55 protein-coding genes (1 of these 55 cut by a window edge) are annotated in these 56,905 nt (G+C 56.6%); 30 read left to right on the top strand and 25 right to left on the bottom strand.

Annotated elements, in window-relative coordinates; translation table 11 throughout:
• Positions 1-983: the 3' portion of an amidohydrolase gene (locus JO226_RS02385; RefSeq protein WP_293489721.1), read on the top strand. The gene continues 886 nt to the left of window position 1, outside the view; only the last 983 of its 1,869 coding nucleotides appear in the window; the start codon falls outside the window, past its left edge; it ends in the stop codon at positions 981-983.
• A 63-nt stretch (positions 984-1,046) separates the two neighbouring features.
• On the opposite strand, the gene JO226_RS02380 is transcribed toward JO226_RS02385, so the two are convergent.
• Together JO226_RS02380 and acpH are read right to left on the bottom strand one after the other, a co-directional pair.
• Positions 1,047-1,649: a peroxiredoxin C gene (locus JO226_RS02380; protein WP_293489719.1), complete on the bottom strand. Its 603-nt coding sequence runs from the start codon at positions 1,647-1,649 to the stop codon at positions 1,047-1,049.
• 127 nt (positions 1,650-1,776) lie between these two features.
• Positions 1,777-2,358, bottom strand: a complete 582-nt coding sequence (gene acpH, locus JO226_RS02375; protein WP_293489717.1) for an ACP phosphodiesterase — start codon at positions 2,356-2,358, stop codon at positions 1,777-1,779.
• A gap of 91 nt (positions 2,359-2,449) precedes the next feature.
• Between acpH and queA the strand changes: the two genes are divergently transcribed.
• The 8 genes from queA to JO226_RS02335 all read left to right on the top strand — a co-directional run bounded on the left by queA (position 2,450) and on the right by JO226_RS02335 (position 10,591).
• Positions 2,450-3,520, top strand: coding sequence for a tRNA preQ1(34) S-adenosylmethionine ribosyltransferase-isomerase QueA (queA, locus tag JO226_RS02370; RefSeq protein WP_293489715.1), 1,071 nt, complete (start codon positions 2,450-2,452; stop codon positions 3,518-3,520).
• Positions 3,521-3,573: 53 nt separating this feature from the next.
• Complete coding sequence (gene tgt / locus JO226_RS02365; RefSeq protein WP_293489714.1) at positions 3,574-4,701, top strand: tRNA guanosine(34) transglycosylase Tgt; 1,128 nt, start codon at positions 3,574-3,576, stop codon at positions 4,699-4,701.
• Between the two features lie 22 nt (positions 4,702-4,723).
• Complete coding sequence (yajC, locus tag JO226_RS02360) at positions 4,724-5,056, top strand: preprotein translocase subunit YajC (protein ID WP_013367379.1); 333 nt, start codon at positions 4,724-4,726, stop codon at positions 5,054-5,056.
• A gap of 27 nt (positions 5,057-5,083) precedes the next feature.
• Positions 5,084-6,931: a protein translocase subunit SecD gene (gene secD, locus JO226_RS02355; protein WP_293489713.1), complete on the top strand. Its 1,848-nt coding sequence runs from the start codon at positions 5,084-5,086 to the stop codon at positions 6,929-6,931.
• A gap of 10 nt (positions 6,932-6,941) precedes the next feature.
• The gene (gene secF, locus JO226_RS02350; RefSeq protein WP_293489712.1) at positions 6,942-7,913 is read left to right on the top strand and encodes a protein translocase subunit SecF; all 972 of its coding nucleotides are present in this window, start codon (positions 6,942-6,944) and stop codon (positions 7,911-7,913) included.
• 115 nt (positions 7,914-8,028) lie between these two features.
• Positions 8,029-9,438 (top strand): Xaa-Pro peptidase family protein, encoded by a 1,410-nt coding sequence (locus JO226_RS02345; protein WP_293489710.1) that lies wholly within the window; start codon positions 8,029-8,031, stop codon positions 9,436-9,438.
• Positions 9,439-9,515: 77 nt separating this feature from the next.
• Complete coding sequence (locus JO226_RS02340; protein WP_293489709.1) at positions 9,516-9,881, top strand: VOC family protein; 366 nt, start codon at positions 9,516-9,518, stop codon at positions 9,879-9,881.
• Between the two features lie 17 nt (positions 9,882-9,898).
• Complete coding sequence (locus JO226_RS02335) at positions 9,899-10,591, top strand: YafY family protein (protein WP_293489708.1); 693 nt, start codon at positions 9,899-9,901, stop codon at positions 10,589-10,591.
• 45 nt (positions 10,592-10,636) lie between these two features.
• Here JO226_RS02335 and JO226_RS02330 read toward each other — a convergent pair whose 3' ends face one another.
• Positions 10,637-11,530, bottom strand: a complete 894-nt coding sequence (locus JO226_RS02330) for a nucleoside-specific channel-forming protein Tsx (protein ID WP_293489707.1) — start codon at positions 11,528-11,530, stop codon at positions 10,637-10,639.
• A 303-nt stretch (positions 11,531-11,833) separates the two neighbouring features.
• Positions 11,834-12,376, bottom strand: a complete 543-nt coding sequence (locus JO226_RS02325; protein WP_293489706.1) for a DUF3251 domain-containing protein — start codon at positions 12,374-12,376, stop codon at positions 11,834-11,836.
• A gap of 146 nt (positions 12,377-12,522) precedes the next feature.
• Between JO226_RS02325 and nrdR the strand changes: the two genes are divergently transcribed.
• From nrdR to pgpA, 6 genes are all read left to right on the top strand, one after another.
• A complete protein-coding gene (gene nrdR / locus JO226_RS02320; protein WP_293489748.1) occupies positions 12,523-12,972 on the top strand; it encodes a transcriptional regulator NrdR in 450 nt (149 codons plus the stop codon).
• A gap of 3 nt (positions 12,973-12,975) precedes the next feature.
• Positions 12,976-14,082: a bifunctional diaminohydroxyphosphoribosylaminopyrimidine deaminase/5-amino-6-(5-phosphoribosylamino)uracil reductase RibD gene (gene ribD / locus JO226_RS02315; protein WP_293489705.1), complete on the top strand. Its 1,107-nt coding sequence runs from the start codon at positions 12,976-12,978 to the stop codon at positions 14,080-14,082.
• A gap of 74 nt (positions 14,083-14,156) precedes the next feature.
• Entirely contained in the window at positions 14,157-14,627 is a 471-nt protein-coding gene (gene ribE, locus JO226_RS02310) for a 6,7-dimethyl-8-ribityllumazine synthase (RefSeq protein WP_293489704.1), read from the top strand.
• A 19-nt stretch (positions 14,628-14,646) separates the two neighbouring features.
• Positions 14,647-15,066: a transcription antitermination factor NusB gene (gene nusB, locus JO226_RS02305; protein ID WP_293489703.1), complete on the top strand. Its 420-nt coding sequence runs from the start codon at positions 14,647-14,649 to the stop codon at positions 15,064-15,066.
• A 70-nt stretch (positions 15,067-15,136) separates the two neighbouring features.
• Positions 15,137-16,111, top strand: coding sequence for a thiamine-phosphate kinase (thiL, locus tag JO226_RS02300; RefSeq protein ID WP_293489702.1), 975 nt, complete (start codon positions 15,137-15,139; stop codon positions 16,109-16,111).
• Positions 16,077-16,604, top strand: a complete 528-nt coding sequence (gene pgpA, locus JO226_RS02295; protein WP_293489701.1) for a phosphatidylglycerophosphatase A — start codon at positions 16,077-16,079, stop codon at positions 16,602-16,604. The genes thiL and pgpA overlap by 35 nt, the downstream gene beginning before the upstream one ends.
• A gap of 49 nt (positions 16,605-16,653) precedes the next feature.
• On the opposite strand, the gene JO226_RS02290 is transcribed toward pgpA, so the two are convergent.
• From JO226_RS02290 to xseB, 4 genes are all read right to left on the bottom strand, one after another.
• Positions 16,654-17,628, bottom strand: a complete 975-nt coding sequence (locus JO226_RS02290; protein ID WP_293489700.1) for an aldo/keto reductase — start codon at positions 17,626-17,628, stop codon at positions 16,654-16,656.
• A 61-nt stretch (positions 17,629-17,689) separates the two neighbouring features.
• On the bottom strand, positions 17,690-19,552 hold the full coding sequence (gene dxs / locus JO226_RS02285) for a 1-deoxy-D-xylulose-5-phosphate synthase (protein ID WP_293489698.1): 1,863 nt from the start codon (positions 19,550-19,552) through the stop codon (positions 17,690-17,692).
• Between the two features lie 25 nt (positions 19,553-19,577).
• Positions 19,578-20,477, bottom strand: a complete 900-nt coding sequence (ispA, locus tag JO226_RS02280; RefSeq protein ID WP_293489696.1) for a (2E,6E)-farnesyl diphosphate synthase — start codon at positions 20,475-20,477, stop codon at positions 19,578-19,580.
• Complete coding sequence (gene xseB, locus JO226_RS02275; protein ID WP_293489694.1) at positions 20,478-20,720, bottom strand: exodeoxyribonuclease VII small subunit; 243 nt, start codon at positions 20,718-20,720, stop codon at positions 20,478-20,480.
• A gap of 198 nt (positions 20,721-20,918) precedes the next feature.
• Between xseB and thiI the strand changes: the two genes are divergently transcribed.
• Complete coding sequence (thiI, locus tag JO226_RS02270) at positions 20,919-22,367, top strand: tRNA uracil 4-sulfurtransferase ThiI (RefSeq protein WP_293489692.1); 1,449 nt, start codon at positions 20,919-20,921, stop codon at positions 22,365-22,367.
• Positions 22,368-22,457: 90 nt separating this feature from the next.
• Here the strand turns inward: thiI and yajL are convergent, their stop codons facing one another.
• Together yajL and panE are read right to left on the bottom strand one after the other, a co-directional pair.
• Complete coding sequence (yajL, locus tag JO226_RS02265) at positions 22,458-23,048, bottom strand: protein deglycase YajL (RefSeq protein ID WP_293489690.1); 591 nt, start codon at positions 23,046-23,048, stop codon at positions 22,458-22,460.
• Positions 23,008-23,922, bottom strand: coding sequence for a 2-dehydropantoate 2-reductase (panE, locus tag JO226_RS02260; RefSeq protein WP_293489688.1), 915 nt, complete (start codon positions 23,920-23,922; stop codon positions 23,008-23,010). Before panE ends, yajL begins: the two co-directional genes overlap by 41 nt.
• Before the next feature lie 153 nt (positions 23,923-24,075).
• Between panE and JO226_RS02255 the strand changes: the two genes are divergently transcribed.
• Positions 24,076-24,567, top strand: a complete 492-nt coding sequence (locus tag JO226_RS02255) for a YajQ family cyclic di-GMP-binding protein (protein ID WP_013367359.1) — start codon at positions 24,076-24,078, stop codon at positions 24,565-24,567.
• 38 nt (positions 24,568-24,605) lie between these two features.
• Here JO226_RS02255 and JO226_RS02250 read toward each other — a convergent pair whose 3' ends face one another.
• The 5 genes from JO226_RS02250 to JO226_RS02230 form a co-directional block, all read right to left on the bottom strand.
• Positions 24,606-25,253, bottom strand: coding sequence for an L-fuculose-phosphate aldolase (locus JO226_RS02250; RefSeq protein ID WP_293489685.1), 648 nt, complete (start codon positions 25,251-25,253; stop codon positions 24,606-24,608).
• Positions 25,254-25,344: 91 nt separating this feature from the next.
• Positions 25,345-26,343 carry a LacI family DNA-binding transcriptional regulator gene (locus tag JO226_RS02245; protein ID WP_293489746.1) on the bottom strand — a complete coding sequence of 333 codons (999 nt, stop codon included), beginning with the start codon at positions 26,341-26,343 and terminating at the stop codon, positions 25,345-25,347.
• Between the two features lie 132 nt (positions 26,344-26,475).
• Positions 26,476-27,426, bottom strand: coding sequence for an ABC transporter substrate-binding protein (locus tag JO226_RS02240; RefSeq protein WP_293489684.1), 951 nt, complete (start codon positions 27,424-27,426; stop codon positions 26,476-26,478).
• A 76-nt stretch (positions 27,427-27,502) separates the two neighbouring features.
• Complete coding sequence (locus JO226_RS02235) at positions 27,503-28,486, bottom strand: ABC transporter permease (RefSeq protein ID WP_293489682.1); 984 nt, start codon at positions 28,484-28,486, stop codon at positions 27,503-27,505.
• Between the two features lie 2 nt (positions 28,487-28,488).
• The gene (locus JO226_RS02230; protein WP_293489680.1) at positions 28,489-29,988 is read right to left on the bottom strand and encodes a sugar ABC transporter ATP-binding protein; all 1,500 of its coding nucleotides are present in this window, start codon (positions 29,986-29,988) and stop codon (positions 28,489-28,491) included.
• Between the two features lie 385 nt (positions 29,989-30,373).
• Here JO226_RS02230 and JO226_RS02225 point away from each other — a divergent pair, with 385 nt between their 5' ends.
• The 3 genes from JO226_RS02225 to fucU are packed head-to-tail and all read left to right on the top strand — an operon-like array spanning position 30,374 to position 34,027.
• Positions 30,374-32,152, top strand: a complete 1,779-nt coding sequence (locus JO226_RS02225; RefSeq protein ID WP_293489678.1) for an L-fucose isomerase — start codon at positions 30,374-30,376, stop codon at positions 32,150-32,152.
• Between the two features lie 50 nt (positions 32,153-32,202).
• Positions 32,203-33,597 carry an L-fuculokinase gene (gene fucK, locus JO226_RS02220; RefSeq protein ID WP_293489676.1) on the top strand — a complete coding sequence of 465 codons (1,395 nt, stop codon included), beginning with the start codon at positions 32,203-32,205 and terminating at the stop codon, positions 33,595-33,597.
• Between the two features lies 1 nt (position 33,598).
• Positions 33,599-34,027 (top strand): L-fucose mutarotase, encoded by a 429-nt coding sequence (gene fucU / locus JO226_RS02215; RefSeq protein ID WP_293489674.1) that lies wholly within the window; start codon positions 33,599-33,601, stop codon positions 34,025-34,027.
• A gap of 41 nt (positions 34,028-34,068) precedes the next feature.
• On the opposite strand, the gene JO226_RS02210 is transcribed toward fucU, so the two are convergent.
• From JO226_RS02210 to JO226_RS02175, 8 genes are all read right to left on the bottom strand, one after another.
• Complete coding sequence (locus tag JO226_RS02210; RefSeq protein ID WP_293489672.1) at positions 34,069-35,433, bottom strand: MFS transporter; 1,365 nt, start codon at positions 35,431-35,433, stop codon at positions 34,069-34,071.
• 148 nt (positions 35,434-35,581) lie between these two features.
• The gene (cyoE, locus tag JO226_RS02205; protein ID WP_293489670.1) at positions 35,582-36,469 is read right to left on the bottom strand and encodes a heme o synthase; all 888 of its coding nucleotides are present in this window, start codon (positions 36,467-36,469) and stop codon (positions 35,582-35,584) included.
• A gap of 11 nt (positions 36,470-36,480) precedes the next feature.
• A complete protein-coding gene (locus JO226_RS02200; RefSeq protein WP_293489669.1) occupies positions 36,481-36,807 on the bottom strand; it encodes a cytochrome o ubiquinol oxidase subunit IV in 327 nt (108 codons plus the stop codon).
• A complete protein-coding gene (locus tag JO226_RS02195) occupies positions 36,807-37,421 on the bottom strand; it encodes a cytochrome o ubiquinol oxidase subunit III (RefSeq protein ID WP_293489667.1) in 615 nt (204 codons plus the stop codon). The genes JO226_RS02200 and JO226_RS02195 overlap by 1 nt, the downstream gene beginning before the upstream one ends.
• Positions 37,411-39,402, bottom strand: coding sequence for a cytochrome o ubiquinol oxidase subunit I (cyoB, locus tag JO226_RS02190; RefSeq protein WP_293489665.1), 1,992 nt, complete (start codon positions 39,400-39,402; stop codon positions 37,411-37,413). The genes JO226_RS02195 and cyoB overlap by 11 nt, the downstream gene beginning before the upstream one ends.
• A gap of 19 nt (positions 39,403-39,421) precedes the next feature.
• The gene (cyoA, locus tag JO226_RS02185) at positions 39,422-40,420 is read right to left on the bottom strand and encodes a cytochrome o ubiquinol oxidase subunit II (RefSeq protein WP_293489663.1); all 999 of its coding nucleotides are present in this window, start codon (positions 40,418-40,420) and stop codon (positions 39,422-39,424) included.
• 465 nt (positions 40,421-40,885) lie between these two features.
• Positions 40,886-42,361: a muropeptide MFS transporter AmpG gene (gene ampG, locus JO226_RS02180; RefSeq protein WP_293489661.1), complete on the bottom strand. Its 1,476-nt coding sequence runs from the start codon at positions 42,359-42,361 to the stop codon at positions 40,886-40,888.
• 44 nt (positions 42,362-42,405) lie between these two features.
• Positions 42,406-42,984 (bottom strand): lipoprotein, encoded by a 579-nt coding sequence (locus tag JO226_RS02175; RefSeq protein WP_293489659.1) that lies wholly within the window; start codon positions 42,982-42,984, stop codon positions 42,406-42,408.
• 306 nt (positions 42,985-43,290) lie between these two features.
• Here JO226_RS02175 and bolA point away from each other — a divergent pair, with 306 nt between their 5' ends.
• From bolA to JO226_RS02130, 9 genes are all read left to right on the top strand, one after another.
• Complete coding sequence (bolA, locus tag JO226_RS02170) at positions 43,291-43,608, top strand: transcriptional regulator BolA (RefSeq protein ID WP_044611996.1); 318 nt, start codon at positions 43,291-43,293, stop codon at positions 43,606-43,608.
• 347 nt (positions 43,609-43,955) lie between these two features.
• Positions 43,956-45,254 (top strand): trigger factor, encoded by a 1,299-nt coding sequence (gene tig / locus JO226_RS02165; protein ID WP_293489655.1) that lies wholly within the window; start codon positions 43,956-43,958, stop codon positions 45,252-45,254.
• Between the two features lie 259 nt (positions 45,255-45,513).
• Positions 45,514-46,137, top strand: a complete 624-nt coding sequence (gene clpP / locus JO226_RS02160; RefSeq protein WP_293489653.1) for an ATP-dependent Clp endopeptidase proteolytic subunit ClpP — start codon at positions 45,514-45,516, stop codon at positions 46,135-46,137.
• Between the two features lie 105 nt (positions 46,138-46,242).
• Positions 46,243-47,517, top strand: a complete 1,275-nt coding sequence (clpX, locus tag JO226_RS02155) for an ATP-dependent protease ATP-binding subunit ClpX (RefSeq protein ID WP_013367339.1) — start codon at positions 46,243-46,245, stop codon at positions 47,515-47,517.
• Between the two features lie 184 nt (positions 47,518-47,701).
• Entirely contained in the window at positions 47,702-50,056 is a 2,355-nt protein-coding gene (lon, locus tag JO226_RS02150; protein WP_293489650.1) for an endopeptidase La, read from the top strand.
• Between the two features lie 209 nt (positions 50,057-50,265).
• Entirely contained in the window at positions 50,266-50,538 is a 273-nt protein-coding gene (gene hupB / locus JO226_RS02145; protein ID WP_002444653.1) for a nucleoid-associated protein HU-beta, read from the top strand.
• Positions 50,539-50,750: 212 nt separating this feature from the next.
• Positions 50,751-52,625, top strand: coding sequence for a peptidylprolyl isomerase (gene ppiD / locus JO226_RS02140; RefSeq protein ID WP_293482021.1), 1,875 nt, complete (start codon positions 50,751-50,753; stop codon positions 52,623-52,625).
• A 147-nt stretch (positions 52,626-52,772) separates the two neighbouring features.
• On the top strand, positions 52,773-53,150 hold the full coding sequence (locus JO226_RS02135; RefSeq protein WP_293482019.1) for a helix-hairpin-helix domain-containing protein: 378 nt from the start codon (positions 52,773-52,775) through the stop codon (positions 53,148-53,150).
• A gap of 106 nt (positions 53,151-53,256) precedes the next feature.
• On the top strand, positions 53,257-53,655 hold the full coding sequence (locus JO226_RS02130; RefSeq protein WP_293482017.1) for a YbgC/FadM family acyl-CoA thioesterase: 399 nt from the start codon (positions 53,257-53,259) through the stop codon (positions 53,653-53,655).
• A gap of 43 nt (positions 53,656-53,698) precedes the next feature.
• Here the strand turns inward: JO226_RS02130 and queC are convergent, their stop codons facing one another.
• Both queC and JO226_RS02120 read right to left on the bottom strand, forming a co-directional pair.
• Positions 53,699-54,394 (bottom strand): 7-cyano-7-deazaguanine synthase QueC, encoded by a 696-nt coding sequence (gene queC / locus JO226_RS02125; RefSeq protein ID WP_293482015.1) that lies wholly within the window; start codon positions 54,392-54,394, stop codon positions 53,699-53,701.
• Between the two features lie 62 nt (positions 54,395-54,456).
• Positions 54,457-56,157: an SgrR family transcriptional regulator gene (locus tag JO226_RS02120; RefSeq protein WP_293482013.1), complete on the bottom strand. Its 1,701-nt coding sequence runs from the start codon at positions 56,155-56,157 to the stop codon at positions 54,457-54,459.
• 119 nt (positions 56,158-56,276) lie between these two features.
• Between JO226_RS02120 and cof the strand changes: the two genes are divergently transcribed.
• The coding region (gene cof, locus JO226_RS02115; protein WP_293482011.1) for an HMP-PP phosphatase at positions 56,277-56,905 on the top strand (629 nt) is incomplete at its 3' end.

Below are 56,905 nucleotides of genomic sequence, written 5' to 3'. Positions count from 1 at the left end.
GCGCGGGTGAAATGCTGGTTTTCTCGGCGGCGGATTTCGAGGATTTCCTGCAGCCGCGACCGGATTTACCCGCCGGGATGGAGGACGAGCTGGAACGCGTGGTACGTCATCTGGTCGAGCATCGCTGGCCGTTCCGCCTGCACGCCACCTACGACGAATCGATTAGCCGAATGCTCGACGTCTTTGAGAAGGTTAATCGCGATATTCCGTTCAACGGGTTGCACTGGTTCTTTGACCACGCGGAGACCATTAGCGAGCGCAACATTGAGCGGGTAAAGGCGCTGGGCGGCGGGATTGCGGTACAGCACCGTATGGCCTTTCAGGGCGAATACTTCGTCGACCGCTACGGCAAAGAGGCGGTGAAACACACGCCGCCGGTGGCGAAAATGCTTGAACTGGATGTGCCTGTCGGCCTGGGCACTGATGCCACCCGAGTGGCGAGCTATAACCCGTGGACTGCGCTGTACTGGCTGGTGTCCGGTCGTACCGTCGGCGGGTTGACGATGTATGACGATAGCAACCGCCTGCCGCGCGAGGTGGCGCTTGAGCTGTGGACGGCGGGCAGCGCCTGGTTTTCCAGCGAGCAGGGCAAAAAGGGGCGCATTGCGAAGGAACAGCTTGCCGACCTGGTGGTGCTGTCGAAAGACTATTTCCGCGTCGCGGAAGAGGAGATCAAAGGTATTGAGTCGGTGCTGACGGTCGTTGGCGGGAAGGTGGTGTATGCTGCCGGAGACTTCACGTCGCTGGCGCCGCCCGCTATTCCGGTCGTACCTGACTGGTCGCCAGTGGTGAAGGTGCCTGGACATTATCGTGCCGCGCCGCCTGCGGTGGCCAGGGTGGGCGCCGTTGTGCAAATGCACCAGTGCATCGGTAGTTGCGGCGTACACGGACACCAGCACGATATGGCGCGTAAATCGGATATCCTGGTCTCTGACGATCGGACGTTCTGGGGCGTGCTGGGTTGTTCGTGCTTTGCGTTTTGAGCGCGAAGGGAAAGGCACAAAAAAAGGCCCGCATCTGCGGGCCTGCTTCGTAAACCGTGCCGATTACAGGCTGGATACGTTCTCGGTCAGGTATTTAGCAACGCCTTCCGGAGAAGCGGCCATACCTTCTTTGCCTTTTTCCCACTGAGCCGGACAGACATCGCCGTGCTCTTCGTGGAACTGCAGCGCGTCAACCATGCGCAGCATTTCGTCGATGTTACGACCCAGCGGCAGATCGTTAACCACCTGATGACGCACGATACCGTCTTTGTCGATCAGGAAGGAGCCGCGCAGGGCAACGCCAGCTTCCGGATGTTCGATACCGTAAGCCTGCTGAATTTCGCGTTTGATGTCAGCAACCATCGCGTATTTCACTGCACCGATGCCGCCTTTGTCGACAGGGGTGTTACGCCATGCGTTATGGACAAATTCAGAGTCAAAAGAGACGCCAACCACTTCCACACCACGCTTCTGGAATTCTTCGTAACGCTTGTCGAACGCGATCAGTTCAGACGGGCAAACGAAAGTGAAATCCATCGGCCAGAAGAACAGAACGGTAGCTTTGCCGTTGGTGTGCTTTTTGAAGTTGAAGTTTTCAACGATTTCGCCGTTACCCAGTACTGCTGCAGCGGTAAAATCCGGAGCCGGACGAGTGACCAGAACCATGTGATTCTCCTGTGATTACTAAGGTTATTTGGAACGCAACGCGGGCCAGTATAGAGAGTCTTCAGGGTTAAGACAAAGAGGTGCTGACAATCGTTCAGTCAGTTTTTACCTATCAATCCACTTCACATCACAGCTGTTTGTTTTTTGCCAGGTGCATCATTCGTGGATAGAACTGCCAGAAACGCTGCTCCAGCGCCATATAGTGCGCGTCGAGATCGTACCAGGAATCGCGCAGGGCGTCGAGCTTTGGTCGGCGGCTGGCCATGCCGTTCAGCACGCGCTGAATAAATACCATCTCCTGGTAGCGCTCCAGCCAGCGTTCGGACCACAGATAGTGGTTGAGGTTCACAAATCGCGGCGGGGAGTCCGGCACAATGACAGAGACCTGCGAATGGGCATAGCGTATGAAGTCCGGCAGCGACATCTCCGGCGACAGCTGTGCCCAGTGGCGCGACAGGAAGTGGTCCCACATGACGTCCAGCGTAATCGGCGCGACGCGGCGTGTCTGCGGGCGAAACCATTCCCGCGCCTCTTTGACTTCCGGCAGATTGTCGGTCAGCACGTCGATGCGCCGGTGCATGTGAATGCCGTCGACCACCTCGGCGGGGTAATCGTTTCCCGGGTTGCCGCGAACGAAATCCGCCAGCAGATTGCCGGAAAGCGAGCTGCCAGCAAGGTGGGCAAGGTGCAGATGTGCGAGAAAATTCATGCGATTCGGTATCCGGAGTCGGCTAGTTGTTGCAGCAAAGAGGTGTGAGCACTAGACTAAGCCGCCTGTTTTTAAGTCACGAGTATACGTCATGCGCGTCGCCGATTTTTCCTTTGAACTACCTGAATCCCTTATTGCCCACTATCCGCAACCAGAGCGCAGTAGCTGCCGCCTGCTGTCGCTGGACGGGCCGACGGGGGCGCTGACGCACGGTACTTTCACCGATTTGCTCGACAAGCTCAACCCTGGCGATCTGCTGGTGTTTAACAATACCCGCGTGATCCCGGCGCGTCTGTTTGGCCGTAAAGCCAGCGGCGGCAAGATTGAAGTGCTGGTCGAACGTATGCTTGATGATAAACGTATTCTGGCACATATCCGCGCGTCCAAAGCGCCGAAGCCGGGGGCTGAGCTGCGGCTTGGCGACGATGAGAGCATCAACGCGACGATGGTCGCCCGTCACGACGCGCTGTTTGAGGTCGAGTTCAACGACGAGCGTCCGGTACTGGACATTCTCAACGCCATCGGCCACATGCCGCTGCCGCCGTATATCGACCGTCCGGATGAAGACGCCGACCGCGAGCTGTATCAGACCGTTTACAGCCAGAAACCTGGCGCAGTAGCAGCGCCGACGGCGGGACTGCACTTTGACGAGCCGCTGCTGGCGGCGCTTCGCGAGAAAGGCATTGAGATGGCGTTCGTGACGCTGCACGTCGGCGCGGGGACGTTCCAGCCGGTGCGCGTGGACAGCATTGAAGAGCACATCATGCACTCCGAGTATGCGGAAGTGCCGCAGGAGGTGGTTGACGCGGTTATGGCGGCTAAAGCTCGCGGCAGCCGCGTGATTGCCGTCGGCACCACCTCGGTACGATCGCTTGAGAGCGCCGCGCAGGCCGCGAAGCAGGATCTGATCGAACCCTTCTTCGGCGATACGCAAATTTTTATCTACCCAGGTTATCAGTACCAGATTATCGATGCGCTGGTGACCAACTTCCATCTACCTGAATCGACACTGATTATGCTGGTGTCCGCCTTTGCAGGCTATCAGCACACCATGAATGCCTATAAGGCTGCGGTAGAACAAAATTATCGCTTTTTTAGCTACGGGGACGCGATGTTTATCACGTACAATCCGCAGGCTTTGCACGAGCGTGTCGGGGACTGACTCCGCGACACCGTTTTAAAACGTCGGACTGTTTTTCTGACGCTGGAGAGAAAATGAAATTTGAACTGGATACGACCGACGGACGCGCACGTCGCGGCCGCCTGGTATTTGATCGCGGCGTAGTGGAAACGCCGGCCTTTATGCCTGTGGGTACTTACGGGACCGTGAAGGGCATGACGCCGGAAGAAGTTGAAGCGACCGGCGCGCAAATTATTCTCGGCAACACTTTCCACCTGTGGCTGCGCCCGGGGCAGGAGATCATGAAGCTGCATGGCGATCTGCACGATTTCATGCAGTGGAAAGGCCCGATCCTCACCGACTCCGGCGGCTTCCAGGTGTTTAGCCTTGGCGATATCCGCAAAATCACCGAGCTGGGCGTTCATTTCCGCAACCCGATCAACGGCGATCCGATTTTCCTCGATCCGGAAAAATCGATGGAAATTCAGTACGATCTCGGCTCCGATATCGTGATGATCTTTGACGAATGTACGCCGTACCCGGCAGACTGGGATTACGCTAAGCGTTCTATGGAAATGTCCCTGCGCTGGGCCAAACGCAGCCGCGACCGTTTTGACGGGCTGGGCAACAAAAATGCGCTGTTTGGCATCATTCAGGGCAGCGTTTACGAAGATTTACGCGATATCTCTGTCAAAGGTCTGGTAGAGATTGGCTTTGATGGCTACGCTGTCGGCGGTCTGGCTGTTGGTGAGCCGAAGGAAGACATGCACCGCATTCTTGAGCATGTCTGCCCGCAGATCCCGGCGGACAAACCACGTTACCTGATGGGCGTTGGTAAACCGGAAGACCTGGTTGAAGGCGTGCGTCGCGGCATCGATATGTTCGACTGCGTTATGCCAACCCGTAATGCCCGCAATGGTCACCTGTTTGTGACCGACGGCGTGGTGAAAATCCGCAACGCAAAACATAAGAGCGACACCAGTCCGCTTGATGCAGAGTGTGATTGCTACACATGTCGCAATTATTCGCGCGCTTACTTGCATCATCTTGACCGTTGCAATGAAATTTTGGGGGCGCGTCTCAATACCATTCATAACCTTCGTTATTATCAGCGTTTAATGGCTGGTTTACGCAAGGCTATCGAAGAGGGTAAATTAGACAGCTTCGTGGCGGATTTTTACCAACGTCAGGGTCGACCTGTTCCACCTTTGAACGTTGATTAATTTTAATAATGAGGGAAATTCAATGAGCTTTTTTATTTCTGATGCGGTAGCAGCTACCGGTGCGCCGGCTCAGGGCAGCCCGATGTCTCTGATCCTGATGCTGGTGGTGTTCGGTCTGATTTTCTACTTCATGATCCTGCGCCCACAGCAGAAGCGTACCAAAGATCACAAAAAGCTGATGGACTCTATCGCTAAAGGTGATGAAGTTCTGACTAACGGTGGCCTGGTTGGTCGCGTAACCAAAGTAGCGGAAACGGGCTACATTGCTATCGCACTGAACGACACCACCGAAGTTGTCATCAAGCGTGACTTCGTTGCCGCCGTGCTGCCGAAAGGCACCATGAAAGCGCTGTAATCCATTGTTTTCCCAAAGGGAACTGCCGTGTTAAACCGTTATCCTTTGTGGAAGTACATTATGCTGGTCGTCGTGATTGTCGGCGGCCTGCTTTACGCACTTCCCAACCTTTATGGTGAGGATCCGGCTGTTCAAATCACTGGCGTGCGCGGCGTCGCCGCCAGTGAGCAAACGCTGATCCAGGTCCAGAAAACCTTACAAGAAGAAAAAATTACCGCGAAGTCTGTGGCACTGGAAGAGGGCGCTATTCTTGCTCGCTTCGACTCCACTGACACCCAGCTGCGCGCGCGTGAAGCGCTGGTTTCCGTGCTGGGTGACAAGTATGTCGTGGCGCTTAACCTTGCTCCTGCGACCCCGCGCTGGCTGGCGGCCATTCATGCCGACCCGATGAAGCTCGGTCTTGATCTGCGTGGCGGCGTGCACTTCCTGATGGAAGTGGATATGGATACCGCGCTCGGTAAGCTCCAGGAACAAAACATCGACAGCCTGCGCAGCGACCTGCGTGAAAAAGGCATCCCCTATACTACCGTTCGCAAAGAAGATAACTTCGGCCTGAGCATTATGTTCCGCGACGGCGCGGCGCGCGATCAGGCGATTGATTATCTGACGCAACGTCATCGCGATCTGGTGATTTCAAGCCAGGGCAGCAACCAGCTGCGTGCGGTAATGACCGATGCGCGCCTGAAAGAAGCGCGTGAATATGCGGTCCAGCAGAACATCAACATCCTGCGTAACCGTGTGAACCAGCTCGGCGTCGCCGAACCGGTGGTTCAGCGCCAGGGCGCAGAGCGTATTGTGGTTGAGTTGCCGGGTATCCAGGATACGGCGCGTGCGAAGGAAATCCTTGGCGCGACCGCGACGCTGGAATTCCGTCTGGTGAACACCAACGTCGACCAGGCTGCGGCGGCTTCCGGCCGCGTACCGGGCGATTCAGAGGTAAAAGACACCCGTGAAGGACAGCCGGTTGTGCTGTACAAGCGCGTGATCCTGACCGGTGACCACATCACCGACTCCACCTCAAGCCAGGACGAATACAACCAGCCGCAGGTTAACATCTCGCTGGACAGCGCGGGCGGCAACATCATGTCTAACTTTACCAAGGACAACATCGGCAAGCCGATGGCGACCCTGTTCGTAGAGTACAAAGACAGCGGTAAGAAAGATGCGAAAGGTCGTGCCATTCTGGTGAAACAGGAAGAGGTGATTAACATCGCCAACATCCAGTCTCGTCTGGGCAACAGCTTCCGTATCACCGGTATCAGCAACCCGAACGAAGCGCGTCAGCTGTCGCTGCTGCTGCGTGCCGGTGCGTTGATTGCGCCAATCCAGATTGTTGAAGAGCGTACCATCGGCCCAACCCTGGGGATGCAGAACATCAAGCAGGGTCTGGAAGCCTGTCTGGCTGGTCTGCTGGCCTCCGTCATCTTCATGATCCTCTTCTACAAGAAGTTTGGTCTGATAGCGACAAGCGCGCTGATTGCCAACCTGGTGCTGATTGTCGGCATCATGTCGCTGCTGCCGGGGGCAACTCTGAGTATGCCGGGGATCGCGGGTATCGTGTTAACCCTTGCGGTGGCGGTCGACGCCAACGTACTGATTAACGAACGTATTAAGGAAGAACTGAGCAACGGCCGTACCGTGCAGCAGGCGATTGACGAAGGCTACCGCGGTGCATTCAGCTCAATCTTCGATGCGAACGTGACGACGCTGATTAAAGTTATCATCCTGTATGCGGTCGGTACGGGCGCGATTAAAGGCTTTGCAATCACTACCGGTATCGGTGTGGCAACGTCCATGTTTACGGCGATCGTCGGTACGCGTGCCATCGTGAACCTGTTGTATGGCGGCAAACGCATCAACAAGCTGTCTATCTGAGGAGTGCGTTGTGGCACAGGAATATACTGTTGAACAATTGAACCACGGCCGTAAAGTCTATGACTTTATGCGCTGGGACTACTGGGCCTTCGGCATTTCAGGTCTGCTGCTGGTGCTGTCCATCATTGTGATGGGCGTGCGTGGCTTTAACTGGGGGCTGGATTTTACCGGCGGTACCGTTATTGAGATCACGCTGGAAAAACCGGCCGATATGGATCAGATGCGCCTGTCGCTGGAAAAAGCAGGCTTTACCGAGCCGCAGCTGCAGAACTTTGGCAGCAGCCACGACATCATGGTGCGTATGCCACCGGTGAAAGGCGCGGACGGTGGTCAGGAACTGGGAAGTAAAGTTCTCGCGGTGATCAACGAATCCACCAACCAGAACGCGGCGGTGAAGCGTATCGAGTTTGTGGGGCCGAGCGTGGGGGCTGACCTTGCTCAGTCGGGGGCTATGGCGTTGATGGCGGCGCTGATCTCCATTCTGGTCTACGTCGGGTTCCGCTTTGAGTGGCGCCTCGCGGCGGGTGTGGTAATCTCGCTGGCGCACGACGTGGTCATCACGCTGGGCATCCTGTCGCTGTTCCATATTGAGATTGACCTGACCATTGTGGCATCGCTGATGTCGGTTATCGGTTACTCCCTGAACGACAGCATCGTGGTTTCTGACCGTATCCGTGAGAACTTCCGTAAGATCCGTCGCGGTACGCCTTACGAGATCTTTAACGTGTCGCTGACCCAGACGCTGCACCGTACGTTGATTACGTCCGGTACGACGTTAGTGGTTATTCTGATGCTGTTCCTGTTTGGCGGCCCGATTCTGGAAGGCTTCTCGCTGACCATGCTTATCGGTGTTTCCATCGGTACGGCGTCGTCTATCTACGTGGCTTCCGCGCTGGCGCTGAAGCTCGGTATGAGACGCGAACACCTGTTGCAGCAGAAAGTCGAGAAAGAAGGGGCGGATCAGCCGTCGATTCTTCCTTAATCCCTGCGGTACGGAAAAACGAAATCCCGGTCAAACGACCGGGATTTTTTTATTACAAATCCGGTTATTCCCGCTATGGTGGCTTCTCTGTCTCTGATTACAGGATGCCTCAGAAATGCACGATACCCACTGCGATGTCTCCCTTCAGGTTGTTCCGCCGCCGGACTGTTGGCTCAGTCTGCCTTCTGTTGATCTCACCGATGTGACGCTGCAGCAGCGTAAAGCGCGGGTGCTGATACAGATGGCGCGTGACGGTATCGATACGCTGGTGGTGTATGCCGATAAAGAGCACGGCGGGAACTTTGAGTATCTGACGGGCTTTATCCCGCGCTTTGAGGAGGCGCTGCTGGTGCTGCATCGGCACGGTGAGGCGGTGCTGGTGCTCGGTAACGAGAACCTCAAACTGGCGCCGCATGCCCGACTGGAAAACCGCGTGCTCCACGCGCCCTGGTTTTCGCTGCCCAATCAGCCGATGACGCACGGTAAAACGCTGGCGGAATTGCTGCGGGAGGCGGGGATCGGCGGCGGTAAAACGCTGGGCCTTGTCGGCTGGAAGCTCTTTACCGGCTGCGGCGACGCGGCGCAAACGATGTTCGATTTGCCGGCCTTTATAGTCGATGCTCTGCGCGAGGCGGCTGGCAGCGGCGCGGTGTTGCGTAATGCCACCGGTATTTTTATCTCCCCGGATGGCGGTGCGCGTACCGTCAATAACGCCAACGAGCTGGCGCATTACGAGTATGGCGCCAACCTGGCTTCGACGGCTATCCTCACGGCGCTGAATGCGATTGCGCCAGGCAAGACGGAAAAGCAGATTGGCGCGCTGCTGGCCGCCGACGGGCAGCCGAATAACGTGGTGATGATTGCCGCCACCGGCGATCGCTTCGCCAATGCCAGCCTCTATCCAGGCGATAAGCGTATTCAGCGCGGCGATAAGTTTTCTCTGACGACAAGCTATAAAGGCGGCCTCAGCAGCCGGGCGGCCTATGTGGTAGAGAACGCCGGGGAACTTGCCGCGAACGTCAGCGATTACCTCGACGTGGTCGCCATTCCCTATTTCCTGGCGGTGGTGAGCTGGCTTGAGCATCTGCGTCCGGGACTGACTGGCGGCGACCTTTACCAGCTCATTGAGCGCGTGCTGCCGAAAGCGCAATACCACTGGCATCTGAACCCAGGCCATCTGGTGGCGGACGAAGAGTGGCTCTGCTCGCCGGTCTACCCCGGTTCGACGATCGCGCTGACCAGCGGCATGCTGCTGCAAATCGACATTATCCCCTCCCGCCCGGGCTATGCGGGCGCCAGCATTGAAGATACCGTAGCGCTGGCCGATGCGACGCTGCGGGCTACGCTTGCGGCTGAGTATCCGGCGCTGTGGGCCAGAGTACAGGCGCGGCGCGACTATATTGCTCGTCATATCGGCATTGCGCTGCCGGAAGAGGTACTGCCGTTTTCGAATACGGTAGGCTACCTGCGTCCATGGCTGCTGGACCCGACCCGGGCGCTGGTGTGTCAATCTTCAGACTCCTGACAACACTCCTGACAGTATGCTGTCAGGAGGCCTGTTCTACACTTCTCCTGAATTTACCCAAGGTGACAGGAGGCAGTATGAACAACGTGATTAACTGGTTTGAAATTCCCGTGAGCGATATGGCGCGTGCCGTGGCGTTTTATGAGTCGGTGATGGGCGTTACGCTGCGCCGTGAAGTGATGGAAGGGGCAGAGCTGGCGGTATTCCCGCATCGTGACGAACAAACCGGCGGCGCGCTGGCGAAGTTTGAGCACATTACGCCGTCGTCGCAGGGATGTATTATTTATCTGCATACCGATGACCTGCGCACCACGCTGAAAAACGTGGCGGCAAAGGGCGGCGAATGCGTATTTGGCCCGCTGGAGCTACCCGACGGCATCGGCGCGATTGCGCTGTTTACCGACAGTGAAGGTAACCGCATTGGTCTGCATCAACCCGCCTGAGGCGAAGTGACACCATCATGACCCGACGCGCCGACCGTTTATTTCAGATTGTGCAGATCCTGCGCGGCAGGAGGCTGACGACGGCGGCGCTGTTGGCGGAGCGGCTCGGCGTATCTGAGCGCACCGTGTATCGCGATATCCGCGATCTGTCGATTTCCGGCGTGCCAGTGGAAGGCGAGGCGGGAAGCGGCTACCGGCTGCTGGACGGTTACGATTTACCGCCGTTGATGTTGACCGCCCGGGAATCGGAAGCGCTGATGGTGGCTATCCGGCTGCTGAAAACCTGGGGCGGGGAATCGCTGTCGGCCTCGCTGGAGTCGGCGCAGGAGAAGGTGCTGGCGATTTTACCCGCCGACAGCCGTCGTAAGGCCGAACAGGCGCGGGTGTTCGCCCCGGATATGGGCATACAGCAACATTCCCGGCGTGATTTCGACCTGATCCATCACGCGATTTCCGCCCAGCAGGTGTTGTCGATTCATTACCGTGACGAAACGGGGCAACTGACCTGGCGCGATGTACAGCCGCTGGGGCTCTTCTTCTGGGGCGAACACTGGCTGCTGGCCGCCTGGTGCGAGAGACGGGAGGATTACCGCTGTTTTCGTCTGGATCGCTGCCTGAATATCGTGCCGACATCGCGACGTTTTAGCGAAACCGCAGATCGTTCGTTAAGCGATTTTCTGCGCAAGGTCCGGCGCGAGGAGCGCCAATAAAAAAAGCCAGCGGGAACGCTGGCTTTTTGCGCCAGGGCGCCGGTCTTAGAAGTTGTAACCGACCACCAGGTAGCCACCCCAGCCGGTAGACTTCACGCTGAAGTCGCCGTTACCGAAGTTCAGGCTGGCGTCGTCCGCCCACTGGCCGCCGTTGTGCCAGTAACGCGCGACCACCGAGTAGTGCCAGTGATCGTAGTTTAGCGCCAGAATGTGGCTGGAGGCGATAGAGTTGCCGGTACGCGCGTGTTTCCCGTTGTTATCGTAGAAGTTATCGCTGCCCAGATCTGAGCCCCAGTCAAAGTTGGTGAAGCCGATGTAGCTCAGCTGGCCGCCCCACAGCTGGGTGATCGGCACAAAGTATTTCACTTTGAAGCGGTAACCATCCCATTCGTTTTCGTTGGATGCGCCATAGTTCTGCCACTGGTATTTAGCATACACGTTCAGCGACAGGCTCATCGGCAGGCCGGTATCGATATCGGTACCCAGACCCATGTACCAGGTGCTCTGCTTGGTGCTTTCTTCGCCTTTGGCGCCCATGTCATAAATGTAGTTGTTGGCGAAGTACCACTCTTTGAACGGACCAAACGCCAGGCTGGTGCCGGTCAGCTTATCGATAGAGAAGCGCGGTTCGATTTCCATAAACATACGAGAACCGTTATCCCAGGCGCCTTTGTCGTTACCGTTGCCGATACCGAATGTTTTAGGGATATCGATATAGCCGTAGAAGTCAAACCAGTCTTTTTTGGCGAATGCTTCGTATTCGAGGTACACGTCGTTAGTGATCTGCGGCCCGAAGCGCGTGTGGTAGCTTCCCACTACGTTGACGCTCTGATGCCACCAATCGGAAACATATTCTGGTTTGCTGGTCTCGGCAGCGGATGCCGAAAAAGAGGATGAAAGAGCAAGCACTGCACCGGCCGCGAGTAATGTTTTTTTCATAATTATGCCACTGATTTGAAATCCCTTCCGGGGGTGAAAAAAGATGCCTGGACGTTTCTAAATGTAACCTTGTTCTGCGAGGCCTATTATAAGAATCATTGCTCACAAAAATATGTGTTGTTTCACAGTTCTCTCAAATGCGTAATCGATTGCGTTCACGTTTGCGTACATTGGACGACGGCGATTGGACGGGAAGATGAAAACGTTTCCTGGTTTTTCTGGATTAACGTAAAGATTGTTACGCGTATCGAAAGGGGGCTGAAACGCGAACCGCGCCGGGAAAACCCGGCGCCGGGGAAGAGGTTACTGCGGGGTGGTCGGCTGGATGTCGTGAATGCGGACAAACGCCGGCTGCGTTGGGTTAAGGCCGTTGAGCAGCAGGGGAATATCGACATCGCTCGGCGCCAGCAGGCTGGCCGGGGCGCTGATCAGCTGGTTTTTGACATTCACTTCCTGGAATTGGGTGGTGGTGCCCTGGATTTCTCCCCATTCCACCGTGCCGCTAAAGGCGGGGAGCGGAGTACTGGATTCCCCCTGGATGCGCAGTGTGGCGCGCATGCCGTCGGCGTTTTGCGCGATGTTCGTCAGCGACATCCGCAGGGTGCCAATCTGGCTCTCCAGACGGGCCGGAGTATTGGCGCCCGGCAGCAGGTAGACGCCGCGGTTGGATGTCGCATTGAGCGTGTTCTGCTGGGTAATTTTCACCGTTTCCTGGTTGAGTTTGCTCATCTCCTGGCTCAGGGCGCTGACGCTCTGGTGCATCTGGCGAACTTCGCTTTGCTGTGCGCAGGCGCTGAGGGTAAACAGGCTACCAAGCACCAGTAATCGAATGTAACGTCTTGTCATTACTTTCACTTCCTGAAAGGCAACTATTTTGGGGTAATGGTAGCAGTATCGCTGCGTTTGCCATCGGGGGTTTGTCTCAAAATGACGCCGCTATGCCGGTCGTGGTAAAATGGCAGGATGTCACCTTTTTACCGTCAGGACGCGCCATGCACTGCCCATTTTGTTTCGCTGTAGATACCAAAGTGATTGACTCCCGACTGGTGGGGGAAGGCTCCTCCGTGCGCCGTCGCCGCCAGTGCCTGGTTTGCAATGAGCGTTTTACGACCTTTGAAGTGGCAGAGCTTGTGATGCCGCGGGTGGTAAAAAGCAATGATGTTCGCGAACCGTTTAACGAAGACAAGCTGCGTAGCGGTATGCAAAAAGCGCTGGAGAAGCGCCCGGTCAGCTCTGACGATGTCGAAATGGCGTTGAACCATATCAAATCCCAGCTGCGCGCCACCGGCGAGCGTGAAGTGCCGAGCAAAATGATCGGCAACCTGGTGATGGAGCAACTGAAGAAACTGGATAAAGTCGCCTATATTCGCTTTGCCTCGGTGTACCGCAGTTTCGAAGACATTAAAGAATTTGGCGAAGAGATCGCCCGCTTACAGGATTAAGTCATGCAGGATGAAATCTACATGGCGCGAGCGCTTAAGCTGGCGCAGTGCGGTCGTTTTACTACCCATCCTAATCCTCGTGTCGGCTGCGTGATTGTCCGTGACGGCGAGATAGTCGGGGAAGGTTTTCACCTTCGCGCCGGCGAGCCCCATGCCGAAGTCTATGCGCTGCGTATGGCGGGTGACAAAGCCAAAGGCGCGACGGCCTACGTCACGCTGGAGCCCTGTAGCCACCACGGGCGCACGCCGCCGTGCTGCGATGCGCTGATCGCCGCGGGCGTCAAGCGCGTCGTGGCGGCAATGCAGGACCCTAACCCACAGGTCGCGGGACGCGGGCTGTATCGTCTGCAACAGGCGGGCGTAGAGGTCAGTCACGGCCTGATGATGAGCGAGGCGGAGCGGCTCAATAAAGGCTTCCTGAAGCGCATGCGCACCGGTTTTCCTTATCTTCAGCTCAAGCTTGGTGCTTCGCTCGATGGCGGTACGGCGATGGCGAGCGGCGAAAGCCAGTGGATAACCTCGCCGCAGGCGCGACGCGACGTGCAGCGTCTGCGCGCGCAAAGCCATGCCATCCTGACCAGCAGCGCGACGGTGCTGGCGGATAACCCCGCGCTGACCGTGCGCTGGGAGGAGCTGGATGCCGATACCCAGGCCTGCTACCCGCAGGAGAATCTGCGCCAGCCGGTGCGTATTGTTATCGATAGCTGCAACCGCGTGACGCCGGCACACCGCATTGTCCATCAGCCCGGGGAAACCTGGTTTGCCCGCACGCAGGCGGATAACCGCCAGTGGCCTGACAATGTCAGCACGCTGAACATTCCGGCGCACAACGGCCAGCTTGATCTGGTGCTGCTGATGATGCAGTTGGGGAGACAGCAGATTAACAGCGTCTGGGTCGAGGCCGGGCCGCGGCTGGCGGGCGCGCTACTGCAGGCGGGGCTGGTGGATGAGCTTATTGTCTACGTTGCGCCTAAACTGTTAGGGAGCGATGCGCGTGGTCTTTGTGTGCTGCCAGGACTTGAGAAACTGGCCGATGCCCCCCAATTTACTTTCAATGAGATACGGCAGGTTGGCCCGGATCTGTGCCTGCATTTGACGCCTGCGCTATAAACTTCGGCAGTGCGCGAATTATTATGATAAAATCCGCCCCCCTGCGGGGCAAGTCGAATCCCAAAAGGAAGAGTATGAACATTATCGAAGCTAACGTAGCTGCCCCGGAAGCCCGCATCGCCATTACCATTGCGCGTTTCAACAACTTCATCAACGACAACCTGCTGGAAGGCGCGATTGATGCTCTGAAACGTATCGGTCAGGTTAAAGATGACAACATCACCGTGGTTTGGGTGCCGGGTGCTTACGAGTTGCCGCTGGCGGCTGGCGCACTGGCCAAAACCAATAAGTATGATGCGGTGATTGCGCTGGGTACCGTTATCCGTGGCGGTACGGCTCACTTTGAATATGTTGCCGGTGGTGCAAGCAATGGCCTGGCGCATGTCGCTCAGGCGTGCGAAATCCCGGTCGCTTTCGGTGTTCTGACCACTGAAAGCATTGAACAAGCTATCGAACGCGCTGGCACTAAAGCCGGCAACAAAGGTGCGGAAGCTGCACTGACCGCACTTGAAATGATTAATGTATTGAAAGCCATCAAGGCCTGATTTTTGTAAGGGGAATTCCGTGAAACCTGCTGCTCGTCGCCGCGCCCGTGAATGTGCCGTTCAGGCGCTTTACTCCTGGCAGTTGTCTAAAAACGACATCGCTGATGTTGAATACCAGTTCCTGGCGGAACAGGATGTGAAAGATGTCGACGTCCTGTATTTCCGTGAACTGCTGTCCGGTGTGGCGACTAACAGCGCGTACCTTGACGGTCTGATGAAGCCGTATCTGTCCCGTCAGCTCGAAGAGCTGGGTCAGGTGGAAAAAGCGGTACTGCGCATCGCGCTGTTCGAACTGTCCAAACGTGATGACGTACCGTATAAGGTTGCCATCAACGAAGCTATCGAACTGGCGAAAACCTTTGGCGCTGAAGACAGCCATAAGTTCGTCAACGGCGTGCTGGATAAAGCCGCTCCGGTTATCCGTCCCCACAGGAAGTAATCTTCAGGCCGGGCGGTGAGGTTTTTCTCCTCATTCCCGGCCTTGTCTTTTCTCTGCTGAGGCATAACGTATGGCATGCGGCGAATTTTCCCTGATTGCCCGTTATTTCGATCGTGTCAGAAGCTCTCGTCTTGATGTCGAAACCGGTATTGGCGACGATTGCGCACTGCTCAATATTCCCGAAAAACAGACGCTGGCGATCAGCACCGATACGCTGGTGTCGGGCATCCATTTTTTACCCGATATCGATCCCGCCGATCTGGCCTGTAAGGCGCTGGCGGTCAATTTAAGCGACCTGGCGGCGATGGGCGCCGACCCGGCCTGGCTGACGCTGGCGCTTACCCTGCCGTCGGTCGATGAAGCGTGGCTGGCCGCGTTCAGCGACAGCCTGTTTGAACAGCTAAGCTACTACAATATGCAGCTGATTGGCGGCGATACGACCCGCGGCCCCCTGTCAATGACGTTGGGCATTCACGGTTTTGTTCCGCAGGGACGGGCGCTTAAGCGTTCCGGCGCAAAACCCGGCGACTGGATTTACGTTACCGGCACGCCGGGGGACAGCGCTGCCGGTCTGGCGATTTTGCAAAACCGCCTGACGGTGGATGATGCCGGAGATGCCCGCTATCTGCAAAAACGCCATCTGCGCCCAACGCCGCGCATTTTAACCGGGCAGGCGCTGCGCAACCTGGCGACGTCGGCTATTGATCTCTCCGACGGGCTGATTTCCGATCTTGGCCATATCCTCAACGCCAGCCAGTGCGGCGCGCGTATCGATCTGGATGCGCTGCCGTACTCGGAGGCGATGCGGCGCCACGTCGCGCCGGAGCAGGCTTTGCGCTGGGCGCTGTCCGGCGGCGAAGACTACGAGCTGTGCTTCACCGTGCCGGAAATCAACCGTGGCGCGCTGGAGGTGGCTATCGGGAATTTCAATATGCCGTATACCTGCATTGGCCAGCTTAGCGCGGACGTTGAAGGGATGCATTTCCAGCGCGACGGAAAAGCCATCATGCTTGACTGGAAGGGGTACGACCATTTTGCGCAGTAAAGATATCGCCAAAAGTCGGCTCAATTTGCTCAATCCCTGGCACCTGCTGGCGACAGGGTTCGGCAGCGGCCTGAGCCCTGTTGTACCTGGTACGATGGGGTCGCTGGCCGCTATCCCGTTCTGGTATCTGATGACTTTCCTGCCGTGGCAGCTCTATTCGCTGGTGGTGATGCTGGGAATATGCCTTGGGGTCTATATCTGCCATCGCACCGCCAAAGACATGGGGGTGCACGATCACGGCAGTATCGTCTGGGATGAGTTTGTCGGCATGTGGATAACGCTGATGGCGATACCCGCTCTTGATTGGCAGTGGGTCGCCGCCGGGTTTGTCATTTTCCGCATTTTCGATATGTGGAAGCCCTGGCCGATTCGCTGGTTCGACAGGAATGTCCACGGCGGTATGGGGATTATGGTCGACGACATCGTCGCCGGGATCATTTCCGCGGGCATTCTGTATGTTGTTGGCCACCACTGGCCGCTCGGGCTGATTTAACGCCTGTCCCTGACGCTCTGCGTATGGCAGAGCGTCAGGGGCCGATGCGTTACTTAAACCCGACTACCGGGTGCGGTAGGTAGAGCGTTTCCAGTTTGGCAATCTGTTCCGGCTGCAGCGTGATATCCACCGCGTTCAGCAATTCATCCAGCTGTTCTTCTCGCGACGTGCCGATAATCGGCGCCGCCACGCCTGCTTTGCTCAACAGCCAGGCCAGCGCCACCTGAGCGCGGGTCGCTCCGGTCTCTTCGGCGACATCCGCCAACCGCTCTGCAATCTGCGCGTCGTTGTCTTCTGTGGTGCTGTAGAGGGTTTTACCAAACTCATCGGACACCAGTCGTGCGGTGGTTTCTCCCCACGGGCGGGTCAGGCGACCGCGCGCCAGCGGGCTCCAGGGGATCACCGCAATGCCTTCCTGCGCGCACAGCGGCAGCATTTCACGCTCTTCCTCGCGATAAATCAGATTGTAGTGGTCCTGCATGGTGACAAAACGCGCCCAGCCGTGCTGCGTCTGTAGCGCCAGCGCCCTGGCGAACTGCGAGGCATGCATTGAGGAGGCGCCGATATAGCGCGCTTTGCCCGCTTTGACCACGTCATCCAGGGCTTCCAGCGTCTCTTCAATCGGGGTGTTGTAGTCCCAGCGGTGGATCTGCAGCAGGTCGACGTAGTCCATCCCAAGGCGCCTCAGGCTGTCGTCGATTGAGCGTAAGATTTGGGGGCGGGAGAGGCCTTCGGCCAGGTCGCCGGTCTGGTGATAGACTTTGGTCGCCACGACCACTTCATCGCGGCGGGCGAAGTCGCGCAGCGCGCGGCCGACGATCTCTTCGCTACTGCCGTCAGAGTAGCTGTTGGCGGTGTCGAAAAAGTTGATACCGCCCGCCAGCGCACGTTGAATGATGGGGCGGCTGCTGTCTTCCGGCAAGGTCCAGGCGTGTCGGCCGCGATCCGGCTCTCCGAAGGTCATACAGCCAAGGCAAAGCCGGGAAACGCGAAGGTCAGTCGAGCCTAATGTGTTGTATTCCATGGTTCCGCTCCTGCAATGTACATCCGTTAAGCATAGCAGGAGCGGGTAGCGGAAAAGGCGATCAGGCGAGCCAGTTGCGGATTTGGGTTTCGATACCGGCGGCGTCGAGGCCGATGTCGGCGCGGGCCTCTTCCTGGGTTCCCTGCGGGATGAAGTAGTCCGGCAGGCCGAGGTTCAGCACCGGCACGACGCGGCGATGCGCCATCAGCACGTCGTTCACGCCGCTGCCTGCGCCGCCGATGATGGCGTTCTCTTCCAGCGTGACCAGCGCATCGTGCTGCTCCGCCATTTGCAGGATCAGGGCCTCATCAAGCGGCTTCACAAAGCGCATGTCCACGAGGGTCGCGTTGCATTTCTCCGCCACGTCGGCGGCCTCCGGCATCAGCGTGCCGAAGTTGAGAATAGCGATTTTCTCGCCACGGCGTTTTACCACGCCCTTGCCCAGCGGCAGTTTTTCCAGCGGCGTGAGCTCCGCACCAGTACCGCTGCCGCGCGGGTAGCGGACTACGCTTGGCCCTTCGTTATGGTGATAGCCGGTAAACAGCATCTGGCGGCATTCGTTTTCATCGCTGGGGGTCATGATGACCATCTCCGGTATGCAGCGCAGGAAGGAGAGATCGAACGCGCCCTGATGGGTTTGGCCGTCGGCGCCGACAATTCCCGCGCGGTCAACGGCAAACAGCACCGGCAGCTTCTGGATAGCCACATCGTGGATAACCTGGTCATAGGCGCGTTGCAGGAAGGTGGAGTAAATCGCCACCACCGGCTTAAAGCCGCCAATCGCCAGCCCGGCGGCGAACGTCACCGCGTGCTGCTCGGCAATCGCCACGTCAAAGTACTGATCCGGGTAGCGTTTAGAAAACTCGACCATGCCGGAGCCTTCGCGCATGGCGGGCGTAATGGCCATCAGCTTGCTGTCTTTGGCTGCGGTTTCACACAGCCAGTCGCCAAAGATTTTGGAGTAGCTCGGTAGGCCGCCGCTGCTTTTCGGCAGCTTGCCGCTGGTGTGATCGAATTTCGGCACAGCGTGGAAGGTGATCGGATCTTTCTCCGCCGGTTCGTAGCCACGCCCTTTTTTGGTCATGATGTGCAGGAACTGCGGGCCTTTCAGGTCGCGCATGTTCTTGAGCGTGGTGATGAGCCCGAGCACGTCATGGCCGTCGACCGGGCCGATATAGTTAAAACCGAGCTCTTCAAACAGCGTGCCGGGAACCACCATGCCTTTGATATGCTCTTCGGTGCGCTTAAGCAGCTCTTTGATCGGCGGTACGCCGGAGAAGACCTTCTTGCCGCTTTCTCGCAGGGACGAGTAGAGCTTGCCGGAAAGCAACTGGGCCAGATGGTTGTTCAGCGCGCCGACGTTCTCGGAAATCGACATTTCGTTATCGTTTAGGATAACCAGCATATCGGGCTTGATGTCGCCCGCATGGTTCATCGCCTCAAACGACATCCCCGCGGTAATGGCGCCGTCGCCAATCACGCAGACGGTACGCCGCTGCTTGCCTTCTTTGGCTGCGGCAATCGCAATACCGATACCGGCGGAAATCGACGTCGAGGAGTGGCCGACGCTCAGCACGTCGTACTCGCTTTCACCGCGCCACGGGAACGGGTGCAGACCGCCTTTCTGGCGGATGGTGCCGATACGGTCGCGGCGGCCGGTGAGAATTTTGTGCGGATAAGCCTGATGACCGACATCCCAGATGAGTCTGTCGAACGGGGTGTTGTAGACATAGTGCAGCGCAACGGTCAGCTCCACCGTGCCAAGCCCGGAGGCGAAATGCCCGCTCGAGCGGCTGACGCTGTCGAGCAGGTAGCGACGTAGCTCGTCGCACAGTTTCGGCAGACTCTCTTTCGGTAGCAGACGCAATTCCTGAGTGGAATCTACCAGCGCCAGCGTCGGGTATTTGGCAATATCAAAACTCATCAGAGACTCATCGTGGTGTTATCGATTATTTATCACGCTGGATTATATAGTTCGCAAGCGCTTCCAGTGCCGTGGTATCCAGAGAACGTGCAGCCAGTTCGCTTAACGACTGGCGGGCGTCTTCTATCAGATCACGGGCTTTCATCCGGGCTTGCTCAAGGCCCAGTAAGGCAGGGTAGGTGCTTTTGCCAAGCTGCTGATCGGCGCCCTGACGTTTTCCAAGGGTCGCAGTATCCCCCACCACATCCAGAATGTCATCCTGTACCTGGAAGGCAAGACCGATGCTCTCGGCGTATTTATCCAGTACCGGCAGCGCCGCGCGGCCTTTTTCGCCAGCGCTCAGCGCGCCTAAACGAACGGCGGCGCGGATCAACGCCCCGGTTTTGTGGCGGTGGATTCGTTCCAGCGCGGTAAGGTCGACCTGTTGACCTTCCGCTTCGAGATCCAGCGCCTGACCGCCGCACATTCCGGCAACGCCGCTGGCCTGCGCCAGTTCGGAGATCATCGCGACGCGGTCACGATCGGATACTTCCGGCATCGGCGCATCACTGAGTATAGAAAATGCCAGCGTTTGCAGGGCGTCTCCGGCCAGAATGGCGTTCGCCTCGCCGAATTTCACGTGGCAGGTCGGCAGGCCGCGCCGCAGATCGTCGTCGTCCATCGCCGGGAGATCGTCATGCATCAGCGAATAGGCATGGATGCATTCAACCGCCGCCGCGGGCGCGTCCAGCGTCGTTACGCTGACGCCAAACATATTGCCGGTGGCGTAGACCAGGAATGGGCGCAGGCGCTTACCGCCCAATAGTGCGCCGTAATGCATCGCCTCAACCAGCGGAGTGTTCTGAAAGGGCTGCGGTTCGATAAACTGGCGCAGCGCGCCGTTTGCTCGCGTGACGCACGCCTGTAACTGTTGCGTGAAGTCCATTTACTCGGCATCCGGGGTGAAAGGGGTCAGGGGGGCGTCTTCGTTATCGGACAGCAGAATTTGCACGCGTTGTTCCGCCTGCTGCAGCTTCACCTGTCCCTGACGCGCCAGCTGTACGCCGCGTTCAAACTCATTCAGCGCCTCTTCCAGCGGCAGGTCGCCGTTTTCAAGACGGGAGACTATCTGCTCAAGCTCAGTTAACGCGCTTTCGAAACTGGCTGACGCTTCATTTTTCTTTGGCATAGTGAATGTCTGACTCTTGTTATCTCGCAACCCCGCTATGGTAGCGGAGTCTTGGCGCGAAGCAAATAACGTGCAATGGTAAGCGCAGGTTGATTGTGATGGTGATATACTTGCGCGCCTGGATGCAGCCGCAGGTGTGGGCTGCTGTATTTTTTGCCCTACAAACCCTGATGGGTTTGCCAACGAACCATTGCCGCCATGAAGTTTATCATTAAATTGTTCCCGGAAATCACCATCAAAAGCCAATCTGTGCGTTTGCGCTTTATAAAAATCCTCACCGGGAATATTCGTAACGTCCTCAAGCACTATGATGAGACGCTTGCCGTCGTTCGTCACTGGGATCACATCGAAGTTCGCGCCAAAGACGAAAACCAGCGTCTGGCGATTCGCGATGCGCTGACCCGCATCCCTGGGATCCACCATATTCTGGAAGTGGAAGATGTCCCTTTCACCTCCCTGCACGATATTTTCGAGCAGACCCTACCGCTGTGGCGCGAGCAGCTTGAAGGCAAGACCTTCTGCGTGCGCGTGAAACGTCGCGGCAAGCATGAGTTCAGCTCCATTGAGGTCGAGCGCTATGTCGGCGGCGGTCTGAATCAGCATATTGAATCCGCGCGCGTGAAGCTCACCAACCCGGACATCACCGTGAATCTGGAGATCGAAAACGATCGCCTGTTGCTGGTGAAAGGGCGCTATGAGGGCATCGGCGGCTTCCCGATCGGCACCCAGGAAGATGTGCTGTCGCTGATTTCCGGCGGTTTCGACTCCGGCGTCTCCAGCTACATGCTGATGCGTCGCGGCTGTCGCGTGCACTACTGCTTCTTTAACCTTGGCGGCGCGGCGCATGAAATCGGCGTTCGCCAGGTGGCGCATTACTTGTGGAACCGCTTTGGCAGCTCCCACCGCGTACGCTTTGTCGCGATTAACTTTGAGCCTGTGGTGGGCGAGATCCTCGAAAAAGTCGATGATGGCCAGATGGGCGTGGTGCTCAAACGCATGATGGTGCGCGCTGCGTCGAAAGTCGCGGAGCGCTACGGCGTGCAGGCGCTGGTCACTGGCGAAGCGCTGGGCCAGGTCTCCAGCCAGACGCTGACCAACCTGCGCCTTATCGACAACGTGTCCGATACGCTGGTGCTGCGCCCGCTGATTTCCTACGACAAAGAGCACATCATCAATCTGGCGCGTGAAATTGGTACTGAAGACTTTGCCCGCACAATGCCGGAATACTGCGGCGTTATCTCAAAAAGCCCGACGGTGAAGGCGGTGAAGGCGAAGATTGAGGCGGAAGAAGAGCATTTCGACTTTGCGATTCTCGATAAGGTTGTCGCCGAGGCCAGTAACCTCGATATTCGCGAAATCGCTCAGCAGACCGAGCAGGACGTGGTGGAAGTGGAAACCGTCAACGGCTTCGGCGCTAACGACGCTATCCTTGATATTCGCGCCATCGACGAGCAGGACGCTAAGCCGCTGGAAGTGGAGGGCGTTGAGGTGGTGTCGCTGCCGTTCTACAAACTTAGCACCCAATTTGGCGACCTCGACCAGAGCAAAACCTGGCTGCTGTGGTGCGAGCGCGGTGTGATGAGCCGTCTGCAGGCGCTGTACCTGCGCGAGCAGGGCTTTGCCAATGTGAAGGTGTATCGCCCGTAGCGTTCTTGCCCGGCGGCGCAGGCTTGCCGGGCCTACATTGCGCAGGTTGCAGGCCGGGTAAGGCATCACCGCCGCCCGGCTTTTTACACTCTACTCGTAGTAGTTATAAATCCCCGCCGCCATCACCAGTGATGATGCGACCTCATGGGCTTTCTCGCGCCCGACCAGCAGATCGATAATCTTCAGCGCAAAATCAATCGACGTTCCTGGCCCCTGGCTGGTGAGCAGATTGACGCGCGGATCCCAGACAATGCGTTTATCCACCCACTGTTCTTCAGGAATGGTGTCCTTCAGCCCCGGGTAACCGGTCATATTGCCGACAGGGAAAATGTCGTGCGGAACCAGCACCGTTCCGGCAGCGGCACAAATTGCCGCGACGATACGACCAGACAGGTGGAACTGCCTGACGGTTTCGACCAGCAACGGGCTGTCGCGAAAGCATTCCGCGCCTTTCAGACCGCCGGGCAGGACGATAACGTCATAATCGCCGTCGGCCACCTGCACCAGAGGCGCATCCGCCAGCAGTTTGACGCCGCGCGAGCAGGTGATCGCTAATTCGCCGTCGCTGGCGACGCTCGCCGTGGTGACGCTAATGCCGCCGCGAACCAGCAGATCGATGGTGGTTACGGCTTCGGTCTCTTCACTCCCAGGGGCGAGACAAACCAGCGCTGATGCGCTCATACTCATTCTCCTTACGTTTAATCAGTTCATACAGCCTGGCGTTTTCCGGCACGCTGATGCCGTGGGCGCGCGCGCGTTTCAGCAGATAGCCGGTGATGTAGTCAATCTCGGTGTGACGCCGCGCCCGGACATCCTGCAGCATGGAAGAGATGTTGGCGGCCGTGCTATCGACGACCTGCCAGACGTAGAACAGCAAATCATCCGGGCTGGAATGATGCCCTTCACGCTGCATCACCGCCGCCACCTCATTGCAGATGGCCTCGACCTCTTGCGGGCGCTCGCGCAGCGCGCCGTTCGGGCAGTCGTATAGTGCGGTGAGCGGATTGACTACGCAGTTAACGGCAAGTTTCTTCCAGCTGGCGCCGCCCATGTCATTGTGCCAGGCGACATCCGGCAGGGCGACGTGCAGCGTATCGGCAAGAAAGCTGTACTCCTGAGCAGCGGCGTTGGCCGGGCCAATATGGGTAACCCCGTTGGCGACGTGAATAATCAGGTTGCCGTCGCGGCGTGCGGCGTGCGTCGTCATGCCAATCAGCAGTGGTTGCTGCAGCGTGCGCAGCTCTTCCAGGGTTCCCATGCCGTTGTGGATAAGCAGCACCGGGCTGGCGGCGGGCAGTTGAGTGGCCAGGTTTTTCACCGCAGTGGAGACCTGCCAGGCCTTCAGCGTGACCAGCAGGAGATCGCTGTGGGCGAGAAAATCGGGGTCGTTGGCCGTGAGCAGTTCATTGAACACCTGGCCGTTAGTCTCTTGCAGGTTGACGCTGCACCAGGGCTGCGGTACGCGCAGCCAGCCCTGAACCTCATGTCCTTGCCGGTAAAGGGCGGTTAGCCATAATTGTCCGAGGGCGCCGCATCCGAGCACGGTAATCTTCATTAGTTCTCCTCACCTGCTGCAGGATCAGGCATTTTGCTCATTATGCCATTATTATAGCGCCGACGGCTCCCAGGCAGACACAGGGATAACAGGTTGTGTTCTCTGGCTGTGCGGGTATTATGCATCGCAACAAAAAGAGAGGGAGAATAAAACATGCCATCTTTCGATATTGTCTCTGAAGTCGATCTTCAGGAAGCCAAAAACGCTGTGGATAACGCGGCGCGTGAAGTTGAATCCCGTTTTGACTTCCGTGGCGTTGAAGCGACCATCGAGCTGAACGAAAAAAACGAGACCATCAAAGTCCTGAGCGAGTCGGATTTCCAGGTCAATCAGTTGCTCGATATCCTGCGCGCCAAGCTGCTCAAACGCGGCATTGAAGGCAACTCTATCGAGGTGCCGGAAGAGTTCGTCCACAGCGGTAAAACCTGGTTTGTGGAAGCCAAGCTGAAAACCGGCATTGAAAGCTCGGTACAGAAAAAGATTGTTAAGCTGATTAAAGACAGCAAACTGAAGGTACAGGCGCAGATCCAGGGTGAAGAGATTCGCGTTACCGGCAAGTCGCGCGACGACCTGCAGGCGGTGATGGCGCTGGTGCGCGGCGGCAATCTGGGGCAGCCGTTCCAGTTTAAAAACTTCCGCGATTAATCGGGTGTCTCCGCCCGCTTGCGGGCGGAGACCTTTCTTCACTCTTCCACCCGCAGGCCGTAGCTTTTAAATTTCTCCAGCACCACCGCGATTTCCTCATCCGGCAGCACCGGTACGTTATCCGTGACCGCAAGCGTGGCGAGATACAGTTTTGCCAGCACCTCCACTTCCTGCGCCAGCCACAGCGCCTTTTCCAGACTGGATTCAAACGCAATCAGCCCGTGATGTTGCAACAGCGTGGCCTTACGATCTTTAACGGCGAGCGCAACGTGTTCTGACAGGGCTTTCGTGCCAAACGTCGCATACGGAGCGCAGGGGATGGAATTACCGCCTGCGGCGGCAATCATATAGTGAATGGCCGGAATCGGACGATTCAGGATTGAGACCGCCGTACAGTGTACCGCGTGGTTATGCACCACCGCCTGCGCGTCCGATCGGGTCTGGTACACCACCTGGTGAAAACGCCATTCGCTGGACGGCAGTTTACCTGCTTCGTGGCGTCCCTGGGCATCGACATAGACTATCTGCTTTTCGGTCAGCCGTTCATAAGGAATGCCGGTGGGGGTAATCAGCATGCCGTCGCCATAGCGGGCGCTGATATTTCCTGCGGTGCCCTGGTTAAGCCCAAGGCGCGTCATTTCAAGGCAGGTTTCAATAATGTCGCAAGACAGCGTCGAACGTTCCATTTTTCTTCTCCGGGTACATCGGGGCAAAAGGAAGCCACTGGACGCAGAGTGACGTCCAGACCGCAGGCGTAATGAGTCTGTGGCTTGCCGATCAGGCGCGTCGCGTTCGCTTAATCAGCTTCATTTTTACTTTGATGGTCTCCTTTAGCGGATGACCATCGAGCGCGTTCTGCATGATGTCGAATGCCTGCTCGGCCCAGGTATTTTCATCCTGCTGCATCGACCAGACGTTATTGGCAAGAAAACCGAGCATCGGGTGTTCGTCGAAGGTGCCGATGTTGATCTGCGGCGGCACTTCGCCCAGGCGGTCGCGCAGCGCTTCAATCGCGCCTTCCAGCATCGGCAGCGACGAGGCAATAAAGGCCTCGGGGGCGCCGTGGGCATCCAGCAGCTGACTCATGATGAGTTTGCCGCCTTCCGGTGTGTTTTCATTCACGCTCAGCACCCAGTCGCGGTGCTCAATGCCGTGTTTTTTCAACGCGTTCAGGTAGCCTTCAAGACGGTCGTGAATACTGGGCAGCTCCGTATCACCCACCAGAAACCAGACCGGCGAAGCGCCAGCAGCGAGCAGGTTTTCCGTCAGCCGCTGACCGCCTTCGACGTTGTGGCTTTCCACCAGCGCGTTATCGGTGTATTTAAAATCCCGGTCGAGCAGTACCAGCGGCTTTTTCACCTGCCGCAGGTGGTGTTGCTGGTTCTCAAGCGTGGACGGCACAATAAACAGGCCATCGACGTTGCGGGCAATCAGCGCCCGGACCAACTTGTTTTCGTAATCCACATCGTTGTATGTGCAGCTAATGGTGAGCTGATAGCCCGATCGGCGGCAGCGTAGCTCCAGCTTTTCCGCCAGCGTGGCGAAAAAGACGTTGGAAATATTGGGAACGATCAGGCCCAGCGTATCGGTTTTGTTCAGCTTCAGGCTGCGCGCCGAATGGTTGAGGGTATAGCCATACAGCTCAACATACTCATTGATGCGGGCCTGGGTTTTGGCGCTGATGCGGTACTGTTCCGCTTTCCCGTTCAGGACCAGCCTGACGGTGGTGACCGACAAATTCAGGTCGTTGGCAATTTGTTCAACAGTTTTGGCCATCACTGAGCGCTCCGCAGACTTCCATAGAAAAAAACATTTCCGCCATCATAAAAGGATTATTCATCATTGTCGTGAGGCATCAGGCGCTGATGCCTGCCAGCGCGAAGGCGGGGCGTTGCCGCCCCGACGCCGCTACTTTTTACCTAACGGGTGCAGCAGCTTTTCGATTTCCGGGGTATCAAGGTTTTTGGCATTGACGTATTTCACCGGGATATCGATTTGCTTCGGTACGGTTTGCCCTGACAGTACGGCATCCAGCGCCTTAATCCCCTGGTAGCCTATCTGGAAGGCATCCTGCACCATAAAGCCCTGAATCACGCCGTTTTTCAGGAAGTTAATGATAGCTTCCGTACTGTCGAAGCCGATCACTTTAATCTTGCCTTTCAGGTTCTGGCTGTCGATGGCGTTGGCCACCCCGAGCGTCGATCCTTCGTTCGTGGCGTAGAGCCCGGCCAGATCGGGGTTGGCCTGCACCATGTCGATGGTTTTATCCATCGCTTTTTGCGGGTCGCCGTCGCTGTACTGCACTGGCAACACCTGAATGTCAGGGTACTTCTCCTTCATCCGGGCGGAGAAACCTTCGGAGCGCTCAATCGCAGAGGAGGTCCCGGCGACATGGGCGATGATACCGACTTTGCCTTTACCGCCGACCTGTTCCGCCAGCGCGTCCGCCGCGCCAGCGCCTGCTTTGCGGTTGTTGGTGGCGACAAAGCTCGCCGGAATGGCGGAGTTGACGCCGGAGTCGAAGGTGACCACCTTGATACCGCGGCTGTTGGCGGTCTCGACCAGCGGCGCCAGCGCGTTTTCATCCAGCGCGGCCAGCAGCAGGCCGTTCGGTTTCTGCGCCATGGTGTTTTCCACCAGTTGGATCTGCTCGGCGATTTGCGTTTCGTCCGCCGGGCCGACGTAGCTGGTCTTATCGCCCAGCTCTTTCGCCGCCGCTTCGGTACCCATTTTGACCGTTTGCCAGAATTCGTGCTGGAAACCTTTACTGACCACCGGCAGGTTGAAATCTTTTGCCAGCGCGCTGCTGGTCATTATCGCCAGCAGCGACAACGCTGAGATAAAGTGCCTGGTTTTCATTCTTGTGCTCCGTCTTGAGTTTTGAACCCTAAACGTCAGGGCAGGGAATATACCCGGTATTGCCGGGCGGCAAGATTCAACGCATTTTTTTACGCAAGGTATCGAGATACACGGCGGCCACAACCACAATGCCCATCGCCACCATCTGCCAGAACTGGGACACCCCCATCAGGTTGAGGCCGTTTTTCAGTACGCTCATGATAAATGCGCCGATGACTGTGCCGCCGATGGTGCCGATACCGCCCATCAGGCTGGTGCCGCCGATCACCACTGCGGCGATCGCTTCCAGCTCATAGCCAACGCCCACGGTCGGCTGCCCGGAGTTTAGACGCGAGGCGAGGATCACCCCGGCGATGCCGGTCAGCAGACCGCAGAAGGCATAGACGAAAATTTTGACCCGCTGGACTTTGATGCCTGAGAGGTGTGCGGCGGTTTCATTGCTGCCGACGGCATACACATAGCGTCCAATGACCGTTTTTTTCAGCAGGTAGGCTGAGCCCAGCGCGACAATCACCAGGTAGAACACCGGGTAGGGCAGGACGTCAAACAGGCGTCCCTGGGCGAGCATCTTGAACATCGGGTAGTCGGAAAAATAGATGGCCCGACCGTCGGTCATCACCATATTGATACCGCGCACCGACATCATCAGACCCAGGGTGGCGATAAACGGCGGAATGGCCGCTTTGGTCACCAGGAAGGCGTTCACGTAGCCGCACAGGCCGCCGGCAATGACGCCCGCCAGCACGCACAGCGGCAGCGGCAGGCCGATGCTTGCGCAGATCCCTACCACGACGCCGGAAAACGCCACCACCGAGCCTAACGACAGGTCGATCCCGGCGGTAATAATCACAAAAGTGACGCCGATGGCCATGATGCCGATCACCGAGGTTTGCAGGGCGATGGTCATCAGGTTTTCGGTATTAAAAAAGAACGGCGAACTGAAACTGAAAAAAAGTACCAGCAAAATCAGGCTGAATAACGGCGCGAGGCGCATTAATAACGCTTTATTCACTTTCATTTTATTATTTTCGCTTTTAGCGGTAGGGACAGAGATGGTCATGTTTAATCCTCCAGCGTCGCGTACTGCATGATTTTTTCCTGGGTGGCGGTATCCGCATTCATTTCTCCGGTAATTCGCCCGCCGCGCATGACCAAAATACGATCGCACATGCCAAGCACCTCCGGGAGTTCGGAAGAGATCATGATGATGGATTTACCTTTGGCGACCAGACGATTCATCAGCTCATAAATTTCCAGCTTGGCGCCAACGTCAATGCCGCGGGTGGGTTCGTCAAAAATGAGAATGTCGGTGTCTTTACAGACCCAGCGGGCAATAATAATTTTCTGCTGATTGCCGCCGCTTAAATTCAGGGCGGCCTGCTGCAGGTGGGGTGTTTTTATGCGTAAGGTTTTGACCAGTTCGCTGCTGGTCTGCTGGCAGGCTTTTTCGTTGACGTTACCCAGCGGCGTGCTGAATTCCGGATAATTGCCGAGCATAATATTCGCTTCAACGGAAAGCCCCAGCGCCAATCCCTCTTTTTTCCTGTCTTCGGTGAGGTAGCTAATTCCCCGGCTGATGGCGTCAGAGACATTTTTGATCGTGACCGGCTGGTCGTTGAGCACCACGCTGCCGCCGTCGATGGGGTCGGCGCCGAACAGCGCTCTGCCAAGCTCGGTACGCCCGGCGCCCATCAGCCCGGCAAGCCCAAGGATTTCTCCGCGGTGCAGGGTGAAGCTGATGTCGTGCAGGACGTCTTTACGCTGTAGCCCCTTGACCTCCAGCACCGGCGAGCGGTCGGCCTGCGGCGTGCGTTTCGGGTAGATATTGCCAAGGTCGCGTCCTACCATCATGGCGATAAGCTCGCTTACCTGCACGCTTTCGTAGTCAACGGTGGCGATATATTGCCCGTCGCGCATCACGGTGGCCCGATCGGCGATAAGCGCCAGCTCTTCCAGGCGGTGAGAGATATAGACGATGCCGGTCCCGCGCGCTTTCAGCAGGCGAGTGACCGCAAACAGGCTTTCAATTTCGCTTTCGGTCAGCGCGGCGGTCGGTTCATCCATAATAAGCACTTTGGCATTTACCGAAATCGCCTTGGCTATCTCTACCATTTGCTGCTGGGCGACAGTTAACTCCGCCACGCGGGTTTGTGGCGAAACGGATAAATTGAGCTGCTTTAAAATATCTACTACCGCCTGACGCTGGGATTTCTCATCCAGCCGCCAGCGGTTATTTTTGCAAAACTCGCGGCCGATAAAGATATTTTCTTCCACAGTTAAGTCGGGGAAGAGATTAAATTCCTGATGGATAATCGTAATCCCTGCCCGTTGCGCGCTCAGCGGATCGGCAAATGAAACAGTATTGCCCTCAAAGACAATTTCCCCCTCATCAGGCTGGTAGACGCCGGAGAGTATTTTCATCAGAGTGGATTTCCCCGCGCCGTTTTCACCAAGCAGCGCATGAACTTCGCCTGGGCGTAAATTAAAACTGACGTTACTCAGCGCTAATACGCCCGGAAAGCGCTTGGTGATATGGCTCATCTGCAAAAATGTCTCGGACATTATGGCGTTCTCCGCATGAAATCGGGCTGCTGTATATTGGCTAACTCGAAGTAGCTTTCGCCGTTAAAAGCTATTTCAGGCTCAAAATTTAGCCAAATAATTTGTATCCAAATTGTGACTTCGTGCAAACATATTTCATCAACGCAATGAAATATAAAGTAATTATATGAAATTGCTGAAACGAGTTATCTGACGGTGATCGAATTTTGACCGCTCTTCGTGAAAGCGCTCACAAATTCATGACAAATTTGTTGTGGTTAAAATCGACTAAAACCTAAGCTAATTCGAGTTAGCAAAATCGGTTATTTTAGCGCTCCGCCTTATTGCCCGCGGAAGTCTGGCGCTGCATGCCCGCAGGGCGCATTCATGATGACGAGGAATCGCGATGAAAAATAAGAAGTTATTGCCACGAGTGGGGATTCGCCCGGTGATTGATGGCCGTCGTCTGGGCGTCCGTGAATCTCTGGAAGCGCAAACGATGAATATGGCGCAGGCGACGGCGAACCTGCTGCGCGAAAAGCTGCGCCATCCCTGCGGCAGCGAGATTGAATGCGTCATTGCGGACACCTGCATCGCCGGGCTGGCGGAGTCCGCCGCCTGCGATGAGAAGTTCGCCGCGTTGAACGTGGGGCTGACCATTACGGTAACGCCCTGCTGGTGCTATGGCAGCGAAACTATCGACATGGATCCGCTGCGTCCGAAGGCCATTTGGGGGTTCAATGGCACTGAGCGTCCGGGGGCGGTTTATCTGGCGGCGGCGCTGGCGGCGCACAACCAGAAGGGGATCCCGGCATTTTCGATTTATGGCCAGGACGTCCAGGACGCGGGCGACACCGCTATTCCGCTGGATGTTGAAGAGAAGCTGCTGCGCTTCACCCGTGCGGGTCTGGCGGTAGCGAGCATGAAGGGGAAAAGCTATCTGTCCCTCGGCGGTGTGTCGATGGGAATTGCCGGGTCGATTGTCGATCACAACTTCTTTGAATCCTGGCTTGGGATGAAGGTGCAGGCCGTCGATATGACCGAGCTGCGCCGTCGTATCGACCATCAGATATACGATGAAGAAGAACTGGCGCTGGCGCTGGCCTGGGCGGAGGAAAAATTCCGCTTCGGCGAGGATAAAAACGCGGCTCAGTACCGTCGTGACGATGCGCAAAAGCGGGAAATATTGCGTGAAAGCCTGCTGATGGCGATGTGCATCCGCGACATGATGCAGGGCAATCCGAAGCTTGCGGAGAAAGGGCGCGGTGAAGAAGCGCTGGGCTATAACGCTATCGTTTCCGGCTTCCAGGGACAGCGTCACTGGACCGATCACTATCCTAACGGCGATACCGCCGAAGCGCTGCTCAACAGCTCCTTTGACTGGAACGGTATTCGCCAGCCGCTGGTGGTGGCGACGGAAAACGACAGCCTTAACGGCGTGGCGATGCTGTTTGGTCACCTGATGACCGGTACGGCGCAGATCTTTGCCGATGTGCGTACCTTCTGGTCGCCGGAGGCCGTAGAGCGCGTCACCGGTAAAACGCTCACCGGGCTTGCGGAGCAGGGGATCATTCACCTGATTAATTCCGGCTCGGCGGCGCTGGACGGTACCGCGCGGCAGACCGACAGCGAAGGGCGACCGACGCTCAAGCCGCACTGGGAAATCAGCCAGCAGGACGCGGATACCTGCCTCAACGCCACGCGCTGGTGTCCGGCGGTGCATGAATATTTCCGCGGCGGCGGCTTCTCCTCCAACTTCCTGACCCGCGGCGGGGTGCCGTTCACCATGACCCGCGTGAACATCATTAAAGGCATTGGCCCGGTGCTGCAAATCGCCGAAGGCTGGAGCGTTGAGCTGCCGGAGGATGTGCATGCCACGCTGGATAAACGCACCGATTCCACCTGGCCGACCACCTGGTTTGCGCCGCGTCTGACCGGGCGCGGCCCGTTCCGCGATGTCTGGTCGGTGATGGCGAACTGGGGGGCAAACCACGGTGTGCTGACCGTCGGTCACGTTGGGGCGGATTTCCTGACGCTCGCGTCAATGCTGCGTATTCCGGTGTGCATGCACAACGTCGAGGATGAGCAGGTGTGGCGGCCGAGCGCGTGGTCGGCGCACGGCATGGATCTGGAAGGCCAGGACTATCGCGCCTGCCAGAACTACGGGCCACTCTATAAACGCTAACCCGCAGGCGCGCAGGCAACCCGTCTGCGCGCCGCCTGGCAGGAGCCACTATGCACTCATGTTTTCTGGTTCTTGATTGCGGCGCAACCAACGTTCGCGCCATTGCGCTCAACCGTCAAGGGGAGGTCGTCGCGCGGTCAGGCGTGGCCAACGCCAGCGAACCGGCCACGGAAGACGCCAACTGGCACCAGTGGTCCGTTGAGGCCATTTTACAACGCTTTGCCCAGTGCTGCCGTGAGGTGTGCGGGCGGCTTGACGGCTACACGATAGCGGGTCTCACGGTCACCACCTTTGGCGTGGACGGCGCGCTGGTGGATGACGGCGGCAACCTGTTGTACCCGGTGATCAGTTGGAAATGCCCGCGTACGCTGTCGGTGATGACGAGTCTGGCGCAGCGTCTTGATCCTGCCTTGTTGCAGCAGATAACCGGCGTGGGGCATTTCAGCTTCAACACCCTGTATAAGCTGCTCTGGCTGCGTGAGCATCACCCCCGGCTGCTGGAAAACGCCCATGCCTGGCTGTTTATCTCCTCGCTGATTAACCAGCGCCTGACGGGACAGTTGACCACCGATATCACCATGGCCGGTACCAGCCAGCTTTATTCGCTGCAGGAGGGCCGGTTCAGTCCGCAGATCCTTGCTGAAATCGGCATTCGCGAGACGCTGTTTCCTCCCGTGGTGAACCCCGGCGAGCGGGTGGGCGAGCTGCTGCCCGGGGCGGCGGCGCAACTTGGCTTACCTGTGGGATTGCCGGTAATTTCCGCCGGGCATGACACCCAGTTTGCGCTGTTCGGCGCGGGTGCGGAAATCGGTCAGCCGGTGCTGTCGTCAGGTACCTGGGAGATCCTGATGGTGCGCAGCCCGCAGGTGGATACCGTAAGGCTTGCCCAGGTCCCGGGGTCAACCTGCGAGCTGGACAGTCAGCCGGGAATCGTTAACCCCGGCATGCAGTATCTGGCTTCCGGTGTGCTGGAGTGGGTGCGCGGGCTGTTCTGGACGCCGCAAACGCCGTGGCAGCACATTATTGATGAGGCACAGCAGATCGCGCCCGGCGCCGACGGCGTGCGGATGAACTGCCAGCTGCTTGCCAGCCCGCAGGCGGGCTGGCAAGGGGTGACGCTCAATACCACCCGCGGGCATTTTTACCGCGCGGCGCTGGAGGGGCTCACCGCACAGCTGCGGGAGAATCTGGCGCGTCTTGAAACCGCGACGGAGATCAAGACGCGAGAACTTCTGCTGGTCGGCGGCGGCAGTCGTAATGCGCTGTGGAACCAAATGAAAGCCGACGCGCTGCGGGTGCCGGTGAAGGTGCTGGAAGACGCCGAAACCACGGTGCTGGGCGCGGCCTGCTATGGCTGGGCGGGCGTTGGGGTCTATTCCGATGCCGAAACGGCGCGGGCGGCGGTCGATTACCGCTATCGCTATTTTTATCCACAGGAAGGTTAAGATGCTAAAGACCATTTCTCAGCTCATCTCACCGATGCTGCTAAAAACCCTGGCCGAGATGGGGCATGGCGATGAAATTATTTTTGCCGACGCCCACTTTCCGGCGCACAGCCTCGGCCCGCAGGTGATTCGCGCCGACGGCCAGTCGGTGAGCGCGCTGTTGGCTGCGGTTATCCCGCTGTTTGAACTCGACAGCTATGCCGAACCGCTGGTGATGATGGCGCCAGTTGCAGGCGATAGCCTGGAGGCGTCGGTGGAGGCCCGCTACCGCCAGGCGCTGTCTGGCGAGGGTGACTGTCCAGCGATAGCGCGCATCGATCGTTTTGCGTTTTACGACCGGGCCCGCAGCGCCTTTGCGATTGTGGTCACCGGGGAGACCGCGAAGTACGGCAATATTTTGCTCAAGAAAGGCGTCACGCCGCTGGCGTAACGTTTTCCACCCGACGTGAACGTCGGGTGGGGGAGGGCGGATCAGGCGGGTAGCATCGCCTGCTCGACCTCAAAGCGGTTGGTGACCTTGCTGTCGATTTTGACATAGGCCGACCGCTCTGCCGCGATAACCAGGACTTCTTTCACTCCCTCTTTTGCCAGCAGGCGCGCTTTTAACGTATCGTCAGCGTTGACGTCGTCGGGAATGGCGATGCGCAGGCTGCTGACATACGGCGGTTCCTGCATCGTCATTGCGACCAGCATCCAGACGGTCGCCAGCAGCGCGCCCATCAAAAAGACGGTCTGAGAATCGAAGAAGCCGTCCAGCCAGCCGCCGAGCGATCCGCCAATCGCCACGCCAAGAAACTGGCTGGTGGAGTAGACTCCCATCGCGGTGCCTTTGTAACCGGCAGGCGACTCTTTGCTGATAAGCGACGGCAGCAGCGCCTCCATCAGGTTAAAGGCGAGGAAGAAGAGCTGGACGCCGGTCACCAGCTCCCAAAAATAAGCACCGGAACCCCAGAGGACGATTTCGGCAATCAACAGTACGGCAACGCACAATAAGAAAACGCGCTTCATGCGGCGTTTGACTTCCGCATAGATGATGAACGGCACCACGGCGACGAAGGAGACGACCATGGTGACCAGATAGATTTTCCAGTGTTCGGCCGCCGGGAAGCCTGCGGCTTCTAACTGACCCGGCAGCGCCACGAAGGTGGACATCAGCAGAATGTGCAGACACATAATGCCGAAGTTGAGCTTCAGCAGTTTCGGCTCCAGCAACACCTGGCGAAAGCAGCCTTTCACCATGCCGGATTCGCGGTTCAGCACGTGGTTATCGCTGTTGGGCACTACCCACAGGGTCAGCAAAATACCCAGCGAGGCGAGCAGCGCTATCATCCAGAACAGCGCGTTCAGGCCGAGCTGGTGGGTCACTATCGGACCCAGCACCATGGCTATCGCGAAGGTGACGCCGAAACTGACGCCGATAAACGCCATCGCTTTGGTGCGGTTTTGCTCGCGGGTCAGGTCAGACAGCAGCGCCATGACCGCCGCGGCTATCGCTCCGGAACCCTGCAGGGCGCGGCCAAGAATAATGCCCCAGATAGAGTGGGAGAGGGCGGCGATAACGCTGCCAGCAACAAAGATAAGCAGCCCGCAGATAATCAGCGGCTTGCGGCCAATCCGGTCAGACAGCAGGCCGAAGGGGATCTGAAAGACGGCCTGAGCGAGCCCATAGATGCCGATAGCCAGACCAATCAGCGCTTCGCTGGCGCCCTGTAACGCCATTCCGTAGGTGGTCAGCACGGGCAGGACCATAAACATGCCGAGCATGCGCAATGAAAACACGGTCCCTAAACCCCAGGTCGCGCGCAACTCGCCGGGCGTCATTTTAAAATCGTTCATTGCTACCTCAATATGAAAGCTGCGCATAGTGTAAAGCGGGGAAAGGGCAGGGTAAACAGACTGTTGTTTAACAAATATTACGTCTGAGATTCATTAAATTAGCAAATAAAAAAGGGTGCCGTAGCACCCTTTTAAGCGTTTACGTCTTTTACCAGACGTACGCCAATAGATGATGTGAATCCGGCACCATAAAGTCTACCGACATCATCACGGACAGTGAGGTGATAGCGACAATGGAGAACACGAACAGTTTTCGCGCCCAGACCTTATCGTCTTCCACTTTATATCCGCGCAGCGCCATGCCGAGCCACCAGACGCTGACCGCCGCTGCGACCACCAGATATTTGTATCCGGCATAGCCGCCGAGAGACAGCATCAGGGTCGCTACCGCAAACGCGATGATGTACAGCGTGATGTGATTCTTGGCGACAGAGATGCCTTTCACCACTGGCAGAACCGGAATGTTCGCCGCCTGATAATCCTTAAAGCGGAAAATCGCGATGGCGTAGGAGTGAGGCATCTGCCACAGGCTGAAGATAGCCAGCAGAATCAGCGCGCCGCTGTCGAAATCGCCGGTGACGGCGCAGTAGCCGATAACCGGCGGCGCGGCGCCGGACAGGGAGCCAATCAGCGTGCCGTAAACGGAATGGCGCTTCATGTACAGGCTATACACGCCCACGTACACCACGAAGCCCATCACGCCCAGCCAGCACGCCAACGGGTTGGCGCCGAACCACAGCAGCATGAAGCCAGCAATACCCAGCAAGGTGGCATACACCAGCGAAACCTGTGGAGAAATCAGGCCTTTTACCAGCACCCGATTTTTGGTCCGCTCCATCTTCCTGTCGATATCCCTGTCGATATAGTTGTTGAATACACAACCAGAGGCGACAACCAGCGAGACACCGACCAGCGTATAGACGAACAGCGGGTAATCGATGCGGCCTTTTGAGGCCAGCAGGAAACCGCCGATCACGGAGATCAGGTTACCGAAGATGATGCCTGGTTTTGTTACTTGCAGGTATTGCTTAAACATACTCGCCGCTCTTATCGAACCATCATGTTGTAGTTAAGGTTCCACATGATCCAGATGGAACCGATGACCACAATCGCGATGATCAGTGCAGTAAAGACGAAAGCCGTCAGGTTCCAGCCCTCGTCAGACTTGGTGTTCATGTGCAGGAAGCACACCAGATGCACCAGAATCTGTACTACTGCGCTCACCAGGACGGTGCCCAGCAGGGCAACGTGGGACGCAGAGCCGTTCATCACCATCCAGAACGGGATAAGCGTCAGGATGATCGACAGGATAAAACCTGTCATGTAGGTTTTTACGCTACCGTGGGAAGCGCCGTGATCGGTTGAATGACTCATTACATCGCCCCCATCAGATAAACTACAGAGAACACACAGATCCATACCACATCCAGGAAGTGCCAGAACAGGCTCAGGCACATGATGCGGGTACGGTTAGTGCTGGTCAGACCGCGACGCGCTATCTGGAACATCAGGACAGCCATCCAGATAAGACCCGAGGTCACGTGCAGACCGTGGGTGCCTACCAGCGCAAAGAACGCGGACAGGAAACCGCTGCGATCCGGGCCCATACCTTCAACAATCAGGTGATGGAATTCATAGATTTCCATCCCGATAAACCCTGCGCCGAACAGCCAGGTCAGGGCGAGCCAGGAGATAACCTGGCCCTTGTTGTTCTTATACATGGCGATAGCCGCCAGGCCATAAGTGATGGAGCTGAATAACAGCAGCGCGGTTTCGACCAGAACGAACGGCAGCTCAAAAATGTCCTTACCTGACGGGCCGCCCGCCGTGTTGTTGACCAACACGGCATAGGTGGCGAACAGGATAGAGAACAGAATGCAGTCGCTCATCAGGTAGATCCAGAAACCAAAGACTTTGGTCGATCCTGAATCATGGTGCCCATGTTCGTGCGCGTGGGCGTTCGCAGTTGTCAGAGTATCAGTTGCCATTTTTCAGCCCTGCCTTAGAAATCTCATCGAAATGCTGGTTTTCCAGTTTTTCGACTTCTGCAACCGGTACGTAGTAATCCACGTCCTCGTCAAAGCTCTTCACAATCCAGCTGATCACGATGCCGGCAAAGCCAACAATCGCCAGCCACCAGATGTGCCAGATCATGGCGAAACCGAATACCGTTGCGAAGGCGGCAATCACGATGCCAGCGCCGCTGTTTCTCGGCATATGAATTTCTTCATAGTGCGCAGGCTGCTTGTACGCTTCGCCTTTCTCTTTCAGTTCCCAGAATGCATCGCGTTCATGAACGTGAGGCACGTGAGCAAAGTTATAGAACGGCGGCGGAGAAGAGGTTGCCCACTCCAGCGTACGGCCACCCCACGGGTCACCGGTCAGATCACGGTTCTGCTCGCGGTCGCGAATAGAGACGTAGTACTGAATCAGCTGGCACAGGATACCGCAGGCAATCAGTGCCGCGCCGCAGGCCGCAATCACCAGCATCGGGTGGAATTGCGGGTCGATGTCCTGGCTCAGACGACGGGTCATCCCCATGAAGCCCAGCACGTACAGCGGCATAAAGGCAACGAAGAAGCCGATAATCCAGAACCAGAAAGCGCGTTTGCCCCATTTCTCGTTCAGGGTGAAACCGAACGCTTTTGGCCACCAGTAGGTCACACCTGCAAAGCTGCCGAAGACCACACCACCGATGATAACGTTATGGAAGTGCGCAATCAGGAACAGACTGTTGTGCAGAACAAAGTCAGCGCCCGGTACTGCCAGCAGTACGCCGGTCATCCCGCCCACGGAGAAGGTCACGATGAAGCCGATAGTCCACAGCATTGCAGAGTGGAATACGATACGGCCCTGGTACATGGTGAACAGCCAGTTGAAAATCTTCACCCCGGTCGGGATGGCGATAATCATGGTGGCGATACCGAAGAAGGCGTTAACGTTCGCGCCTGCGCCCATGGTGAAGAAGTGGTGCAGCCAAACGATGAACGACAGAACGGTAATACACACGGTTGCCCACACCAGCGAGGTGTAGCCAAACAGGCGTTTACGCGAGAAGGTCGCCGCAACTTCAGAGAACACGCCGAATACTGGCAGCACCAGAATGTACACTTCCGGATGGCCCCAGGCCCAAATCAGGTTGATGTACATCATCATGTTGCCGCCCATTTCGTTAGTGAAGAAATGGGTACCGACATAGCGGTCGAGGGTCAACAGCGCGATGGTAACGGTCAGAATCGGGAATGACGCAATAATCAGGATGTTGGCGCACAGCGATGCCCAGGTAAATACCGGCATCTTGAACATGGTCATGCCCGGCGCGCGCATCTTGAGGATGGTCACGAAGAAGTTGATACCGGTCAGCGTAGTACCGATACCGGAGAGCTGTAGCGCCCAAATCCAGTAATCAACCCCGACGCCTGGACTATACTCAATGCCCGACAGCGGCGGGTAGGCCAGCCAGCCGGTCTGAGCGAATTCGCCCACGCCCAGCGACAGGTTGACCAGAATCACGCCGACAACGGTGAACCAGAAGCTCAGGTTGTTGAGGAACGGGAAGGCCACGTCGCGAGCGCCGATTTGCAGCGGAACCACAACGTTCATCAGACCGATAACCAGCGGCATCGCCACGAAGAAGATCATAATCACGCCGTGGGCGGTGAAGATCTGATCGTAGTGGTGCGGCGGCAGGAAGCCTGCTTCACCCGCAGAGGCGAGGACCTGCTGGCTACGCATCATGATGGCGTCAGCAAAGCCGCGAATCAGCATCACGATACCGACGATGCAGTACATGATGCCGAGCTTTTTGTGGTCAACCGAGGTCAACCACTCTTTCCACAGGTAGGTCCACTTACCGAAGTAAGTGATTAAGGCCAGTAACGCCGCCCCACCAATGATAATTGCAGCCACCGTAACCATGATAATGGGTTCATGGTAGGGCACTGACTCCAGTGTTAATTTTCCGAACATCGTTTTCTTCCTCGGCCCCTTAGTGAGCGGTTTCCGCGTGATTCATGTTCATGTCGGCCATGTCGCCATGAGAATCATGCTGAGAATCAGCCTGACCCATGTCCATGCCTTCCATACCGTCCTGTGACGGATGTTCACCGTTCGGCTGGCCCATGTTCATGTGCCCGTGACCCATAAATTTGTTGATAACATCAACAAACAGGTTTGGCTTCACGCTGGAGAAGTACTCCACCTTGTTGTTTTCGCTCGGCGCAGCCAGCTTATCGTAGGCAGCCATGTCGTTCATGGTGTCTGCGGAAGCTTTCACTTTAGCGACCCACTGGTCGAAAGCGGTGCGGTCCGGCGTGGCAAAGGCTTTGAACTTCATTCCGGAGAAGCCCTGGCCGCTGTAGCTGGCGGAGATACCGTCGTAGGTGCCTGCTTCATTCGCGATCAGGTGCAGGTTAGTCTGCATGCCTGCCATCGCGTAGATCTGGCTACCCAGGCGCGGGATAAAGAACGAGTTCATCACGGAATTGGAGGTGACTTTGAACTGAACCGGAACGTTCGCCGGGAAGGCGATTTCGTTAACGGTAGCAATGCCCTGCTCCGGATAGATGAAGAACCATTTCCAGTCCATGGAAACCACTTCGATGATGACCGGTTTCTCGTCATGCACCAGCGGTTTGCTTGGCTCAAGCGCGTGCGTGGTTTTCCATGTCAAAACGGCAAGGAACAGGATGATAAGGATAGGTATCGTCCAGACCACAGCTTCCACTTTATTGGAGTGTGACCAGTTCGGGGTATACTTCGCATCATTGTTGCTCGCACGGTATTTCCAGGCGAAACCAACAGCCATCAAGACGGCGGGAATAACGACAATCAACATCAGGCCAAAGGCCGTCAGTATCAGTGAACGTTGTTCCAGTCCAATCTGTCCTTTAGGGTCAAGTAGCGCAGAATCACAGCCACTGAGTAAAACAGCGCCAGCGATTAATGACAACCATCCCAAACTTTTATTGTATTTCCTGAGTCTCATGTAACGACCTCAATTCCACAGGATCTGGTGGCGTTTAAAGTGTGGGGGCATTTTACGGGAAGGTTACATTACTGTAAACATGATTGGAGTTGTGTCAGCTTCATGTTACTGGGTTCTGCCGGGCGTGTCACAGATGTTGCCAATTATGCCTAAAATCCAGGCAGATAGCGCATTGCCGCGGTGTTATAACAAAATGGAGACGAAAAAAATTAACCAAATGGCAATTGGTATAACCAATACCAAAAACACACAATTAGTTAACAATTCGCTATCAATATAGCGACATTAAGAAAACGAAATATTAAATATAAATAGGCTGAATCGGTTAATGAAATAACGGCGAGGTTTAAAGATGCCAAAAATTTCCAAAATTTAAAAACGCACAAAATAACAAGTGAGAAAAATAAATTGGCTGTTGACCGTTATAATTACTTCGTGTGATTACAACGGCCAATTATTGCAGGATCACGCCAGGCGGGTTCTCCGCAGCGCCAGCGCATCAAGGACGCACCCCAGCAGGATGCCGCCCACGGCAATCAGGACGCCAGTCTCAAGCAGACCCGACAGGAATGAAAACGAGGTGTAATCCAGGGCATTCATGACCAGCAGCAGCAGCCAGACAGACAGCACCAGGCAGCCCAGCATCACAATATACAGCGCCGCCTGATAGGCGTTTCGATATTCCGTGCGCGGTACAAAGCGTTCGTGCCGCCAGGTATCTTCCAGCGTTTGTCGGCACAGCAACAGCAGCATTATTCCCGGTACTGCGGCGATCACCGAGAAAAGATAAAAGGTGGGCCAGCCGTGCGCTTCAACAAACCAGCCGGCGATAGGGCCGACATACACGCGCCCGACGGCGGACAGCGCCGACAGCAGTGCAAACTGGGTGGCTGAAAATGATTTGTTGCACAGCGTCATTAACAGGGCGACGAACGCCGAGGTGCCCATACCGCCGCACAGGTTTTCAAAGAACACGGCGGCGCCCATGGTGACAATATGTTTGTCGGTCATTGACAACAGCCAGTACCCGGCATTCGAGGCTCCCTGCAGAATGCCGAAAATCAGTAGCGCGCGGAACAGCGACAGGCGTTGCATCAGCACGCCGCCGTAGAGCGCGCCGACAATCGTGGCAAACAGACCGAGCGTTTTATTCACCACGCCGACTTCGCCCGCATCAAAACCGACGCCGCGAATCAGGAAAGTGGTGGTCAGACTCATGGCGAAGGCGTCGCCTAACTTATAAAGGACGATCAGCAGCAGGATAAGCCAGGCGTTGTTGCGCCCGAAAAAGTCGCGCAGCGGTTCGGCGACGGCCTGCTCCAGCGTCTTCGGCGCCGGGATAACATCGCTGGGTTCCGGCGCCAGCAGCGTGGCGATAATACAGGGGACGAGCAGAGCGGCCATCAGCCAGTACATTGCCTGCCAGCCCAGCCATTGATCCGCCAGCCACAGCGCCAGACCGCCGGAAACCAGCATCGCCAGGCGATAGCCCAGCACGCTAATGGCCGCGCCCGCGCCGCGCTCTTCTGCGGGTAGAATGTCCGTTTTCCACGCGTCAAAGACGATGTCCTGCGAGGCGGAGCAAAAGGCGATCACTACCGCGAGGGCCGCCATCCAGCGCAGCTGCGTCGAGGGTTCCAGGAACCCCATGGCGGCAATGGCCAGCAGCAGCAGCACCTGGGTCGTCAACAGCCAGCCGCGCCTGCGCCCGAGAAATGGCGGGGTATAACGGTCCATGACCGGCGACCAGAGGAATTTAAAGACGTAAGCCTGGCCGACGAGAGAGAAGAAGCCGATGGTTTTGAGATCGACGTTTTCGACCGTCATCCACGCTTGCAGCGTGCCGGAGGTGAGCGCCAGCGGCAGGCCGGAGGCGAAGCCAAGGATCAGTAAAATGGCCGATCGCGGCTGTTGGAAAATACGTAAATAATGACTGGACATGGGCCTGGGCGACTGACCCGGCATGGCGCCGGGTCAGCGACGCATTAACGCGCGTTTTGCTTGATGAAATCGTGAATGCTGGTGTCCTGCGCCATATCGGCGATGGTGTCAGTCAGCACGCTGTTAACCGCATCCGCAATATTTTTGTTGGAGGCCTGGAACGCGCCTTCCACGTTGTAGCTTGAGCGGTAGTTTTTGGTCATCTTATTGCCGTTCTTCGCGGTGGCGATGATGGCGATATCCGCTTTGGTCGCGATGTTGTAACGCACGTTACCCTGAGAAACATCGGCATAAAGCTGATTTACGATGATCTGCAGATCAACCGCACCGCTTGGCCCAACCATATAGCCGCGCGCGGTCATTTGTTTTTCCAGTACTTCCTGCAGCAGGAAACGCAGGTCGCGGGAGGCGGTCAGCGTCACCAGTTGGTTGTCGCGGGTGACTTTAGCCAGCGCCTGATCCGGACGCTGATCGGCGCCATTGATGCTCACCGTGACGCCCATCAGGCTCGGGTCCTGCTGCGGCAGGGTAATTTTCGGCGAAACGTCAATGGTGGTTGGCGGCGTGGCGCAACCTGCCAGCACAAACAGCGCGACCAACGGGAAGAGGATTTTTTTTAACATGTTAAGGTTCTCAACGTACTGTTGTTCATCGGGCGAAAAAAATTCTCGCCATCATAACATCGCCAACGATGAGGGGAAGTGGGCAACACAGGTAATTTCGCCGTACTGTACGTTTTCTGAGCCTACCAGTGATTTAAGATTGATTTTTACGATGAATCTGATGAAAGAGTTCGACATCTTCATACGTTTGACTGAAAAAGGCGGGCGAAAGCTAAATTTTTGTTGTGTTTCTGTAATGGAGTCGGTAAAAGCGGCTAACATTTAAAGGGATGGGCGGCATCTCAGCGTTGTCGGAGGAGTCATTTCATGATGATACGTGAGCAAATCGAAGATAAATTAAGGGCAGCGTTTACTCCCGTGTTCCTTGAGGTGGTAGACGAAAGCTATCGCCATAATGTTCCGGCTGGCTCTGAAAGTCACTTCAAGGTGGTGCTGGTGAGCGATCGTTTCACCGGGGAGCGTTTCCTTAATCGTCACCGGATGATTTACAGTACCTTAACGGCTGAACTCTCAACCACCGTGCACGCTCTGGCGTTGCATACCTACACCATTAAGGAGTGGGCGAACCTGCAGGATACCGTCTTTGCGTCGCCACCGTGCCGTGGTGCGGGGACGATTGCGTAAAATTCGCATTTGCAACTGCCGGAGCTTTTCCAGTATGTTGCGTACAGATTAATGAGAAACGGCCTTCGGGCCGTTTTGTTTTGTCTGAGAAATAGACGTAAATGTGATTTTTTAGACCAAAAATAGCCAGGAAATGTGAAAAAAGCCGCAGCCTGGCGCGACAACCGTTCTCGACTCACCCTGGTGATGCCGCTATAATGCGGCGTCTTAATTTTAGGAACGTCTTCGGGATGATTCTGGCGACAGGGAATGTGATTCTGAATAATAGAGAACATCCCGGTTCTGTTAAGCGCACCATACACGCTTTCAGAGTTGACCGAGCACTGTGATTTTTTTGAGGTAATAAGATGCAAGTTTCAGTTGAAACCACTCAGGGCCTTGGCCGCCGTGTAACGATTACTATCGCTGCTGACAGCATCGAGACCGCTGTGAAAAGCGAGCTGGTCAACGTAGCGAAAAAAGTTCGCATTGACGGTTTCCGTAAGGGCAAAGTACCGATGAACGTCGTTGCTCAGCGTTATGGCGCTTCCGTACGCCAGGACGTGCTGGGCGACCTGATGAGCCGCAACTTCATTGACGCGATCATCAAAGAAAAAATCAATCCGGCTGGCGCACCGAACTACGTGCCGGGCGAATACAAACTGGGCGAAGACTTCACCTACGCGGTTGAGTTTGAAGTGTACCCGGAAGTTGCGCTGAAAGATCTGAATACCATCGAAGTTGAAAAACCGGTTGTTGAAGTGACCGAAGCCGACGTTGACGGCATGCTGGACACTCTGCGTAAGCAGCAGGCGACCTGGAAAGACAAAGATGGCGCTGTAGACGCTGAAGACCGCGTTACTGTTGACTTCACCGGTTCTGTTGACGGCGAAGAGTTCGAAGGCGGCAAAGCCACCGATTTCGTTCTGGCCATGGGCCAGGGTCGTATGATCCCGGGCTTTGAAGACGGCGTCAAAGGCCACAAAGCGGGCGAAGAGTTCACCATCGACGTGACCTTCCCAGAAGAGTACCACGCTGAAAACCTGAAAGGTAAAGCGGCGAAATTCGTCATTAACCTGAAGAAAGTTGAAGAGCGTGAGCTGCCGGAACTGACTGCAGAATTCATCAAACGTTTCGGCGTTGAAGACGGTTCTGTAGACGGTCTGCGCGCTGAAGTGCGTAAAAACATGGAGCGCGAGCTGAAAGGCGCCGTGCGTAACCGCATCAAGTCTCAGGCGATTGAAGGTCTGGTGAAAGCGAACGACATCGACGTTCCTGCTGCCCTGATCGACGGTGAAATCGACGTTCTGCGCCGTCAGGCTGCACAGCGTTTCGGTGGCAACGAGAAACAGGCTCTGGAACTGCCGCGTGAACTGTTCGAAGAGCAGGCTAAGCGCCGCGTTGTTGTTGGTCTGCTGCTGGGCGAAGTCATTCGTTCCAACGAGCTGAAAGCTGACGAAGAGCGCGTTCAGGGTCTGATCGAAGAGATGGCTTCTGCCTACGAAGATCCGTCAGAAGTTATCGAGTTCTACAGCAAGAACAAAGAGCTGATGGACAACATGCGCAACGTAGCGCTGGAAGAGCAGGCTGTTGAAGCCGTTCTGAACCAGGCTAAAGTGTCTGAAAAAGCCACTACTTTCAACGAACTGATGAACCAGCCGGCGTAATTAACGCCTCTTTGGTACAAAGTTTGAACGAAAAACCCGTTGCCTTCCGGTGACGGGTTTTTTTATTGCAGTGATAGATGCGCATACGTGCTAAAACGGCGTTTCGGTGTTAGCGTAACAGCAAAAGATTGTTATGCTTGAAATAGAGCGTTGTGAACCCCATTAGTGGGTAAGTAGTATGAAAGAAACTGGCTGATAATCCGTCCTCAAGGTTACAATCAGCACAGCAGGTATTTTCAATTTTATCCAGGAGACGGACATGTCATACAGTGGCGAACGAGATAACTTTGCACCCCATATGGCCCTGGTGCCGATGGTCATTGAACAGACCTCACGCGGCGAACGTTCATTTGATATTTATTCCCGCCTGCTGAAGGAGCGCGTTATCTTTCTGACCGGCCAGGTGGAAGACCACATGGCGAATCTGATTGTGGCGCAGATGCTGTTCCTGGAAGCGGAAAACCCGGAAAAAGATATCTACCTGTACATTAACTCTCCTGGCGGGGTGATCACCGCAGGGATGTCAATTTATGACACCATGCAGTTCATCAAGCCGGATGTCAGCACTATCTGTATGGGGCAGGCGGCTTCTATGGGCGCTTTCCTGCTGACAGCAGGGGCGAAGGGCAAGCGTTTCTGCCTGCCGAACTCCCGAGTCATGATTCACCAGCCGCTGGGCGGCTATCAGGGCCAGGCGACGGATATTGAGATTCACGCCCGGGAAATCCTGAAGGTTAAAGCGCGCATGAATGAACTTATGGCGCAACACACGGGTCAATCCCTTGCGCAGATCGAAAGCGACACCGAGCGTGACCGCTTCCTCTCTGCCTCGGAAGCGGTTGAGTACGGCCTGGTCGACTCCATTTTGACCCATCGTAAATAATGCCAGATGCCGGTGTGCCGCTATACTGTAGAGGGCGGCATACCGTTGATAGTGGCATTTGCGTCGTCATGTGCGGCACAAAGAACATAAAAGAGGTTTGGACTGATGACAGATAAACGCAAAGATGGTTCAGGCAAACTGTTGTACTGCTCTTTTTGCGGCAAAAGCCAGCATGAAGTGCGGAAACTGATCGCCGGGCCGTCCGTGTATATCTGCGACGAATGCGTTGATTTATGTAACGACATCATTCGCGAAGAGATTAAAGAAGTTGCGCCGCACCGCGAGCGTAGCGCGCTGCCGACGCCGCATGAAATTCGCCATCACCTGGATGACTACGTCATTGGCCAGGAAAAAGCGAAGAAAGTGCTGGCCGTGGCGGTATACAACCACTACAAACGTCTGCGCAATGGCGATACCAGCAACGGCGTAGAGCTGGGCAAAAGCAACATTCTGCTGATTGGCCCGACGGGCTCCGGTAAAACGCTGTTGGCGGAAACGCTCGCTCGTCTGCTGGATGTACCGTTCACCATGGCGGATGCGACGACCCTGACGGAAGCGGGTTACGTCGGCGAAGACGTGGAAAATATCATTCAGAAGCTGCTGCAGAAGTGCGATTACGATGTGCAGAAAGCGCAGCGCGGCATTGTCTACATCGATGAAATCGACAAGATTTCCCGTAAGTCTGACAACCCGTCAATCACCCGCGACGTGTCCGGCGAAGGCGTACAGCAGGCGCTGCTGAAGCTTATCGAAGGCACTATCGCCGCGGTTCCGCCGCAGGGCGGGCGTAAGCATCCTCAGCAGGAGTTCCTGCAGGTTGATACGTCGAAGATCCTGTTTATCTGCGGCGGCGCGTTTGCCGGGCTGGATAAAGTGATCGCCAATCGTGTGGAAACCGGGTCTGGTATCGGTTTTGGCGCGACGGTGAAAGCGAAATCTGAAAAAGCCAACGAAGGCGAGCTGCTGGCGCAGGCGGAGCCGGAAGATCTGATCAAGTTTGGTCTGATCCCAGAGTTCATCGGTCGTCTGCCGGTTGTGGCAACCCTTAACGAGCTGAGCGAAGACGCGCTGATCCAGATCCTTAAAGAGCCGAAAAACGCCCTGACTAAGCAGTATCAGGCGCTGTTCAATCTTGAAGGTGTGGATTTAGAGTTCCGCGATGAAGCGCTGGACGCTATCGCCAGAAAAGCGATGGCGCGCAAAACCGGCGCCCGTGGCCTGCGTTCTATCGTTGAGGCGGCGCTGCTCGACACCATGTACGATCTGCCGTCCATGGAAGATGTCGAAAAAGTGGTGATTGATGAGTCCGTCATTGCCGGGCAATCCAAGCCGCTGCTGATTTACGGCAAGTCCGAAACCCAGCAGGCATCTGGCGAATAATTAACCAGTTGACTCAGTCAGTTAAGCAAAGGGGGGATATTTTATCCCCCCTTTTGTTTTTCCTGTAAACCGGGCGTTGAATGTGTGGGAAACATCCCCATATACTGGATCACATGTTAACGGTCGCGTGAAGCACAGTTGCGCAACCGACTACCTGGCGGACACTAAACTAAGAGAGAGCTCTATGAATCCTGAGCGTTCTGAACGCATTGAAATCCCCGTATTGCCGTTGCGCGATGTGGTGGTTTATCCGCACATGGTCATTCCCTTGTTTGTAGGGCGGGAAAAATCTATCCGTTGTCTGGAAGCGGCCATGGATCATGATAAAAAAATCATGCTGGCTGCTCAAAAGGATGCGTCAACGGATGAGCCGGGTGTAAACGATCTTTTCACCGTCGGGACCGTGGCCTCTATTCTGCAGATGCTGAAGCTGCCTGACGGTACCGTGAAGGTGCTGGTTGAAGGCTTGCAGCGCGCGCGTATTACCACGCTGTCTGACAATGGCGATCACTTCTCGGCGAAAGCGGAGTACCTTGACTCGCCGTCTATGGACGAGCGCGAGCAAGAAGTGCTGGTTCGTACGGCGATAAGCCAGTTCGAAGGCTACATCAAGCTCAACAAGAAAATCCCACCGGAAGTGCTGACGTCGCTGAACAGCATCGACGATCCGGCGCGTCTGGCGGATACCATCGCGGCGCATATGCCGCTGAAGCTGGCGGACAAACAGTCCGTGCTGGAGATGTCCGACGTTAACGAGCGTCTGGAATATCTGATGGCGATGATGGAGTCGGAAATCGATCTGCTGCAGGTTGAGAAGCGTATTCGCAACCGCGTGAAAAAGCAGATGGAAAAATCTCAGCGTGAGTACTATCTGAATGAGCAGATGAAGGCCATTCAGAAAGAGCTGGGCGAAATGGACGACGCGCCGGACGAGAATGAAGCGCTGAAGCGTAAAATCGACGCGGCGAAGATGCCGAAAGAGGCGAAAGAGAAAGCCGAGTCCGAGCTGCAGAAGCTGAAAATGATGTCGCCGATGTCTGCTGAAGCGACCGTGGTGCGCGGCTATATCGAGTGGATGGTGCAGGTGCCGTGGAACGCCCGCAGCAAGGTCAAAAAAGACCTGCGTCAGGCCCAGGAAATTCTCGATACCGACCATTACGGCCTCGAACGCGTCAAAGACCGCATCCTTGAGTATCTCGCGGTGCAGAGCCGTGTGAACAAGATTAAAGGCCCGATTCTGTGCCTGGTGGGACCGCCGGGGGTGGGTAAAACCTCTCTGGGGCAGTCCATCGCCAAAGCCACCGGACGTAAATACATCCGTATGGCGCTGGGCGGCGTGCGTGACGAAGCGGAAATCCGCGGTCACCGTCGTACCTACATCGGCTCGATGCCGGGGAAACTTATCCAGAAAATGGCGAAAGTGGGCGTTAAAAACCCGCTGTTCCTGCTTGATGAGATCGATAAGATGTCGTCCGACATGCGCGGCGATCCGGCTTCTGCGCTGCTGGAAGTGCTGGATCCTGAGCAGAACGTGGCGTTCAGCGATCACTATCTGGAAGTGGACTACGATCTCAGCGACGTGATGTTTGTGGCGACGTCGAACTCCATGAACATTCCGGCGCCGCTGCTGGACCGTATGGAAGTGATTCGTCTGTCCGGTTATACCGAAGACGAGAAGCTGAACATTGCTAAACAGCATCTGCTGCCGAAGCAAGTTGAACGTAACGCGCTGAAAAAAGGCGAGCTGACGGTCGAAGATAGCGCCATTATCGGCATCATTCGCTACTACACCCGTGAAGCGGGCGTGCGTAGCCTTGAGCGTGAAATCTCCAAACTGTGCCGTAAGGCGGTGAAACAGCTGCTGCTGGATAAATCGCTCAAGCACATTGAGATTAACGGCGATAACCTGCACGACTTCCTGGGCGTTCAGCGCTTCGACTATGGCCGTGCTGACAGTGAAAACCGCGTAGGCCAGGTAACGGGTCTGGCGTGGACCGAAGTCGGCGGCGACCTGTTGACGATTGAAACCGCCTGCGTGCCGGGTAAAGGCAAGCTGACCTACACCGGTTCTCTGGGTGAAGTGATGCAGGAGTCTATCCAGGCGGCGCTGACCGTGGTGCGCGCGCGCGCTGAGAAGCTGGGAATTAACCCGGATTTCTATGAAAAACGCGACATTCACGTTCACGTGCCGGAAGGGGCGACGCCGAAAGACGGCCCAAGCGCGGGTACCGCAATGTGTACGGCGCTGGTCTCCTGTCTGACGGGCAACCCGGTTCGCGCCGATGTGGCGATGACCGGTGAAATCACCCTGCGTGGTCAGGTGCTGCCGATCGGCGGTCTGAAGGAAAAACTGCTGGCGGCACACCGCGGCGGTATTAAGACTGTTCTGATTCCTGACGAAAATAAACGCGACCTGGAAGAGATTCCGGATAACGTTATCGCCGACCTGGACATTCACCCGGTGAAACGAATTGAAGAGGTTCTGGCACTTGCGCTGCAGAATGAGCCCTTTGGCATGCAGGTTGTGACCACAAAATAGTGACCTCGCGCAAATAGCGCTAATAAAATCGAGGCTGGTGAGTGAAATCCTACTTGCCAGCCTTTTTTTGTATAGCTAATTTAGATTGCTGGATGGTCTGTCATCAACAACGGGTGTTGTAAGGGCATGACACTCCTGATATAACTGCTGCGCGGTCGCACTGTGAAGGATTCAGGTGCGATATAAATTATAAAGAGAGGAAGAGAACAGTGAATAAATCTCAACTGATTGACAAAATTGCTGCAGGTGCGGACATTTCTAAAGCTGCAGCTGGACGTGCGTTAGATGCTTTGATTGCTTCCGTTACCGAGTCTCTGCAGGCAGGGGATGACGTTGCACTGGTAGGTTTTGGTACTTTTGCTGTTAAAGAGCGTGCTGCCCGTACTGGTCGCAATCCGCAAACAGGTAAAGAGATCACCATCGCTGCCGCTAAAGTGCCGGGTTTCCGTGCAGGTAAAGCTCTGAAAGACGCGGTAAACTGATCGCTTTCCCATGAAGGGAACGTGACAAAGTACAAGGGCGCATCAATTGATGTGCCTTTTTTGTTTATCCAGCCTTACTTTCTGCGACTTTAGGCGAGTTGCGGGCTGACAATCACCCCGTTTTCTTGTCAAAATACGCCCTCACGTACAGCGGCCTCTCATGCTATGCTGTGCGAGGTATACAGTCACCTACAGCGGAGCGTTGTTACACCATGATGGACTCCTTACGTACGGCAGCCAATAGCGTCGTGCTCAAGATTATTTTCGGTATCATTATCGTGTCGTTCATTTTGACCGGCGTGAGCAGCTACCTGATTGGCGGTAACAATACATACGCCGCGAAAGTGAATGGCCAGGAGATTGGTCGTTCGCAGTTTGAAAATGCGGTTGCCAGCGAGCGTAACCGTATGCAGCAGCAACTTGGCGACCGCTTCTCTGAACTTGCCGCTAACGAAAATTACATGAAAACGCTGCGTCAGCAGGTGCTGAACCGCCTCATCGACGAAGCGTTGCTCGACCAGTATGCGAAACACCTCGGTCTCGCCATCAGCGACCAGCAGGTGAAGCAGGCGATTTTCGAGACCCCGGCATTCCAGTCTAACGGTAAATTTGATAACGACCGTTTTAACGGCATCGTGAACCAGATGGGGATGTCGGCCGATCAGTACGCGCAGGCGCTGCGCAACCAGTTGGAAACCCAGCAGCTGATCAACGCTATCGTCGGCACCGATTTCATGCTGCCGGGAGAAACCGAGCAACTGGCGGCGCTGGTTTCCCAGCAGCGCGTGGTACGCGAAGCGACAATTAACGTTGACGCGCTGGCGGCGAAGCAGCAGGTCAGCGACCAGGAAATCAACAGCTACTACGAGCAGCACAAACACGAATTCGTGTCGCCGGAGCAGTTCCGCGTGAGCTACATCAAGCTTGATGCCGCCGCCATGCAGGAAACCGCGTCCGACAGCGATATCCAGTCTTACTACGATCAGCATCAGGATCAGTTCACGCAGCCGGAACGCGTACGCTACAGCGTGATTCAGACCAAAACGGAAGCCGACGCGAAAGCGGTGCTGGACGCGCTGAACAAAGGCGCTGATTTCGCCGCGCTGGCAAAAGAGAAATCCGCAGACATCATCTCCGCGAAAAACGGCGGAGATATGGGCTGGCTGGAAGCGTCCACCACACCGGATGAGCTGAAAAATGCGGGCCTGAAAGAGAAAGGGCAACTGTCTGGCGCGATTACGTCCTCCGTTGGTTTCCTGGTTGCTCGTCTTGACGACGTCCAGCCAGCAAAAGAGAAGCCGCTGGCCGAAGTGCGTGACGATATCGCCGCGAAAGTGAAGCAGGAAAAAGCGTTAGACGCTTACTACGCCCTGCAGCAGAAAGTGAGCGATGCCGCCAGCAACGATAACGAATCCCTGGCGGGCGCAGAGCAGGTTGCCGGGATGAAGGCGGTAGAAACCGGCTGGTTCGGTCGTGATAGCCTGCCTGCCGAGCTGAACTTCAAGCCAGTGGCGGACGCTATCTTCAACGGCGGCCTGGTGGGGCAGAACGGGACGCCTGGCAGCAACTCCGATATCATCACCGTCGATGGCGATCGCGCGTTTGTGCTGCGCATCAGCGAGCATAAAGCGGATGCGGTGAAGCCACTGGCGGACGTGAAGGCGCAGGTGACCGATATTGTTAAGCGCACCAAAGCGGAACAGCAGGCAAAACTGGATGCTGAGAAGCTGCTGGCTGAGCTGAACGCCGGTAAAGGCGATGAGGCGATGAAAGCGGCTGGCCTGAGCTTCGGCCCGGCGACCACCCTGAGCCGTACCGGTCAGGATCCGCTGAGCCAGACGGCATTCTCTCTGCCGCTGCCGCAGAAAGATAAGCCGGTATACGGCGTGGGTAGCGATATGCAGGGCAACGTGGTGCTGGTCTCGCTGGATGACGTGAAAGACGGCACCATGCCGGAAGCGCAGAAGAAGGCCATGGTCGCAGGCATCACGCAGAATAACGCGCAGGTAGCCTTCGAAGCTATGATGTCGAATCTGCGTACAGAGGCGAAAATCAAGCTGGGCGATATCGTCACGCAGCAGCAGTAATCTCGCGTTCGCTCGCAGAATGTCGTAATCGACTGCAACAGACAAAGGCCGCTTTCGCGGCCTTTTCCATTTTTAGCATTTGCCTTTTGTACGGGTTTCTCGCGCCGGGTATCGTGGCCTCGCTGTCAACAAACAAGGAGAAACAGCATGAAACCTGGAATCAATGCCCTTATTTTCGCCACTGCCTTCCTGTGTGCCGGTGTCAGCCATACCGCGTTTGCCGCCGCCGCGGAGGCCAAAACGCAGGTCGGCCAGCGGGCGGCGCAAACACCACCGCCCGCAGCGGCAAAAACCGCCACCCCGGCAGCAGATGCGCCGACGGCGGAAACAGGTAAAGTCAGTATCAACAGCGCCAGCGCGGAGGAACTCGCTCACGCCATGAACGGCGTCGGGCTGAAAAAAGCGCAGGCTATCGTCAGCTATCGGGAAGAGTACGGTCCGTTTAAAACGCTGGACGACCTGCGGCAGGTTCCGGGGTTAGGCAGCGCGCTGGTGGAGCGAAATCTTGCGCATCTGATGCTCTGATGGCGTTTTGAGTTTGCACAGTCGCAAAAATTTGCCAGACTAGAGAGGTCGTACCAGTGGTGCGGCCTCTGATCCTATAACAACAAATCACGTAGGCGAGTGCGCTATGCAAACACAAATCAAAGTTCGTGGGTATCACCTGGATGTCTATCAGCACGTGAATAATGCCCGCTATCTCGAGTTTCTCGAAGAGGCGCGCTGGGACGGGCTGGAGAATCATTCCGCTTTCCAGTGGATGACGGCGAACAACATCGCTTTTGTCGTCGTGAATATCAATATTAACTATCGCCGCCCGGCGGTACTGGGCGATGTGCTTACTGTCAGCAGCAAAGTGCAGCGACTGAACGGCAAAAGCGGCATATTAAGCCAGGTGGTGACGCTTGAGCCCGACGGCGAGATGGTGGCGGATGCGCTCATTACCTTCGTGTGCATCGACCTGAAAACGCAAAAAGCGCTGCCGCTGGAGGGCGAACTGCGGGCCCATCTGGAACAGATGGTGGCATAAGGACAACGGTCCCCGAAGGCGAATGGCTCGGGGACCCACGCGTTTACTTCAACCCGGTTTTGGCTTTCATCGCCGCCATCACCGCAGGTTTGTTGGCAAGGTACTGGTTAAGGCCGTTGCTGCGCAGGTTACAGGCGGCGCATTGCCCACAGCCATCGCCTTTGACGCCGTTATAGCAGGTCAGCGTTTCGTTGCGTACCAGGTCCAGCTTGCCCCAGTAGTCCGCCAGCGCCCATGTCTGGGCCTTATCCAGCCACATCAGCGGCGTTTCGAAGCGGATCTCTTTTGCCATGCCGAGATTTACTGCGTGATTCAGCGCTTTCACGAATTCGTCGCGGCAGTCCGGGTAGCCGGAGAAATCGGTTTCGCAGACCCCGGTAATAACCGCTTCCGCTTTGACCTGATATGCATAGATGGCGGTCAGCGTGAGGAACAGAATATTGCGCCCCGGCACGAAAGTGTTCGGAATACCGTCGGCATCCGGTTTGTAGTCCGGCACCGGAATACTGTCGCGCGTCAGGCTGCTGACGGCCAGTTCGTTGAGCAGCGTTACATCCAACACCTTATGGGCGCGGGCGCCGAGTTGCAGGGCGAGCGTGCGGGCGACGTCGATTTCCGCGCGGTGGCGCTGCCCGTAGTCAAACGTCACGCAGTGTACTTCATCATACTGCTGCAAAGCCTGCACCAGGCAGGTGGTGGAGTCTTGTCCTCCGCTAAAAACCACAACAGCGCGTTTCATGGCAAATCCTGTTCATTATTTGAAAGCGTTATGGTAGCGCCTTCATTCACTGCCGACCAGCTTCACGACGACGAGGCCGGTAGCCACGCTTCGGCGAAATCGAACCATCCCCGGGCGTTCAGACGGATGCCGTTGACGCCCGGCGGCGCGCTGATTTGATACTGGTAGTTAAAGAGCGGCGTCAGGGTCGCCGTGCGCATCAGTTGCTCGAAGACATTCTGCAGGGCGGCGTTGCGGGAGGGGGCGTCCTGCTGGCGCTGCACAGCATCCAGCGTGGCCTGTAGATGCGCGTATTGCGCGTGGCTCAGCAGGTGCGGCCACAGCGGATCGCAACGCAACCATTGTTCAAGGGTATACTCCGGCGCTTCGCCAATCAGGCGATCGCCCATCATCAGGTCCGCACTGGCAAGCTGCGGGCAGCCGTCCCAGATTTTCGCGTCGTGAAATATCACCGTCAGCTCGCACCCGTGGGCCGCCAGCGCCAGCCTGAGTTGCTCAGCCATCGTATGCAGCTCAACGGGCAGGTGATACAGCAGCGTCAAGCGAGGGGGAAAGGCCACGTCGTCGCAGGGAGGCGGCTGCGGAATCTGCCATCCTGGCAGCAGTTCGCGGGTCGGGGTGATCAGGTTTTCATCCAGCGGCAGCGTCTGCAGCAGCGAGGTGCTGTGAATCAGCGAGACCAGTTTCTGCGCCTGGGCGGCGTTCAGCCGCTCGCTCTTGCGCAGAGTGAGATAGCAAAACCCCAGGCTGATGCTGTTGCTGACCAGCTGAAGTTTGCGCAGTTCGTCCGGTTCGCCGATCGCAATCTGAACCGGATGGCGGCAGCTGGTGCCGAGATTCTGCTCAAACAGCTGCGGCGTAATCCAGTATTCAATCGCCTGCAACAGCGGATGGCTCAGGTGGTAGCGATGATGGCTTTCAAGACGCACCAGTTCCGGCTCAAAGAGCTTGAGACGAAACGGCCCGGTACCGCATGAGGGGTGTTCAGGGTGCGCCAGCACGCTGCAGTAGCTTGCCAGCCGATGCGCCAGCCAGAAATCCGGGTGGTGCAGGGTGAAGGTCAGACACTGCGCGTGGGTCACGTCAATCTGCTTTACGCTGGCGAACAGCTTTTGCAGGGCGGGCTGTACCAGCAGCATCGCCAGGCGCTGGCGCAGTTGTTCGGTTGTGACCGGGTCGCCGTTATGCCAGTGCAGCGTCGAACGAATATAAAAATGCCAGCGCAGCCCGTCGTCGGACACCTCCCAGTGGTGCGCCAAATCGCCGACCGGCCCGACATTTTTCGGGTCGAATCGCGTCAGGCCGGAGAAGATTTGCCCGGCGAGATGCTGCTCGGCCCGGCCAGGCAGAAACCCCGGGTGCAAAGGCTCCAGGGGGCGATAATAGGGAATGCGCAGCGTTGGCGTGTTGTTTTGCCACTGTCCGCCGAGAAACGGATGCAGCAGCGCCCGTAGCTCGACGGGGGCAAGCTGGGCGAGTTCGATAGCGCTCTGCTGCTGACCGTGCTGCAGGGCGTGCTCCATCATCTCATTGCGCAGCGATTCCGGGCTGGCGTGAAAGGTCAGCGTGCCGCGTTTGCCGCGCCCCGACTTCGCCTGCCAGCGCAGCCAGCCTGCCTCTTCGGCCTGGCGCAGCAGGGTGCGCACATGGCGCTCGCTGCAAAAGCAGCGGGCGGCGAGCTCGGCGATGGTCGCCTGCTGCGGCGCGCCCGAGGAGGGCTGCCAAAGGCGCTGGAATTGGTTTAGGCGGTTGAGCTGACGCATAGGCGAAGATCCTGAGTCCAAAAAACCGGAACAATAAATATCATCTATTCACTATTCCTTCCGTATATCTCAGGCAATAATTTTTCACAAGCATGAGCTATCACACTCTGGGGAAGATAATGGCAAGACTGGCTGCATTTGATATGGACGGCACGCTGTTGATGCCTGACCATCGGCTTGGCGATCGGACGCTGTCGACGCTCAAACGCCTCAATGAGCGTGACATTACGCTGACATTTGCCACCGGGCGGCATGCGCTTGAGATGCGCCACATCATCGGTCACCTTTCCCTCGACGCTTTCCTGATTACCGGCAACGGCACCCGTATCCACTCCCTGGAAGGGGATGTACTGCACCGTCGGGATCTGGACCCGGCGGTGGCGGAGCGGGTGCTGCACAGCTGCTGGGAGACCACGGCCAGCATGCACGTATTTAATGACAGCGGCTGGATAACCGGCAAAGCCATCCCGGAGATGCTGCATGCGCATATCTACAGCGGTTTTCACTATCAGCTGCGTTGCCTGAAGAGCCTGCCGGCCCATGAGGTGACCAAGATCTGCTTCTGTGGCGATCACGACGATCTCTGTCGTTTGCGTATTCAACTGAACGATGCGCTCGGCGAGCGCGCGCATCTGTGTTTCTCTGCGGTCGACTGTCTGGAAGTGCTGCCGAACGGCTGCAATAAAGGCGCGGCGCTGTCGGTATTAAGCGAACATCTCGGCGTGGGAATGGCGGACTGCATCGCCTT

Origin of the sequence: Pluralibacter sp., assembly GCF_019237635.1 — a bacterium.
Classification (GTDB): domain Bacteria; phylum Pseudomonadota; class Gammaproteobacteria; order Enterobacterales; family Enterobacteriaceae; genus Enterobacter_B.
The sequence above is the reverse complement of the archived record's forward strand: the minus strand, read 5'-3'. Positions and strand labels throughout refer to the sequence as shown.

Excerpts from the sequence above, each read along its gene's own strand:
- JO226_RS02380 (WP_293489719.1), bottom strand. The coding sequence starts at position 1,649 with ATGGTTCTGGTCACTCGTCCGGCTCCGGATTTTACCGCTGCAGCAGTA.
- acpH (WP_293489717.1), bottom strand. The coding sequence starts at position 2,358 with ATGAATTTTCTCGCACATCTGCACCTTGCCCACCTTGCTGGCAGCTCG.
- queA (WP_293489715.1), top strand. The coding sequence starts at position 2,450 with ATGCGCGTCGCCGATTTTTCCTTTGAACTACCTGAATCCCTTATTGCC.
- tgt (WP_293489714.1), top strand. The coding sequence starts at position 3,574 with ATGAAATTTGAACTGGATACGACCGACGGACGCGCACGTCGCGGCCGC.
- yajC (WP_013367379.1), top strand. The coding sequence starts at position 4,724 with ATGAGCTTTTTTATTTCTGATGCGGTAGCAGCTACCGGTGCGCCGGCT.
- JO226_RS02345 (WP_293489710.1), top strand. The coding sequence starts at position 8,029 with ATGCACGATACCCACTGCGATGTCTCCCTTCAGGTTGTTCCGCCGCCG.
- JO226_RS02340 (WP_293489709.1), top strand. The coding sequence starts at position 9,516 with ATGAACAACGTGATTAACTGGTTTGAAATTCCCGTGAGCGATATGGCG.
- JO226_RS02335 (WP_293489708.1), top strand. The coding sequence starts at position 9,899 with ATGACCCGACGCGCCGACCGTTTATTTCAGATTGTGCAGATCCTGCGC.
- JO226_RS02330 (WP_293489707.1), bottom strand. The coding sequence starts at position 11,530 with ATGAAAAAAACATTACTCGCGGCCGGTGCAGTGCTTGCTCTTTCATCC.
- JO226_RS02325 (WP_293489706.1), bottom strand. The coding sequence starts at position 12,376 with ATGACAAGACGTTACATTCGATTACTGGTGCTTGGTAGCCTGTTTACC.
- nrdR (WP_293489748.1), top strand. The coding sequence starts at position 12,523 with ATGCACTGCCCATTTTGTTTCGCTGTAGATACCAAAGTGATTGACTCC.
- ribD (WP_293489705.1), top strand. The coding sequence starts at position 12,976 with ATGCAGGATGAAATCTACATGGCGCGAGCGCTTAAGCTGGCGCAGTGC.
- ribE (WP_293489704.1), top strand. The coding sequence starts at position 14,157 with ATGAACATTATCGAAGCTAACGTAGCTGCCCCGGAAGCCCGCATCGCC.
- thiL (WP_293489702.1), top strand. The coding sequence starts at position 15,137 with ATGGCATGCGGCGAATTTTCCCTGATTGCCCGTTATTTCGATCGTGTC.
- JO226_RS02290 (WP_293489700.1), bottom strand. The coding sequence starts at position 17,628 with ATGGAATACAACACATTAGGCTCGACTGACCTTCGCGTTTCCCGGCTT.
- dxs (WP_293489698.1), bottom strand. The coding sequence starts at position 19,552 with ATGAGTTTTGATATTGCCAAATACCCGACGCTGGCGCTGGTAGATTCC.
- ispA (WP_293489696.1), bottom strand. The coding sequence starts at position 20,477 with ATGGACTTCACGCAACAGTTACAGGCGTGCGTCACGCGAGCAAACGGC.
- xseB (WP_293489694.1), bottom strand. The coding sequence starts at position 20,720 with ATGCCAAAGAAAAATGAAGCGTCAGCCAGTTTCGAAAGCGCGTTAACT.
- thiI (WP_293489692.1), top strand. The coding sequence starts at position 20,919 with ATGAAGTTTATCATTAAATTGTTCCCGGAAATCACCATCAAAAGCCAA.
- yajL (WP_293489690.1), bottom strand. The coding sequence starts at position 23,048 with ATGAGCGCATCAGCGCTGGTTTGTCTCGCCCCTGGGAGTGAAGAGACC.
- panE (WP_293489688.1), bottom strand. The coding sequence starts at position 23,922 with ATGAAGATTACCGTGCTCGGATGCGGCGCCCTCGGACAATTATGGCTA.
- JO226_RS02255 (WP_013367359.1), top strand. The coding sequence starts at position 24,076 with ATGCCATCTTTCGATATTGTCTCTGAAGTCGATCTTCAGGAAGCCAAA.
- JO226_RS02250 (WP_293489685.1), bottom strand. The coding sequence starts at position 25,253 with ATGGAACGTTCGACGCTGTCTTGCGACATTATTGAAACCTGCCTTGAA.
- JO226_RS02245 (WP_293489746.1), bottom strand. The coding sequence starts at position 26,343 with ATGGCCAAAACTGTTGAACAAATTGCCAACGACCTGAATTTGTCGGTC.
- JO226_RS02240 (WP_293489684.1), bottom strand. The coding sequence starts at position 27,426 with ATGAAAACCAGGCACTTTATCTCAGCGTTGTCGCTGCTGGCGATAATG.
- JO226_RS02235 (WP_293489682.1), bottom strand. The coding sequence starts at position 28,486 with ATGACCATCTCTGTCCCTACCGCTAAAAGCGAAAATAATAAAATGAAA.
- JO226_RS02230 (WP_293489680.1), bottom strand. The coding sequence starts at position 29,988 with ATGTCCGAGACATTTTTGCAGATGAGCCATATCACCAAGCGCTTTCCG.
- JO226_RS02225 (WP_293489678.1), top strand. The coding sequence starts at position 30,374 with ATGAAAAATAAGAAGTTATTGCCACGAGTGGGGATTCGCCCGGTGATT.
- fucK (WP_293489676.1), top strand. The coding sequence starts at position 32,203 with ATGCACTCATGTTTTCTGGTTCTTGATTGCGGCGCAACCAACGTTCGC.
- fucU (WP_293489674.1), top strand. The coding sequence starts at position 33,599 with ATGCTAAAGACCATTTCTCAGCTCATCTCACCGATGCTGCTAAAAACC.
- JO226_RS02210 (WP_293489672.1), bottom strand. The coding sequence starts at position 35,433 with ATGAACGATTTTAAAATGACGCCCGGCGAGTTGCGCGCGACCTGGGGT.
- cyoE (WP_293489670.1), bottom strand. The coding sequence starts at position 36,469 with ATGTTTAAGCAATACCTGCAAGTAACAAAACCAGGCATCATCTTCGGT.
- JO226_RS02200 (WP_293489669.1), bottom strand. The coding sequence starts at position 36,807 with ATGAGTCATTCAACCGATCACGGCGCTTCCCACGGTAGCGTAAAAACC.
- JO226_RS02195 (WP_293489667.1), bottom strand. The coding sequence starts at position 37,421 with ATGGCAACTGATACTCTGACAACTGCGAACGCCCACGCGCACGAACAT.
- cyoB (WP_293489665.1), bottom strand. The coding sequence starts at position 39,402 with ATGTTCGGAAAATTAACACTGGAGTCAGTGCCCTACCATGAACCCATT.
- cyoA (WP_293489663.1), bottom strand. The coding sequence starts at position 40,420 with ATGAGACTCAGGAAATACAATAAAAGTTTGGGATGGTTGTCATTAATC.
- ampG (WP_293489661.1), bottom strand. The coding sequence starts at position 42,361 with ATGTCCAGTCATTATTTACGTATTTTCCAACAGCCGCGATCGGCCATT.
- JO226_RS02175 (WP_293489659.1), bottom strand. The coding sequence starts at position 42,984 with ATGTTAAAAAAAATCCTCTTCCCGTTGGTCGCGCTGTTTGTGCTGGCA.
- bolA (WP_044611996.1), top strand. The coding sequence starts at position 43,291 with ATGATGATACGTGAGCAAATCGAAGATAAATTAAGGGCAGCGTTTACT.
- tig (WP_293489655.1), top strand. The coding sequence starts at position 43,956 with ATGCAAGTTTCAGTTGAAACCACTCAGGGCCTTGGCCGCCGTGTAACG.
- clpP (WP_293489653.1), top strand. The coding sequence starts at position 45,514 with ATGTCATACAGTGGCGAACGAGATAACTTTGCACCCCATATGGCCCTG.
- clpX (WP_013367339.1), top strand. The coding sequence starts at position 46,243 with ATGACAGATAAACGCAAAGATGGTTCAGGCAAACTGTTGTACTGCTCT.
- lon (WP_293489650.1), top strand. The coding sequence starts at position 47,702 with ATGAATCCTGAGCGTTCTGAACGCATTGAAATCCCCGTATTGCCGTTG.
- ppiD (WP_293482021.1), top strand. The coding sequence starts at position 50,751 with ATGATGGACTCCTTACGTACGGCAGCCAATAGCGTCGTGCTCAAGATT.
- JO226_RS02135 (WP_293482019.1), top strand. The coding sequence starts at position 52,773 with ATGAAACCTGGAATCAATGCCCTTATTTTCGCCACTGCCTTCCTGTGT.
- JO226_RS02130 (WP_293482017.1), top strand. The coding sequence starts at position 53,257 with ATGCAAACACAAATCAAAGTTCGTGGGTATCACCTGGATGTCTATCAG.
- queC (WP_293482015.1), bottom strand. The coding sequence starts at position 54,394 with ATGAAACGCGCTGTTGTGGTTTTTAGCGGAGGACAAGACTCCACCACC.
- JO226_RS02120 (WP_293482013.1), bottom strand. The coding sequence starts at position 56,157 with ATGCGTCAGCTCAACCGCCTAAACCAATTCCAGCGCCTTTGGCAGCCC.